General features: G+C 63.4%; 53 protein-coding genes, 2 tRNA genes and 1 pseudogene (1 of these 56 running past the window's edge). 20 read left to right on the top strand and 36 right to left on the bottom strand.

All coding sequences use genetic code 11. The features are described from left to right. A protein-coding gene (locus FYC77_RS10220) for a TIGR00341 family protein (protein WP_149081405.1) crosses the window boundary here: on the bottom strand, positions 1-872 show its 5' portion. The gene continues 430 nt to the left of window position 1, outside the view; the window shows 872 of its 1,302 coding nt (coding positions 1-872); it begins with the start codon at positions 870-872; its stop codon lies off the left edge, out of view. Positions 873-1,109: 237 nt separating this feature from the next. Here FYC77_RS10220 and engB point away from each other — a divergent pair, with 237 nt between their 5' ends. After that, positions 1,110-1,727 carry a GTP-binding protein EngB gene (engB, locus tag FYC77_RS10215; protein ID WP_149081404.1) on the top strand — a complete coding sequence of 206 codons (618 nt, stop codon included), beginning with the start codon at positions 1,110-1,112 and terminating at the stop codon, positions 1,725-1,727. Between the two features lie 90 nt (positions 1,728-1,817). Here the strand turns inward: engB and FYC77_RS10210 are convergent, their stop codons facing one another. The 10 genes from FYC77_RS10210 to FYC77_RS10165 form a co-directional block, all read right to left on the bottom strand. Further along, the gene (locus tag FYC77_RS10210) at positions 1,818-2,702 is read right to left on the bottom strand and encodes a Rossmann-like domain-containing protein (protein WP_149081403.1); all 885 of its coding nucleotides are present in this window, start codon (positions 2,700-2,702) and stop codon (positions 1,818-1,820) included. 178 nt (positions 2,703-2,880) lie between these two features. Further along, complete coding sequence (locus tag FYC77_RS10205) at positions 2,881-4,080, bottom strand: XdhC family protein (RefSeq protein ID WP_149081402.1); 1,200 nt, start codon at positions 4,078-4,080, stop codon at positions 2,881-2,883. Between the two features lie 10 nt (positions 4,081-4,090). After that, complete coding sequence (locus tag FYC77_RS10200; protein WP_149081401.1) at positions 4,091-6,580, bottom strand: aerobic carbon-monoxide dehydrogenase large subunit; 2,490 nt, start codon at positions 6,578-6,580, stop codon at positions 4,091-4,093. After that, entirely contained in the window at positions 6,577-7,275 is a 699-nt protein-coding gene (locus FYC77_RS10195) for a (2Fe-2S)-binding protein (RefSeq protein ID WP_149081400.1), read from the bottom strand. The genes FYC77_RS10200 and FYC77_RS10195 overlap by 4 nt, the downstream gene beginning before the upstream one ends. Further along, a complete protein-coding gene (locus tag FYC77_RS10190; RefSeq protein ID WP_149081399.1) occupies positions 7,272-8,159 on the bottom strand; it encodes an FAD binding domain-containing protein in 888 nt (295 codons plus the stop codon). The genes FYC77_RS10195 and FYC77_RS10190 overlap by 4 nt, the downstream gene beginning before the upstream one ends. Next, entirely contained in the window at positions 8,156-8,752 is a 597-nt protein-coding gene (locus tag FYC77_RS10185) for a CoxG family protein (protein WP_149081398.1), read from the bottom strand. The genes FYC77_RS10190 and FYC77_RS10185 overlap by 4 nt, the downstream gene beginning before the upstream one ends. Before the next feature lie 217 nt (positions 8,753-8,969). After that, complete coding sequence (locus tag FYC77_RS10180; protein WP_149081397.1) at positions 8,970-9,128, bottom strand: AbrB/MazE/SpoVT family DNA-binding domain-containing protein; 159 nt, start codon at positions 9,126-9,128, stop codon at positions 8,970-8,972. A gap of 77 nt (positions 9,129-9,205) precedes the next feature. Further along, a complete protein-coding gene (locus tag FYC77_RS10175; protein WP_149081396.1) occupies positions 9,206-9,496 on the bottom strand; it encodes a hypothetical protein in 291 nt (96 codons plus the stop codon). A gap of 99 nt (positions 9,497-9,595) precedes the next feature. Beyond that, a complete protein-coding gene (locus tag FYC77_RS10170) occupies positions 9,596-10,687 on the bottom strand; it encodes an anthranilate phosphoribosyltransferase (RefSeq protein WP_149081395.1) in 1,092 nt (363 codons plus the stop codon). 136 nt (positions 10,688-10,823) lie between these two features. Further along, positions 10,824-11,585 carry a GNAT family N-acetyltransferase gene (locus FYC77_RS10165; protein ID WP_149081394.1) on the bottom strand — a complete coding sequence of 254 codons (762 nt, stop codon included), beginning with the start codon at positions 11,583-11,585 and terminating at the stop codon, positions 10,824-10,826. Here FYC77_RS10165 and FYC77_RS10160 point away from each other — a divergent pair. Together FYC77_RS10160 and ahbB are read left to right on the top strand one after the other, a co-directional pair. Continuing rightward, a complete protein-coding gene (locus tag FYC77_RS10160) occupies positions 11,584-11,808 on the top strand; it encodes a hypothetical protein (RefSeq protein ID WP_149081393.1) in 225 nt (74 codons plus the stop codon). The two genes, FYC77_RS10165 and FYC77_RS10160, sit on opposite strands and share 2 nt — an antisense overlap. 53 nt (positions 11,809-11,861) lie before the next feature. Then, complete coding sequence (gene ahbB, locus FYC77_RS10155) at positions 11,862-12,902, top strand: siroheme decarboxylase subunit beta (protein ID WP_149081392.1); 1,041 nt, start codon at positions 11,862-11,864, stop codon at positions 12,900-12,902. A gap of 321 nt (positions 12,903-13,223) precedes the next feature. On the opposite strand, the gene FYC77_RS21170 is transcribed toward ahbB, so the two are convergent. Both FYC77_RS21170 and FYC77_RS10150 read right to left on the bottom strand, forming a co-directional pair. Next, entirely contained in the window at positions 13,224-13,475 is a 252-nt protein-coding gene (locus tag FYC77_RS21170; protein ID WP_449406745.1) for a DUF7344 domain-containing protein, read from the bottom strand. 289 nt (positions 13,476-13,764) lie between these two features. Beyond that, a complete protein-coding gene (locus tag FYC77_RS10150; RefSeq protein WP_149081391.1) occupies positions 13,765-14,241 on the bottom strand; it encodes an Lrp/AsnC family transcriptional regulator in 477 nt (158 codons plus the stop codon). Positions 14,242-14,445: 204 nt separating this feature from the next. Here FYC77_RS10150 and FYC77_RS10145 point away from each other — a divergent pair, with 204 nt between their 5' ends. Beyond that, entirely contained in the window at positions 14,446-14,742 is a 297-nt protein-coding gene (locus FYC77_RS10145) for a HalOD1 output domain-containing protein (RefSeq protein ID WP_149081390.1), read from the top strand. 243 nt (positions 14,743-14,985) lie between these two features. Continuing rightward, positions 14,986-15,183 (top strand): hypothetical protein, encoded by a 198-nt coding sequence (locus FYC77_RS10140; RefSeq protein ID WP_149081389.1) that lies wholly within the window; start codon positions 14,986-14,988, stop codon positions 15,181-15,183. A 13-nt stretch (positions 15,184-15,196) separates the two neighbouring features. Here the strand turns inward: FYC77_RS10140 and FYC77_RS10135 are convergent, their stop codons facing one another. Beyond that, positions 15,197-15,757 (bottom strand): peptidylprolyl isomerase, encoded by a 561-nt coding sequence (locus FYC77_RS10135; protein ID WP_149081462.1) that lies wholly within the window; start codon positions 15,755-15,757, stop codon positions 15,197-15,199. 315 nt (positions 15,758-16,072) lie between these two features. Beyond that, entirely contained in the window at positions 16,073-16,591 is a 519-nt protein-coding gene (locus tag FYC77_RS10130; RefSeq protein ID WP_149081388.1) for a peptidylprolyl isomerase, read from the bottom strand. Between the two features lie 110 nt (positions 16,592-16,701). Here FYC77_RS10130 and FYC77_RS10125 point away from each other — a divergent pair, with 110 nt between their 5' ends. From FYC77_RS10125 to FYC77_RS10115, 3 genes are all read left to right on the top strand, one after another. Further along, the gene (locus tag FYC77_RS10125) at positions 16,702-17,691 is read left to right on the top strand and encodes a succinylglutamate desuccinylase/aspartoacylase family protein (protein ID WP_149081387.1); all 990 of its coding nucleotides are present in this window, start codon (positions 16,702-16,704) and stop codon (positions 17,689-17,691) included. A gap of 545 nt (positions 17,692-18,236) precedes the next feature. Further along, positions 18,237-20,219, top strand: a complete 1,983-nt coding sequence (locus tag FYC77_RS10120) for an archaea-specific SMC-related protein (RefSeq protein WP_149081386.1) — start codon at positions 18,237-18,239, stop codon at positions 20,217-20,219. A gap of 2,500 nt (positions 20,220-22,719) precedes the next feature. Beyond that, positions 22,720-25,794: an FAD-binding and (Fe-S)-binding domain-containing protein gene (locus FYC77_RS10115; protein WP_149081385.1), complete on the top strand. Its 3,075-nt coding sequence runs from the start codon at positions 22,720-22,722 to the stop codon at positions 25,792-25,794. A 9-nt stretch (positions 25,795-25,803) separates the two neighbouring features. Here the strand turns inward: FYC77_RS10115 and FYC77_RS10110 are convergent, their stop codons facing one another. Then, positions 25,804-26,046 carry a hypothetical protein gene (locus FYC77_RS10110; protein ID WP_149081384.1) on the bottom strand — a complete coding sequence of 81 codons (243 nt, stop codon included), beginning with the start codon at positions 26,044-26,046 and terminating at the stop codon, positions 25,804-25,806. A gap of 115 nt (positions 26,047-26,161) precedes the next feature. Here FYC77_RS10110 and FYC77_RS10105 point away from each other — a divergent pair, with 115 nt between their 5' ends. Further along, the gene (locus tag FYC77_RS10105) at positions 26,162-27,007 is read left to right on the top strand and encodes a S24/S26 family peptidase (RefSeq protein WP_149081383.1); all 846 of its coding nucleotides are present in this window, start codon (positions 26,162-26,164) and stop codon (positions 27,005-27,007) included. 273 nt (positions 27,008-27,280) lie between these two features. Here FYC77_RS10105 and FYC77_RS10100 read toward each other — a convergent pair. The 3 genes from FYC77_RS10100 to FYC77_RS10090 all read right to left on the bottom strand — a co-directional run bounded on the left by FYC77_RS10100 (position 27,281) and on the right by FYC77_RS10090 (position 28,841). Next, positions 27,281-27,364 (bottom strand) — tRNA-Leu (locus FYC77_RS10100). Between the two features lie 93 nt (positions 27,365-27,457). Further along, complete coding sequence (locus FYC77_RS10095) at positions 27,458-27,796, bottom strand: ferredoxin (protein WP_149081382.1); 339 nt, start codon at positions 27,794-27,796, stop codon at positions 27,458-27,460. A 91-nt stretch (positions 27,797-27,887) separates the two neighbouring features. Beyond that, positions 27,888-28,841, bottom strand: a complete 954-nt coding sequence (locus FYC77_RS10090) for an oxidoreductase (RefSeq protein ID WP_149081381.1) — start codon at positions 28,839-28,841, stop codon at positions 27,888-27,890. A 370-nt stretch (positions 28,842-29,211) separates the two neighbouring features. On the opposite strand from FYC77_RS10090, the gene FYC77_RS10085 reads away from it, so the two are divergent. Further along, positions 29,212-29,394, top strand: coding sequence for a hypothetical protein (locus FYC77_RS10085; protein WP_238386888.1), 183 nt, complete (start codon positions 29,212-29,214; stop codon positions 29,392-29,394). A gap of 4 nt (positions 29,395-29,398) precedes the next feature. Continuing rightward, on the top strand, positions 29,399-29,656 hold the full coding sequence (locus FYC77_RS10080; RefSeq protein WP_149081379.1) for a DUF7123 family protein: 258 nt from the start codon (positions 29,399-29,401) through the stop codon (positions 29,654-29,656). 176 nt (positions 29,657-29,832) lie between these two features. On the opposite strand, the gene FYC77_RS10075 is transcribed toward FYC77_RS10080, so the two are convergent. From FYC77_RS10075 to nadA, 5 genes are all read right to left on the bottom strand, one after another. Beyond that, the gene (locus tag FYC77_RS10075; RefSeq protein ID WP_149081378.1) at positions 29,833-30,261 is read right to left on the bottom strand and encodes a hypothetical protein; all 429 of its coding nucleotides are present in this window, start codon (positions 30,259-30,261) and stop codon (positions 29,833-29,835) included. A 106-nt stretch (positions 30,262-30,367) separates the two neighbouring features. Next, on the bottom strand, positions 30,368-31,048 hold the full coding sequence (locus FYC77_RS10070) for an RNA 2'-phosphotransferase (RefSeq protein ID WP_149081377.1): 681 nt from the start codon (positions 31,046-31,048) through the stop codon (positions 30,368-30,370). Positions 31,049-31,146: 98 nt separating this feature from the next. Further along, positions 31,147-31,962: a carboxylating nicotinate-nucleotide diphosphorylase gene (nadC, locus tag FYC77_RS10065; RefSeq protein ID WP_149081376.1), complete on the bottom strand. Its 816-nt coding sequence runs from the start codon at positions 31,960-31,962 to the stop codon at positions 31,147-31,149. A 3-nt stretch (positions 31,963-31,965) separates the two neighbouring features. Continuing rightward, the gene (locus FYC77_RS10060; RefSeq protein WP_149081375.1) at positions 31,966-33,510 is read right to left on the bottom strand and encodes an L-aspartate oxidase; all 1,545 of its coding nucleotides are present in this window, start codon (positions 33,508-33,510) and stop codon (positions 31,966-31,968) included. A 15-nt stretch (positions 33,511-33,525) separates the two neighbouring features. Beyond that, positions 33,526-34,659 carry a quinolinate synthase NadA gene (gene nadA / locus FYC77_RS10055; protein ID WP_149081374.1) on the bottom strand — a complete coding sequence of 378 codons (1,134 nt, stop codon included), beginning with the start codon at positions 34,657-34,659 and terminating at the stop codon, positions 33,526-33,528. Positions 34,660-34,863: 204 nt separating this feature from the next. Here nadA and gfo6 point away from each other — a divergent pair, with 204 nt between their 5' ends. Beyond that, entirely contained in the window at positions 34,864-35,934 is a 1,071-nt protein-coding gene (gene gfo6 / locus FYC77_RS10050; protein WP_149081373.1) for a D-xylose 1-dehydrogenase Gfo6, read from the top strand. 165 nt (positions 35,935-36,099) lie between these two features. Here gfo6 and FYC77_RS10045 read toward each other — a convergent pair whose 3' ends face one another. From FYC77_RS10045 to FYC77_RS10035, 3 genes are all read right to left on the bottom strand, one after another. Continuing rightward, complete coding sequence (locus FYC77_RS10045) at positions 36,100-37,323, bottom strand: ABC transporter permease (RefSeq protein WP_149081372.1); 1,224 nt, start codon at positions 37,321-37,323, stop codon at positions 36,100-36,102. Beyond that, on the bottom strand, positions 37,320-38,090 hold the full coding sequence (locus FYC77_RS10040; protein ID WP_149081371.1) for an ABC transporter ATP-binding protein: 771 nt from the start codon (positions 38,088-38,090) through the stop codon (positions 37,320-37,322). The genes FYC77_RS10045 and FYC77_RS10040 overlap by 4 nt, the downstream gene beginning before the upstream one ends. A 78-nt stretch (positions 38,091-38,168) precedes the next feature. Beyond that, positions 38,169-39,812: an amidohydrolase gene (locus FYC77_RS10035; protein WP_149081370.1), complete on the bottom strand. Its 1,644-nt coding sequence runs from the start codon at positions 39,810-39,812 to the stop codon at positions 38,169-38,171. Positions 39,813-40,326: 514 nt separating this feature from the next. Between FYC77_RS10035 and hmgA the strand changes: the two genes are divergently transcribed. Together hmgA and FYC77_RS10025 are read left to right on the top strand one after the other, a co-directional pair. Beyond that, entirely contained in the window at positions 40,327-41,565 is a 1,239-nt protein-coding gene (gene hmgA / locus FYC77_RS10030; protein ID WP_149081369.1) for a hydroxymethylglutaryl-CoA reductase (NADPH), read from the top strand. A gap of 165 nt (positions 41,566-41,730) precedes the next feature. After that, complete coding sequence (locus FYC77_RS10025; RefSeq protein ID WP_149081368.1) at positions 41,731-42,756, top strand: M48 family metallopeptidase; 1,026 nt, start codon at positions 41,731-41,733, stop codon at positions 42,754-42,756. Positions 42,757-42,900: 144 nt separating this feature from the next. Here FYC77_RS10025 and FYC77_RS10020 read toward each other — a convergent pair whose 3' ends face one another. Beyond that, entirely contained in the window at positions 42,901-43,257 is a 357-nt protein-coding gene (locus FYC77_RS10020) for a hypothetical protein (protein ID WP_149081367.1), read from the bottom strand. 107 nt (positions 43,258-43,364) lie between these two features. Beyond that, entirely contained in the window at positions 43,365-43,889 is a 525-nt protein-coding gene (locus FYC77_RS10015; protein WP_149081366.1) for a DUF5817 domain-containing protein, read from the bottom strand. Between the two features lie 224 nt (positions 43,890-44,113). On the opposite strand from FYC77_RS10015, the gene FYC77_RS10010 reads away from it, so the two are divergent. Both FYC77_RS10010 and FYC77_RS10005 read left to right on the top strand, forming a co-directional pair. Then, positions 44,114-45,091 (top strand): GIDE domain-containing protein, encoded by a 978-nt coding sequence (locus FYC77_RS10010; protein WP_149081365.1) that lies wholly within the window; start codon positions 44,114-44,116, stop codon positions 45,089-45,091. A gap of 63 nt (positions 45,092-45,154) precedes the next feature. Then, entirely contained in the window at positions 45,155-45,493 is a 339-nt protein-coding gene (locus FYC77_RS10005) for a cupin domain-containing protein (RefSeq protein WP_149081364.1), read from the top strand. 128 nt (positions 45,494-45,621) lie between these two features. Here the strand turns inward: FYC77_RS10005 and FYC77_RS10000 are convergent, their stop codons facing one another. Together FYC77_RS10000 and FYC77_RS09995 are read right to left on the bottom strand one after the other, a co-directional pair. Further along, positions 45,622-45,924, bottom strand: a complete 303-nt coding sequence (locus FYC77_RS10000; protein ID WP_149081363.1) for a hypothetical protein — start codon at positions 45,922-45,924, stop codon at positions 45,622-45,624. Between the two features lie 178 nt (positions 45,925-46,102). Next, positions 46,103-46,525: a GNAT family N-acetyltransferase gene (locus FYC77_RS09995; protein ID WP_149081362.1), complete on the bottom strand. Its 423-nt coding sequence runs from the start codon at positions 46,523-46,525 to the stop codon at positions 46,103-46,105. Positions 46,526-46,668: 143 nt separating this feature from the next. Here FYC77_RS09995 and FYC77_RS09990 point away from each other — a divergent pair, with 143 nt between their 5' ends. Continuing rightward, positions 46,669-48,240, top strand: coding sequence for a type IV pilin (locus FYC77_RS09990; protein WP_149081361.1), 1,572 nt, complete (start codon positions 46,669-46,671; stop codon positions 48,238-48,240). Positions 48,241-48,557: 317 nt separating this feature from the next. On the opposite strand, the gene icd is transcribed toward FYC77_RS09990, so the two are convergent. Together icd and rnz are read right to left on the bottom strand one after the other, a co-directional pair. Beyond that, entirely contained in the window at positions 48,558-49,820 is a 1,263-nt protein-coding gene (gene icd, locus FYC77_RS09985) for an isocitrate dehydrogenase (NADP(+)) (protein WP_149081360.1), read from the bottom strand. Positions 49,821-50,043: 223 nt separating this feature from the next. After that, on the bottom strand, positions 50,044-50,970 hold the full coding sequence (gene rnz / locus FYC77_RS09980; protein ID WP_149081359.1) for a ribonuclease Z: 927 nt from the start codon (positions 50,968-50,970) through the stop codon (positions 50,044-50,046). A 248-nt stretch (positions 50,971-51,218) separates the two neighbouring features. Here rnz and FYC77_RS09975 point away from each other — a divergent pair, with 248 nt between their 5' ends. The 3 genes and pseudogenes from FYC77_RS09975 (at position 51,219) to FYC77_RS21035 (ending at position 54,160) form a co-directional block, all read left to right on the top strand. Further along, positions 51,219-52,355, top strand: a complete 1,137-nt coding sequence (locus FYC77_RS09975) for a DUF7282 domain-containing protein (protein ID WP_149081358.1) — start codon at positions 51,219-51,221, stop codon at positions 52,353-52,355. 45 nt (positions 52,356-52,400) lie between these two features. Then, positions 52,401-53,405, top strand: coding sequence for an AAA family ATPase (locus FYC77_RS09970; RefSeq protein ID WP_149081357.1), 1,005 nt, complete (start codon positions 52,401-52,403; stop codon positions 53,403-53,405). Positions 53,406-53,897: 492 nt separating this feature from the next. Then, positions 53,898-54,160, top strand: a pseudogene (locus FYC77_RS21035) (hypothetical protein). A gap of 199 nt (positions 54,161-54,359) precedes the next feature. Here FYC77_RS21035 and FYC77_RS09960 read toward each other — a convergent pair. The 3 genes from FYC77_RS09960 to FYC77_RS09950 form a co-directional block, all read right to left on the bottom strand. Continuing rightward, positions 54,360-54,435 (bottom strand) — tRNA-Cys (locus tag FYC77_RS09960). Between the two features lie 239 nt (positions 54,436-54,674). Next, entirely contained in the window at positions 54,675-56,012 is a 1,338-nt protein-coding gene (locus FYC77_RS09955) for a hypothetical protein (protein ID WP_149081356.1), read from the bottom strand. Between the two features lie 102 nt (positions 56,013-56,114). Beyond that, the gene (locus tag FYC77_RS09950) at positions 56,115-56,525 is read right to left on the bottom strand and encodes a hypothetical protein (protein ID WP_149081355.1); all 411 of its coding nucleotides are present in this window, start codon (positions 56,523-56,525) and stop codon (positions 56,115-56,117) included. Between the last annotated feature and the right edge of the window lie 399 nt (positions 56,526-56,924).

Raw genomic sequence — 56,924 nt, 5'->3', positions numbered from 1 at the left:
CCGGCGAGGTTGACCGAGAGTACGTTGACGAGCACGAGGACGGTCGAACCGATCGCCGCCGAGGGCTGTCCCCAGGCGATGGCGATGCCCGCCGCGGCCGCGGGCGGGATCAACGCTGCGGCGATCATGACGCCGACGAGCGCGACCGAGGTTCCGGTCGCGATGCTGATGATCCCCGCGACGCCGGCACCGAGTGCGATCGCCAGCGAGAGGAGGTCGGGGGCGAGGCGCTCGGAGATCTCGTCGACGTCGCCGATGGAGAGCCCGGGTGGGACGATGTTGGTCACTCGCACCATCCAGGCGAAGATCGCTGCCGCCGCGATCGCGAGGACGACGCCAATGATCTGGTAGCGGAGACTCTCGAAGAACAGGTCTTCGTCGTCGATCACGGTCCCGACACTCGCACCAAGCGCCGGTCCGATCAGCGGCGCGATCACCATCGACCCGACAACGACCGCCGGCGAGTCGAGCAAGAGGCCCGCGGTCGCGACGACGGAGCTGATGACCGTCATGATCGCGTACACCGCAAACGTCGGCGTCAGCGACTCCGCTTCGGCCTGGAGCTCCTGTCTCGAGATCCGGTCGGACTCGACGTCGCCGTTCTCGTACTCCTCTCGGAGCGACTCGAACCGGCGGGAGACCACCGTCTCCGCGTCGACGACGACCGTGTAGGCGTCCTCGTCGATTCCCGCCTCCTGGAGTTCGTCGAGGACAGCCTCGACCGCCGGCGACGGCAACGGGAAGTAGACGACCGCCGTGTAGTCGCGATTGCTATCCTCGTCGGTCACGACGTAGTCGATCCCCCGTTCGTCCAACGTCTCGAGGATCGTCTCTCGTCTCCCCGTCGGAACCGTCAGCTGTACGAGCCGCACACCACTCTCTGAGACGGCGGGGGATCATAACTTTCGGTCATCTGCGGTGAACATCGACGGCATCGGTGACGGAGGTTCACTCGAGGGCCAGGGCTTCACTCGAGGGACGGGGCGAACCGGGGCGGTGACGCGTCGGGTCGGTGGCGAAGCGCCGAACGGCGACGGATCGGGGCTGGCCTCCGGTCAGTGCTCGTGGCGTGACGCTACATATTTCCTCGAGACGACCCAACGGTCGGTATGTTCGAGACACGTCCCGACCGCGAGGCCGAGGTCGCGCTCGTCGGCCGCTCCAACGTGGGGAAGTCGACGCTCATGCGCGAGTTGACCGGCCACAGCTTCGACACCGGCGGCAAACCCGGCGTCACCCGCGAGCCCAACCACTACGACTGGGCACCCGAAGACTTCGTCATCACCGACCTGCCCGGCTTCGGCTTCATGAGCGGCGTCCACGAGGAGTACCGCGAGGAGATCAAGACGAACATCGTCCACTACTTAGAGGAGTACGCCGACAACGTCCTCGTCGCAATCTTGGTCGTCGACGGCAAGAGCGTCATTGACATCATCGACCGCCACTCCGGCCCGGACGAGATTCCCTACGACGTCGAGATGTTTCACTTCCTTCGCGAGCTGGAGATCCCGACCGTCGTCGCCGTCAACAAGATGGACAAAGTCGACGACCGCGACGAGCGGCTAAACGACCTCTGTGATCGGCTCGGACTGCTCCCGCCCTGGAAGCAGTGGCAGGAGACGATCGCTCCCATTACGGCCAAAAAAGGCAAAATCGAACCGCTGAACGAGGCCGTCCGCGAACACCTCCACGAGCAAGAACGGGACGATCTGTTCAAATTCTTCTAGTACTTCGACAAGCGTCGACTGCAGGTCGGCGATCCGTGTACGCAGGTCGTCGAGTCCGGCACAGACGTCGTCACCGCTGGCCGACGCCTCTTATCGCTCGTCCGTCGTGGGGTTCGTCTCGGAGTCCAACCGGAGTCCTGACGGGCGGTCGGCTGCGACGTACACTTTCCGGACGCCGCGGTCGTGGAGGCCGGTGCCGCACTCGCCGTCACGGACCGCCTCGCGGACACTCGCCGGATCGTCGACCGTCGCCCCCGCGACGACGTCGACACCGGCCTCGAACAGCGGGTCGGGCAGAAACGAGGCCGTCGCACCGACGACGACCACGGTCGCGGACGACGGCGCGAGGTCGATGTAGCGACTCGTGCCGCCGTAGACGAACGCCGAACCGGTGACGAAGACGACGTCGGCGTCGGTCATCGCCCGTTCGGCCTCGTCGGGGCCGAACGTCGACACCCGAACGCCGGGGGGCGTCGACACCGAGTCGATCGGCGTCCGCTCGATCACGCGAACGTCGACGTCGCCGAACTTCCGAAACGCTGGCCGAAAGAGACCCACCGTTGCAATCGTCTCGACGGACGGCTCGAGCAACGCCATCGGATCGCCGTCGCGCCACTCGAGAAACGGAGCCGACAGCGCGTTCAGCGTCGCGACCGCGAGGGCTCGATCGAACCGCTCCCCACCGTCGCTCGAGGCGGATCGAGAACCGGCGATCGGGTCGAGTTCGTCGTCGGCCGACGCGCCGGCGGAAGCGGCGAGCGGCTCGAGGAGGTCCTCGAGCGTCCGCGGCGTCGGGGACGGGGGGACCCCTCGCGGACGGTGGGCGAGGCCGGCGAGCGTTGGTTCGGACGCGTCGTCCGCGGTCAACTCCACGAGAACGACACGTTTCCCGACGGTGATCCGGTCGACGCTCGTCCCCTCGAGTGCACCGCCGGCCTCGAGGTGGCCACGAACTGCTGTGAGGAGGGAGTTCATCGGTTAGTTTCACCCGCTGAGTTTGAGAGTGCGTCCGAAACGGGATCAGTGCTTCGGGCCGGATTCGCGCCGACGCCGCGATCGTTGGCCCGACGGCGAGTGCCCTGTCGAGTGCGGTCTCCTCGCTTCTCGCCGGTCCGTTGGCCACAACGGCACCGACTGCGATCGAAAAGACCGGTCACGGCGCTGCCGTCTCGTCGGGTTGCTCGAGATACGAGTCTGGATCCTCGCGAAACGAGTCCGCACAGTCGGGACAACAGAAGTGATACGTTTCCCCCGCGTGGTCGACGCTGGCCGGTGCGTCCGCCGGATCGACCGTCATCCCGCAGACGGGGTCGGTCGCCAGCTCCTCGCCGGAATCTCGGACGCCGTCGTCGGTCTGGAAATCCGAACTGGCATCGCCAGAGTCCGCGGCCACACCACAGGACGTCGGCGTGTAGCTCCCGCTCGCACCGCCGGCGGTTCCGCGGACGTCGACGACCTCGGCGAGCAGGCTCGCGGCGATCTCCGCCGGCGTGTAGGCAGCCACGTCGACGCCGGCAGGGTTGGTCACCGCCGCCCGGACCGCCTCCGGGTCACGCTCGAGGATACTCGCGGCGCGATCGATCACCTCCTCGGCGCGCGTATCGCTCGCGACGAGGCCGACGTAGAGCGCGTCCGCGAGGACGCCGGCCGCGACGCCGCGAGCGTCGAACGACCCCATCGAGGCGACGACGACGATCGGCTCGCCGTCGACGGCGGCCGCAACCGTCTCGGGATCCGTCTCCCCGAGGACGGTCGTCCCCGCCGGGATCGAGCCCTCGAGCCCGGCGCTCTCGCCGGCGACGAGCGTGACGTCGAACGTCAGCTCGCTCGCGAGGCGGGCGAGCGAGCGGGCAACCGGCGAGTCACCGACGAGCAACAGATCCGGCGCCGTGTTGACCGGCTCGAGAAACACCTCGAGGATGCCCTCGCTGTGACAGCGCATCGGAAACGCCTCGAGACCCGCGCGGTCGATCCGGTCGGGGTCGGGTGCGATACCGATCAGCCGGGCCTCGTCCGCCTCGATAGCCGCTTGAGCTTCGGCCGCGACGATCGACTGGGCGCAGGCGGCGCCGCCGATCCAGCCGTGGAGTTCGCCGTCGGCGGTGACGACGGCTCGATCCCCGACGTTGGCAGAGACCGGCGGCTCCCGGCGGACGACCGTCGCCCGCGCGTAGGGCTCTCTGCGACTCGAGAGCCGGCGTTCGATCGTCGAGACGGCGGTTTCGTCCGTTTGTTCGTCGCCCTCGTCCGATCGGGGCAGATCGGCCTCGGTAGATCGTGCCGGATCGCCCTCGTCGGAGTGGGCCGGGTCGCCGTCCGCCGCGTCGTCGGGTGGTGTCGTGTCCCTGGTCATTCGTGATCGGTCAGTCGTCGGCCGCTTCCCCGCTCTCGAGTTCGAATTCGAGGTTCGCGGCGGGCTGTTGTGCGAGGCCAGCCTCGTCGAGGGCCTCCCAGACGACATCGGGCGTCATCGGCATCTCGACGTGGGAGACGCCCGCGTGGGCCATCGCATCGACGACGGCGTTGACGATCGCCGGCGGCGAGCCGACGGTGGGCGACTCGCCGACGCCTTTCGCGCCGATCGGGTGGTGGGGGGAGGGCGTGACGGTGTGGCCCGTCTCGAACTCCGGGATCTCCATCGCCGTCGGCAACAGGTAGTTCATGAAGTCCCCGCCGGTGACGTTGCCGTTGTCGTCGTAGGTGACGTGTTCCATCATCGCGGTGCCGATCCCCTGGGCGAGGCCGCCGTGGATCTGGCCCTCGATGACCATCGGGTTGATCCGGTTGCCACAGTCGTCGACGGCGACGAACTTCTCGAACTCGACCTCGCCGGTCTCGCGGTCGACCTCCACGACCACGACGTACGAACCGAAGGGGTAGGTCATCTCCGGCGGGTCGTAGTAGTTGACCGCCTCGAGGCCGGGCTCCTCGCCAGCCGGGTTGTTCATGTACGCACCCGCGGCGATCTCGGTGATCGTGATCGATCGATCCGGTGCACCGGCGACGTGGAACTCGCCGCTCTCGCGGTCCCACTCGATGTCCCCCTCGTCGGCCTCGAGTTCGTTCGCGGCGATCGTTTTGGCCTTGTCGCGGACCTTGCGCGAGGCGACGGCGGTCGCCGCGCCGGCGACGGGCGTGCTCCGGGAGCCGTACGTTCCCAGACCGTAGGGATCGGTGTCGGTGTCGCCGTGTTCGACGACGATATCGTCGACGTCCATTCCCAGCTCTTCGGCGACGATCTGGGCGAACGTCGTCTCGTGGCCCTGGCCCTGGGTCTGGACACCGACCCGGACCGTCGCTTTCCCGGTCGGGTGGATCCGGATCTCCGCGGAGTCGAACATCTCGACGCCCGCGATGTCACAGGTCTTGCCGGGGCCGGCCCCGACGACCTCCGTGAACGAGGAGATGCCAATGCCGAGCAGTTTGTCGGCGTCGTTCTCGATTCGCCGTTGTTGTTCCTCGCGGTACTCCTCGTACTCAGCCATCTCGAGGGCGAGATCCAGCGCCGACTCGTAGTCGCCCGAATCGTAGTTCCAGCCGGTCGGGCTCTCGTAGGGGAACTGCTCGGGCTGGATGAAGTTCTTCCGCCGGATCTCCGTGGGATCGACCTCGAGTTCGTCGGCGAGCACCTTCACCATCCGTTCGATGAGGTAGACGGCCTCGGTGACCCGGAACGAACACCGGTAGGCGATGCCGCCCGGCGCGGTGTTGGTGTACGCCGCCGACAGCGAGGCGTAGGCCGCGTCGATGTCGTAGGAGCCGGTGAAGATGTTGAAGAAGCCGGCGGGGAACTTCGAGGGCTGGGCCGCCGCGTTGTACGCGCCGTGGTTGGCGAGCACGTCGGTTCTGACCGCGAGGATCTCGCCGTCCTCGGTGGCGGCGATCTCGCCTGTCATGTCGTAGTCGCGGGCGAAGCCCGTCGTCTGGATGTTCTCCGAGCGCTCTTCGACCCACTTGACGGGCTGTTCCAGGACGTACGACGCGGCCGCGGCGACGACGTAGCCGGGATAGATCGGCACCTTGTTGCCGAAGCCGCCGCCGACGTCCGGACTCACGATCCGGATCTTGTGTTCGGGAATCCCCGACACCTGCGCGAACAGCGTCCGGTGGATGTGAGGTGCCTGCGAGGTCATGTGAACCGTCAACTTGTCCTTCCCGGGATCGTAGTCGCCGACGGCACCGCAGGTCTCGATCGGGGCGGGATGGAGACGCTGGTAGAACATCTCCTCTTCGACCGTGACGTCGGCCTCCTCGAACGCCTGCGCGGTCGCCTCCTCGTCGCCAGTCTCCCAGTCGAAGATGTGGTTGTCCTCCTTGTCCTCGATGTCCTCGCGGATCAACGGCGCATCGTCCTCGAGGGCGTCGTCGGCGTCGACGACCGGATCCAGGACGTCGTAGGTGACGTCGACTTTCTCCGCACCGTCTTTGGCCACGTACCGATCTTCGGCGATCACCGCCGCGACCTCCTGGGACTGGAACTTGACCTTGTCGTTGACGAGGACGTCCTGGGTGTCGTCCATCAGCGTCGGCATCGTCGCCAGATCGTACTCGAGGAGGTCCTCGGCGGTGAGGACGGCGACGACGCCGTCCATGTCCATCGCCCGCGAGCCGTCGATCTCCTCGATCCGGGCGTGGGCGTGAGGGCTGCGAACGAGTTCGCAGTGGAGCATCCCCGGCTTCTTCACGTCGTCGACGTAGTTACCCCGACCCGTGATGAACCGCTGGTCCTCCTTGCGTCTGACCTCCTCGCCCATCCCGCCGCGGCCGTGGCCGCAGTGTTTCTCCGGCTGCGGGCCGCCGTCCTCGGCGTGCTGGTACTCCGTGTCGGCCGAGTTCTCGTGGTCGCTGCTCATCGGCTGGCACCTCCGTCGTCGCGGGCCGCGTCGTGGCCGTTCGCCGTCTTACCGTCGGTCGGTTGGTCGGCCTCATCTGCCTCGAGCGACGGCCCGCCACAGCAGTTCTCGACGCCGCAGTCGAACGCCGGGCCGTCCTGGCCACCGGCGACGTCGGGCGTGGATTCGGCGGGCGAAGCGACGTCCGTTCCGCCGTCCGCGGCCGCACGCGCCTCGAGTTCCTCGGCGGCGTACTCGATCGAGCGCACGATGTTCTGGTAGCCGGTACACCGACAGAGGTTGCCGCTGATCGCCTCGCGGATCTCCTCCTCGTCGGGATCCGGATTCTCGTCGAGCAACGCCTTCCCGGCCACGATCATCCCCGGCGTACAGTAGCCACACTGCAGGCCGTGTTCCTCGTGGAACCCCTCCTGAATGGGATGAAGGTCGCCGGCCGACTCCGGAAGCTCCGCCATTCCTTCGACGGTGAGCACCTCGCTCCCGTCGGCTTGCACCGCGAGCATGAGACAGGACTTGAGCGGCTCCCCGTCGACGAGGACGGTACAGGCGCCACAGTTTCCGGTGTCACAGCCGATGTGGGTGCCCGTCAGGTCGAGATCCTCGCGGATCGCGTGGACGAGCAGTTGCCTCGGCTCGGCGTCGATCGTTCGTTCCGTACCGTTGACCGTCAGCGTGATTTCTCGCGTCTCCGTCATTGTGGAACCCTCCGTTCGACGACGCCCGCGCGCTCGGCGGCGTCCGCCAGCGCCCGCTGGGTGAGGACGTCGACCATCCGTTCCTTGTAGGAGGCGTCGCCGTGTTCGTCCGATTCGGGATTCGACTCCTCTGCGGCCAGTTCGCCGGCTTCCTCGAGGAGCTCCGGGCTCGGCCGCTCGCCCTCGAGGTGGGCCTCCGCTTCCTTCGCCCGGGCGTTCGTGATGTCGACCGCGGTCATCCCGATCCCCGCGTCCGCGATCCGCCCGTCGTCGTCGAAGACGAGCCGTGCGGCGACGCCGGCCATCGCGTAGTCACCGGTCTTGCGCTTTAACTTGTGATAGGCGCTTCCCTCCCGCGGCTCGGGCGTCGGAACCCGGAGTGCGGTCGCGAGTTCGTCCTCCGCGAGCGTCGTGTCGTAGGGCAACAGGAAGAAGTCGTCCGCGGGGATCGTCCGTTCGCCGTCGGGGCCGTGGGCGACGACCGCGCCGTCGTGGGCCAACAGGACGCTCCCCCAGTCGCCTTTCGGGTCCGCCTGCGCGACCGAACCGACGACCGTCCCGCGATTGCGGATCTGCGGATCGGCCACGAGCGGCGCGGCGTCGGCGAAGCTCCCGTAGCGGTCGGCGACGGTCGCCGAGTTCTCGACGTCCGCGTGCCGTGCGAGCGCGCCGAGTGTGAGGAAGCCGTTTTCCTCCCGGAGGTAGTCGAGCGAGTCGATGCCGTTGATGTCGACGACCGTCTCGGGACGGGCCAGCCGAAATCGAAGCATCGGGACGAGACTCTGCCCGCCCGCGAGGATCGTCGGCTCGTCCAGACTCTCGAGGAGGCTGACCGCCTCGTCGACCGTCGACGGTTCGTGGTGTTCGAACTGTGCGGCTTTCATAGCATGTTCCTGAGTCTATCGGTGACGCTTTCGTCGGTCTCCGCGTCGACGTCGGTCATCTGCTGCTCGATACTCCCGAAGAAGTTGGTCACGATCTTGTCGGCGACCGGTTTGATCACGCGGGAGCCGAGCTGGGCGATCCGCCCGGTGATGTCGGCTTCCGTCCACCACTCGATGCGCGCGCCCTCCCCGCCCTCGAGATCGTGGATCCGCATGCCGGAGGTCATGCTGAAGCTGCTGGAGCTCGCGTCGCCGCCGCCCGAGGCGATCATCTCGAGGCTCTCGTCGTCGCGCTCGTCGATCGTGACCGTCGTCTCGAACCGGGGTTTCACGCTACCGACGCCGATCTGCATCAACGCGGCGTAGCGCTCCCCCTCCCGGAAGGCGCGATCGGCGACGACCTCGGGGTCGGCCTCCGGGAGCGTCTCCGCGCCCTCGTCCGGTTCGTACTCGTCGAAACTGAACTCGTCGTCCATCGGCGTGATGTACCGACAGCCCTTCAGGGAGTTTCGGACCGCGATCGGATCCGAGAGGACGATCCACGCCTTCTCCGGCGGGACGCCCTCGAGTTCGAACTCGCCGTCGAACTCCACTACGATCGACCTCCTGTTGGATGGATCGGACTGGCGTACTGGTGCGTCATCTTTTATAACCCCTCACTATGGGCATGCTATTACCACGATCGATGATGACGGTCACAGCCATGATAAATGTTACCCCGATAATAGATATCATCCCGCATTCCCGTCGACTCGCGTGTCGAGACACAGAGATTCGTCTCTCGACGGCGGAGCGTGAAGAAAACGACCCTTACGAGGAGTCGTTCGTCTGCTTTTCGACGATGATGCGTCCGTCCTCGACGTGCCACTCGACCCGATCACCGGCACCAACGTCGAGGAAGTTGCGGACGGGTTTCGGCACTGTCGTCAGGTTCTTCTCGGAGACTTTCGTGTCCGTGAGACGGCCCATGTGCGCTACGTTTTTTCGTAGTGACTACATAGTTTTCGCTATACGTCGTCGGGTGGCCATCGACGCGTCGCCCCCGATCATCCGGTCGATCGCCAGCGGTGTGCGCCGCCGTCGGACGCCCGCTCGAAGTTCAGATCGTACCGGTCGGACTCGAGGAGCACGGGACCAGGAACGTACGCGCCGTCGGCGTCGGTCTCCTCGAGGACGCCCCGTCGGGCCATCGTCTCGAGGACGTCGCGGACCGTTCGTTCCTTGCCGGGGACCAGGTTCGCCTCCTCGACGACGCTCTCGACGTCGACGCGTCCGCGAAGGAAAGCGAGACGGATAGCCGCCACCCACGACGGCTCCCGCTTTAGTTCCCGACACATGGCCTAGCGGAGGACGAAAGGCGTCTTATACGTTCTGGCAGTTACCTTTCGGCTGATTTGCAATTGAGACCGGTTACGGCCGAGAAATGGCGACGGAAATCAGAACGCGCGAAGCGCCTCGAGGACTGCCTCGGCGCTGCCGTCTGCGAGGGCCTCGCGGGCCCGCTCGAGTCCGTCCTCGAGAGTATCGACGTCCTGGCGGGCGTACATCCGGAACGCCCCGTTGAGTGCGATAGCGTCGGCGAACTGGTCTTCGCGCTCGCCGGCGAGTACCTCCTCGGTGATCGTCGCCGAGTCGGCGGTGACGTCGTCGACGGCGAGGTCGTCGCCGTCCATCTCCATGCCGTAGTCGGCGGTTTCGATCTCGTAGTCCTCGAGGTCGCCGTTCGCATCCTCGGAGGCACCCGCCGCACGATCCCACTCGGCCACCTTGGTGTATCCGGGGCGGATGTCGTCGTAGCCTTCCATCCCCTGAAAGAAGATGGCCCGCGAGAACGCGAGTTCCTCGCTCTCTTCGATCAGATCGATCATCTTCTTTGCGAACGCGAGGTGGTAGAACGAGCCGAGATGGACGTCGGCGTTCGCGGGGTTGGCGACCGTCTCGATCGTGTTCACGAACGTTCGCACACCCATCCGGTCGCGCCGGTCGTAGAGTTCCTGAATTCCCGGATTGAACGCGGGCTGGTAGTAAAATCCGAAACCGGTGTCGTCGACCATCGCGGCGCTTTCGCCGGGCTCGAGTTCCGTCTGGACGCCGAGCTCGTCGAGGACGTGCTTGTACGCCGTCGCCTTCTGGGTGGGGACTCGGTCACCGGAGTGAACGACGACCGGCGTTTCCGCGGCCGCAGCGACGACGCCGGCGCCGACACCGAGGACGGCCGAGGTGTGCTTGCCGTCGTAGTTCGCCCCGCAGTCGACAGGATCACAGTCGGGTTCGGCGGTGACGACCGACTCCTCGCGCATGACGTCGGTGTACGCCGCGAGTTCCTCCGGTGTATTTCGCTTCCACCGGTTCGCCAGCCAGAACGCGCCAAGCGTCGTCCCGTCGGGTTCGCCGGCGAGGATCCGCTGGAAGGCCTCGCGAGCCTGGTCGCGGGTCATGTCGTCGGCCGATTTGTGTCCGGAGCCGACGACGTCGGTCATCAACCGCTTCAGCGGCCACTCGCCGAACGCCTGGGTCGCCTGAGTCATGGACCGGTGTTGGATGGGACGACGCAAAAGCGTCCCGTTTCCGGGGTTGACCGATCACGCGAGATTACGGACTGTAGTGGAGAGATCGCCTCCCAAAGAGAGGATATCGTCGACGGATGTATCGATATAGAGCCAGTTACGGCGAGATTGCCATCATCACCTCGTCGATGTACTCCTCGTCGAGTTTGTAGTGGTCCTCGCGGACCGCCTCGATCGTCCAGCCGCGGTCCTCGAAGAACGCGATCGCCTCCTCGTTGGTCGACGGAACGCTCTGGTAGACTTTCTCCTGACCGTTCTCGAGTGCCCACTCGAGTGCGCGATCCAGCAGGCCGCTGCCGATTCCGATCCCGCGGTACTCCTCTAGGACGCCGACGGTGAGTTCGGCGGTGTGGCTCAGCTTCTCGAGTTTGGGAACGTGGAGGTGGGCCCAGCCGACGACGTCGCCGTCGACGGTCGCGACGAAGAACATGCGCGACTCGACGTCGTTGTGGCGCAACAGGACGTCCTCGTGGTCGAGTGCGTCCGCGACCGACTCCGCTTCGATGGAGGTCATCTCCTCGACGACGCGGCGGATCGCACCGACGATCCCCGTCAAATCCTCCTGGCTGGCCGGCCGGATCGTGACGTCGACATCGTCGGCCGAGAACTCCTCGCGTTCGTCCGAGAGATCGATGGCGATTCGCAACGTATCGTCCTCACCCTCCTCGAGGTAGCCGTCGCGTTTGAGGATCGCCACGTTGTGGCGAAACGCCCGCTCGTGTTGCGGATCGCCGTGTGGGTCCTGTGGGAACAGGTCCCGGCGGGCCTGTCGTGTGTCGACCGCACCGTGGGCCTCGACGTAGCCGTAGATCCGCTCGCGTTCGTCCCCGTCGATCGTGATCGGGTCGGTCAGTACCATGTCGAGTGATAACGACACCCACGGCAATAATTGTTACCGTGACGATACTCCCTCGAGAACCGGTCCGCAAATTCGAGAGGGGACGGAGAACGGACCGTCGCTGGCGACGTCAGTTTCGGAACTCGAGGCGAGCTACCGAGCGCGGATCGGCGAAGACGTGTTCGCGCTCGGTCCCTGCGCGGGTGCCGTTCCGTACCTGCTGCGGGGCGTCGGCTGGCTGTAACCGCGCGCGAACGGGCCGAAAGCGATACCTTTCGAATCCCCCTAGGGCCGTTGATGAGCAGCCTCTCGGGGGAGTGGCGCGAAGAGATCGACGACGTGGACGCCGCCATCGTCGACGGCTACCAGAGCGGTCTCCCAGTCGAGACGCGTCCGTTCGACCGCATCGGCGAGCAACTGGGAACCGACGGCGACGAGGCACTCGAGCGCGTGCGCCGACTCGTCGACCTCGGCATCGTCCGGCGGTTCGGCGCGGTCCTCAATCCGCCGGTCATCGGCTCCTCGACGCTCGCGGCGGTCGAAGCGCCCGAAGAGCGGTTCGCGAAGGTTGCAGCGGTCGTCAACGGCTACCGGCAGGTCAACCACAACTACGCCCGCGATCACGAGTGGAACATGTGGTTCGTCGTCACCGCCGGTTCGCGTGAGACCCGCGACCGGATTCTCACGGAGATCGAAGCGCAGACGGGCTGTCGCGTACTCGATCTGCCGATGCTGACCGACTACTACATCGACCTCGAGTTCCCGGTCGTCAACGCCGATCGGTTCGCCCGCGAGTCGCTCGCGGATCGGACGGACGCGACGGCGACCCGGATCAGCGAGGAGGCGACGGGGAATCTCTCCGCGTTCGACGCCGATCTCCTGCTCGCGATTCAGAACGGCTTTCCCCTCTCGGCGACCCCGTACGCCGAGATCGCCGACGAACTCGGAGCCGACGTCGACCGGGTGCTCGAGGCGATTTCCCGCCTGCAGGACAACGGCTGTCTCAAGCGCATCGGCTGCGTGATCGACCACGTCGTCACCGGGTTCGACGAAAACTGCATGGTCGTCTGGGACGTCCCCGACGACGAACTCGACGAACGAGGCGAACGGGCGGGCCAACTGCCGTCCGTCACGCTCTGTTATCACCGCCCTCGACGGTCCAACCTCGAGTGGCCGTACAACCTGTTTACGATGATCCACGGCCGGGACGCCGCGGCTGTCGACGCGAAGATCGACGAACTCGCCTCGGAGCACCTGCCGGTCGAGCACGAACGGCTCTACTCGACGAAGACGTTGAAACAGACCGGTGCCCGCTACGACGAGATCCTGTCGTCGTGACCTCCGCCACACGACTGAAATCCTGTTTCCCACGTAATCGTACAGGATGTCATAGAATGTGGATTAGCGAGTTGCTTCGTCGTACGATTCGGCGAGTTCATCCATCCAGGTTGCGTCCTCGCTAGGCACGAACCGAATGACGATTTTGCTCTCCTCGTCTGGATTCTTGACTGAGTGAGGCTGCTGGGTTCGTTACCGTATTCCAGTGACGATGACAGTGCCGTGGTCTCGGTGGTCGTACGATGTACCCTCTGACTCCCTACCAACAGAGTCCCACTGGAGCCTCCGAAATTGGAGTCTACACCGGAACGTCACACCGACCTACGGCCAGCCCGCTGGAAGTTCGTCCCGGTTAGCGATTATCAACTCGATAAGTGGCGCAATTTCGTCGAAGCGCAACCCTCGTGTAATCGTCTTCGAATTGGGGTTCCACTCGATGAAGCCCGCCTCATCGAGCTTTGGGAGATGAGTGTGGTGCAGCCGCATCAAGACGTCTTCGCGTCGCCCATCACTGGTGAAATCACCCGGGACAAACTCGGCTTCGCCTCTCGGATTCGCGTCTCGCGTCAGCAAGCGTCGTCAGGATGCGGCGACGAGGGGGCTTGCTGAGCGCCTCGAACAGCTCGTCGAGGGTGGCACGCTCCCGTTGAATGGTCGGATCGCGTGGGGATTGGTCGGTCATATGTTGGTAAGAACAGACGAGCTTGTCTCACCGACCCATCTGTTTCGTTCTAACGCTCGGCTCGAATCCGCAAAAAGATTGCGCCAAACTCAGAATAATCACTGTTTAATCCGCATTATCTCACCACGGAGTTGCACATTCCACATATTTATCAAGGAATTCGATAATCGGCCAGTCGGGCTACTCCTCGGCTTCTTCGAACTCGAACTCCCCCCAGGGGCGGGTGTAGTGGTTAGTGACGATTTCGGAGGACTCGATCTCGAAGCCCAAGGAAGTGAGATCGCTGGTGATTTCGGCCAGATCCCGGGTGTTCGTGGCAACGACCTCGATGAAGATGTTCAGCCTGCTCGTGAGCATCTCACGGACGTCAACTACCCCGCGGCAATCCAGTGCGTTGAGGGCCAACTCCTCGCGCTCGTCGGCGGGGGCGCTACAGACGAACAGCACGTGTAGCGGGTAGTTCGCCTGCTCGTAGTCGATCTTTGGATAGTACCCTTCGATGATGCCCCTCCCCTCCAGACGCTCGATCCGGTTACGGATGGTACTGTTGGAGACCTCCACCTTCTCTGCGATCTCAGCGATGGTGGTATTCCGGGCATCCTCCTGGAGCAGGAAGAGGATACCGCGATCGACGTCGTCGAGTGCGATTTGGCCCATAGGTAGGCACAATCCCGCTATCTGTGTAAATCTTCGTCCGTATTGCGGGAATCTACACTGTTGGTGTCCCATACGACGAGGGTGACCCACTGTGATTGCTCGCCCGGGAACTGGGCTGCGCATTTTGCACATTTGAGCCCCATATTTGTTGAATGTGCCATATTCGGGGGAACATTGATGGACTATCGCAACCTGGTGTTGGTAATGGGGGCACATGATCCGTCGTACCAGATAATTGAGATGGTAGCCAGGAAAGAGGGCGTTTCGCCAAGCGAGTTATCACCACCGTTGTTTAGCGTCGTCGATCCGGACGCGCTGGACGCGCTTATTCAGGCGGATGCGGACTCAACCACCAGTGGGGTAGAAATCAAGTTCACGTACCTGGATTATGTCGTTCAGATCCGGAACGGCCCCACGGTGAGCGTCTCGGCTCACGATGGAGACGCATCGATAGACACTTCCGAATCCGTACTCGACCAACGAACCAACTTCGAACAGTAGCCCTTTAGGAACTTCACCTTCTCGGGAGGGGGCGGCTACGCAAAGGGAAGCCGTAGTGATTTTTCGTCCGGGTTCAACCCTTCAGATTTATCGACAGATTCGCACGTATAGTGAACGGATAGTCCAGACCGATTGGGACGAAAAGAACACCACTCGACTCGTTCTACGACACCCCCAACCGCATCCAACCGATCCGGGCAGGATGTCGATAGGTTGATGTAACGAGCGAATCGACACGTCGGTATGGTCCCCCAGTTCATCCCCGGTGCCCCGGGTGGTCCAGAACTGCTGCTCATCCTCGTGATGCTCGTCTTCTACGTGGCGATCCCGATCGTCGTCATCGTCGCGATCTTCAACTTCCTCGACGGAAAACGCGGCTACGAGCAGCGAATCGAGCAACTCGAGGCACGCGTCGAGCAACTCGAGAACGAGCGACGGTAAGTGCAAGATCCCGTTACTCGGTACGGACGGTGACCGACTCGAGCAGGACATCGTCCGCCGGACGATCGTTCCCGTCGGTCTCGACGGAACCGATCTCGCGGACGACGTCCATCCCGTCGGTAACTTTCCCGAAGACCGCGTGCTGGTCGTCGAGGTGGGGCGTCGCCTCGAGCGTGATGAAAAACTGCGAGCCGTTCGTATCGGGACCCGAGTTCGCCATGCTGAGGATGCCCGCATCGTCGTGGCGCAGGTCGTCGTGGAACTCGTCGTCGAACTGGTAGCCCGGGCCGCCGTGGCCGGTTCCCGTCGGGTCGCCGGTCTGGATCATGAAGCCGTCGATGACGCGATGGAAGAGCACGTCGTCGTACAGCGGTTCGCCCTCGATCACCTCCTCGGACTCCGGATCGACCCAAGCCTGTTCGCCGGTGGCGAGGCCGACGAAGTTGGCGACCGTCCGCGGCGCGCGGCCAGCATAGAGTTCGACCTCGACGTCGCCTTCGCTCGTCTGCAACGTCGCGTCGATCACGTCGACGTCCGCTTGCGAACCGGCGTCAGCGTCGGTGTCCGACTCCAGTCCCTCGTCGGCGTCGGGCTCCGCACGGGAGTCGGAACTCGAGTCTGACACACCGGCATCGGTCCCGTCGTCCGTCGTTGCGCCGTTACCGGTCTCGCCGTCACCCGAACTCGAGCAACCGGCGACGATACTGCCAAATCCTGTGGCGGTGACCGCCATGAGGGTTCGTCGGTGGATGTCGGTGGTGTGACGGGCGGGGAAATAACGGTGCTGATTCGGCGCGGTGACGGGAAGGTGTCGTCCGCGACGGAGACTCGTTCGTGATCGTACCGGAAAACTGGGACAGCGATCGGACTCTCTGCCGGAGCGGTCGCGTTACTCGTAGTCGACGGAAACCGACTCGAGCAGGATGTCCTCTTTCGGTCGGTCGTCACGGTCGGTCGGTGCGTTTCCGATCTCGCGAACGACGTCCATCCCGTCGATGACCTTCCCGAACACCGAGTGGCGGTCGTCGAGGTGGGGCGTCGCCTCGAGCGTGATGAAAAACTGCGAGCCGTTCGTGTCGGGACCCGAGTTCGCCATGCTGAGGATGCCCGCGTCGTCGTGGCGCAGGTCGTCGTGGAACTCGTCGTCGAACTGGTAGCCCGGCCCGCCCCGCCCGGTGCCGGTCGGGTCGCCGCCCTGGATCATGAAGCCGTCGATGATCCGGTGGAACAGCACGTCGTCGTACAGCGGTTCGCCCTCGACCTCTTCGCCCGTCTCGGGGTCGGTCCAGGTCTTGCCGCCGGTGGCGAGGCCGACGAAGTTGTCGACCGTCCGCGGCGCGCGCTCGTCGTAGAGTTCGACCTCGATATCTCCCTCGCTCGTATGCAGGGTCGCAGTAACGTTGCCCATACCTCGGCGACGACGGGCCGCCTCAAAACGGTGGTGGTCTCGAGTCGACGGCGTCGCCGCCACATCGTTCCGGCCGACAGTATATATCACCGGCTGGCAAACGGACACGTATGAACGCCGGATCGCACTCGGTCGAGTCCGTGACGCTCGCCCGGTTGTCGTCGGGAGTCGAACTCACGACGACGATCCATACCTACCGGGGAGCGACTGACGGTCCGACCGTCTACGTCCAGGCCGCCCAGCACGGCCGGGAGGTCAACGGCACCGAGACGCTCAGACGGTTTCACGACCGACTGCCCCTCGAGTCGCTTTCGGGAACCGTCGTCGCGGTCCCGGTGGCGAACCCGTTGACGTTCGACCGCGTCACCTACACGACGCCGGAACCCTTCGATAGCGTCAACCCGAACATGAACCGGGTCTGGCCGGGAGACGACGACGGAACCCTCCACGAGCGAATGGCCGCACGCCTCTGGGAGCTCGCCGTCGATGCAGACGCCATCGTCGACCTCCACACCGGGAGCCCCAATATGTACCCACACGTCGTCTTTCGCCAGGGGGACGAACGCTCGCGTCAGTTGGCGGCGGCGTTCGGCACCGATCTGTTGCTCTCGGAACCGGCCAACGACGACGCGTCCGAGGAGTGGCACAGACGAGAGTTCGACGGGAAGCTCAGAGTTGCCGCAGCCGACGAGGGGATTCCGTCGATCACTCCCGAACTCGCGTACAACAAACAGATCGTCGAGGACGCCGTCGAATTGGGCGTCGAGGGCCTGCTAAACGTCCTTCGGTCACTCGAGATGCTCCCCGGAACGGCGACGAAGCGAGACCAGACGATCGCACGGAACCACCTCGGAAAGCTCAGTGCGGACGAATCCGGCCTGTTTCGTCCGGAGCCCTCGCTGACGGTCGGAACAGCAGTCGACGAGGGAGACCGAGTCGGAACCGTCTACGATCCGACGACGTACGAACCCCTCCACGACGCAGTCGCCGATCGGAGCGGTATTCTCTACGCACTCACCCACGAGGCGACCGTGACGGCGGGAGATCAACTCGCCAGCGTCGCAGTGATTCGAGAGGATTCGTCGAATCGCGGGCGTTGATCCCACGGACGGCATCCCGTACCGCTCGAGGCGGTATCGGTCACCGCCAGTCGATCCGTCTCGGCAACTCGTGGCCGTTGCCGTCCGACTGCCGTGATTTCGTCGGTCCTGGTTCGTTCGCGTTTTCGCCGACAGCAGAGTACTGATACCCCACTTTTGAGGAAACGGCAACCGAGAAACACGATAGGATGTGAGAGATTGGTTAGTCTCGAGCCTGTATAATAAGTAAGATAATATTTAGAGACTATGATAAGATAGATAATATATAAAGAGTGAGTGAACGTGCTATTCGAATTTTGTTTAGATGGGTTATTAGGCCTAAATAACTAAAAACACAACTAAATTAGCGATTTTAACCACATACAATCGGGAAAAACCAGCTGCGATCCGTCAGTTGAGTCAATACGACAGAACAGTATACAAATAATAGAAGTTATATTAAAACGTCAATAGTACCACGTTCCAAATTGCTCGTTATTACTGTCTATCACGGCGTCGACCCAAGCACCAAAGGTTTATCACTCGCGTGGGAAGTTATTCGAACGATGGCTACGCAGCAACCTGTTGCCCGAGAGATACAATTACGGGCCGAGAATATCGGCGGTATCGACGAAACGACAGTCGAACTCGAGTCGGGGGCCACCGTTCTCGCGGGGCGAAACGCGACCAACCGAACGTCGCTTCTGCAGGCGTTTATGGCCGCGCTCGGTGGCGAATACGCCTCGTTGAAGGCAGACACCGACGAGGGGTACGCCGAACTCCAGATCGGCGATGACACCTACCGTCGGACGCTAAAGCGAAGCGGCGGAGCGGTCATCATGGGGGGAGAGCCGTATCTCGACGACGCCGAACTCGCCGATCTCTTTGCGTTCCTACTGGAGTCGAACCCGGCCAGACGAGCGGTGACGACGGGAGACGACCTCCGTGAGATCATCCTTCGACCCGTCGACACCGACGAGATCGAATCCGAGATTACGCGTCTCAGTGCCGAAAAAGAACAGATCTCGGACGAACTCGGTCGTCTCGAGGCGCTCAAGAACGAACTTCCCGGGCTCGAACAACAACGAACCGACGTCCAGAGCCAGATCGAGGAGAAAGAATCGGAGCTCGAACGTGTCAAAGAGGCGATCGAAGAGGCCGAGGCGGACGCCGAAACACGTCGCGACGACCAGGACGAACTCGAGGAGAAACTGAACGAACTTCGGGAGCGCCGATCGTCGCTCGAAGACATCCGATTCGATCTCGATACCGAACGCGAGAGTCTGGCGGCGCTCCGAGAGGAACGCGACGAGTTACAGGAGGAAGCCGAGGACCTCCCGGAGGACGGATCGCTGAATCGAGACGATATCGACGCGGAAATCGACCGACTCCAGCGTCGGTCCCAGTCGATCGACGGCGTCGTCAGCCAACTCCAGAGCATCGTCCAGTTCAACGAGGAGATGCTCGAAGGCTCTCACCCCGAAATTCGAGAACTGCTCGCCGACGGCGACACCGCCGGGGACGGGACGGTCACGGACCAGTTGATCGAAGACGACGAGACGGTCCGCTGTTGGACCTGCGGGAGCGAAGTCCAACGAAGCGAGATCGAAGGGACGATCGATCGACTCCGCTCGCTCCAGGAGACGAAACTGAGCGAGCGCGACGACCTGGAAGAACAGATCAAATCGCTCCGAACCGAACGACGGGAGATCGATCAGACGCGCAAGCGACGTGAGCGCGTCGAGAACCGACTAACCGACGTCGAAAACGAAATCGAGCGCCGCGAGAACCGCCTCGACGACCTCACCGAACGCCAGGAGGAACTCGAGTCGGAGATCGAAACGCTCGAGGCCGAAGCAGCCGAACTCGAGGCCGAAGCCGACGACGAGACGGAAGACGAAAGCGACGAGGACGGTCTCCTCGACCTCAACCGACGCGCGAACGAACTCGAGTTCTCGCTCGGCCGCCTCGAACGCGAACTCGAGACGACGACCGAAGAGATCGACGAGATCGAGTCCGCACTCGGCGAAGAGGAACGACTCACGAGTCGCCGCGAGGAGATCCGTGACGAACTCGAGGAGCTTCGAACCCGGATCGACCGGATCGAACAACAGGCCGTCGAATCGTTCAACGAGCACATGGACGCCGTCCTCGAAGTACTCGAGTACGACAATATCGATCGAATCTGGATCGAACGGGTCGCAGAGACGGTCCGACAGGGACGCCAGAAGTCCGAACAGACGAAGTTCGACCTGCACATCGTCCGAAGCACCGATGACGGTCGAACCTACGAGGACACGATCGACCACCTGAGTGAGAGCGAACGCGAGGTGACGGGATTGATCTTCGCACTCGCAGGCTACCTGGTTCACGAGGTGTACGACGTCGTTCCATTCATGCTATTGGACTCACTCGAGGCGCTCGACTCGAACCGGATCGCGGCCCTCGTCGAGTACTTCGAAGAGTACACGGACTTCCTCGTCGTCGCCCTCCTGCCGGAAGACGCCGAGGCGATCGACGAGAGCCACGAACGTATCACCGAAATATAGTACACCGCCAACCATCGATCGATGAGCGAAATCGACACCCGCCGCGTGATTTCGCCCATCAGTTCAGGCTTGGGACGCTACTAACAACCTCCGAATCTGAAACGACGGTACTCCTGGTATCCGTTTTCCTCGACCGTTCGTCTCCCGGCGATACCAACTGTTCTCTCGAGTGAGAAACTGTTTAGTATAGTAAAACATCCGTTCACTACACGACGACAGTCCGGTGCGACCACCGATCGTGTGGTTCGTCCGTCGATCGCGGGACGTAAACGCTACCGCAGAGTTCGAACACCGGTCCCGATCGGGCGACTCGAGACCGACCCCGAACGGAGTGGGAGCGACGACTCGGCGCAGTCACACGCGCCGGACCGGGAGGCTCGTAACCTCGTACGTTCCACACACGTCACAGCGGATCTGAACTCGACCAGAACGCCGTGTGAACCGGTCAAGAGCTGACCAGTCGCTCTGTGGCGTGCCGGTTGACAGCCGGAGACGGTGCCGAGACGTCGTCAAATCCCCTCGATCGTCAGACCCCTCCGTGGTCGAGTCGAATCCGCTCTCGTCGACGACGTCACCCCACGAGATCGACGAAGGACGGCCCGATCGGGTGTGTAATGACGTGCGATGGCTACTATAGTATTCTCCCAAGTGTTGACTGCAGGGTCGAATTCGGTGGTGTGGTCCGATTCGACCATGCAGCGTAGGCTTGCCAAAACACTATACCAGACTATCGGTTCTCGAGAACAGAGATTCGTCGACACCGAACGATAAATATATTATCGAGATATGTATCATTGTCAGTCGATCATCTACCCATCAAAGACGGTTAATCGACTGTCTTGACATTGTTCGAGATGGTATCGGACCTCACGGATACTAACTAGTTTTAGGATAATACTTTTTCGCATATGTGTTTTCCGATGCGGATTGCTGTCCCGATCTCCCGGCGCACCCGTGACCGCTGGGCAGCTGCGCAACACTGACTGCAGTAACCGGTGCGAAAAATGACCTGCGACCGCAGAACGTTCGACGAGTCGCGTATCGATTAGACACCAACCCGCATCGTTCAACCCCCAAACGAACGCCGAAGCCGCTGACGATACGGAACAACCGCAATCAATAATCAGACATGTGTCTATCCAGAAACGAGTGCGAAATGGCCACTACTGCGGTAACGACTCGAACGAGCATAATCGTTCAATTTAGGGACAAAACTGACGGCGCCGATAGGTGAACTCGCCGACGAACTCGAGCCTGAAAACGACGGTTTCGTCTCACGCGAACTGCCCGCTGCGCCCCGGTCGTCACCGTTTCGATTTACGAACATACACATGTAATCTAGATCGTCCAACACGGCGAGAAGAGGATCGGTCACGAATGCAACGCTGTCGAGGGTTTCCGGCCCTCGAGCGTCGACCGTATTTCCCGCACCGAACGTATCAGACAGCGTACCATATGCCGATCGAGACGATCAGAGACCGGCGACGGAGAGTGACCAGCGGAACAAGTGGCCCCTCGAAAAGATGGTATTCGGTACTCGAGGGACAGTGGTGTTCTGACACGCCCGGGGCGTGTTCGAAACGTACGCAGACCACTCCGTCGTCGTTGGACGGCCAGGGACTGGCAGCGCCCGACACGTCCCCGACGAGAGACGAACGACGATCGTCGCGACGACTCGAACGATGACAGCCCGTCTCAAGGGATTCGACTCGCGGTCGCACGGATACGGTAGCCACCGCACGTCATCACACACCCGATCGTCAGACGGATCGGCGATCGGTGTGTACATTGGTGCAGTTGGTACTATAATAGATCCGATCACGCGGCGGCTCACAGTGATACGGTTTCCTGGCCGTCAGTGCCGGCACAATCGCGACTACTGGGCGGCTGCGCCGGGAGATCGGAGGGAGTATCGTCTCCAACCGGGTGGTTCGTGGTCCTCGACGCAGTCACGTCGCACGGTCCCGTGTTTCGAATCGCTGAACTGCGACGATACTCCCTCCCAGGAAAGGAATCCGTATGAGGAGTGCAGACGGACGAAGGAGTCCGCTCGCTCTCGGTCACCGTCGTCGACCAACGGGATCTCGAGTGATAGTTTCAAAAAAAGTATTATCTTACTATTGTGTTATATATAGAGCCACCAGTTTCATTGACGTATTCGACATTCTTTCGATATCGATCGTAATCTACCGTTTCAATCGGTTTTATGCCCCGCAACCGAGTTGTACAACCACGTAACTCGCAGCTGGCTCATATCCGCGGAAAACTGGTATTTCGGCCTTACAGCACCCATTATCGTCGTTTTGAGAGTTAGACGAATATGTCGATGAGAGATGTTCTGGCTAACGTATCATAAATTGATGGTTCTGGAATACAGTAGCTAATATTATATATAACTATTTTGATTTTTCATTCTGTAATCACGTGGAGAGCGTGAGGTTCTCGAACCCGCACGCACCAAAGCCCGACGCTTTAAGCCGGCGAACGGCAAGATGTAGGTATGTCCCTCGAGCCGAGTGTCGATCCGGCAGCCGACCGACGGGCGAACTACGATTATCGGAGCGACGATGTCGATCGACCGGCGCTGGTCGACGACTTAGAGCGCGTCGTCGGCTGTACGGTCCGTGCAGATTCGTACTCTCGAGAGCTATACGCAACGGACGCGAGCCCCTACGAGGTGACGCCGATCGCGGTCGCGTTCCCGGAGTCGACGGCGGACGTCGCCAGCATCCTCGAGTACTGCGCCGAGCGGACGATCCCAGTCCTCCCCCGGGGTGGCGGGACGAGTCTCGCCGGTCAGACGGTCAACCGTGCGGTCGTCCTCGATTTCACCCGACACATGAACGAGATCCTCGAGGTCGACGCCGACGGTCGGCGTGCGACCGTCCAGCCGGGGACGATCCTCGGGACGCTCAACGAGGCACTCGAACCACACGACCTCAAATTCGCGCCCGACCCGGCCTGGGGTGACAAGAGTGCGATCGGCGGTGCGATCGGCAACAACTCGACCGGTGCGCACTCGCTCAAATACGGGAAAACCGACGCGTACATCGAGTCGTGTGAAGTGGTCCTCGCCGACGGCACCGTCACCGAGTTCGGTGAGGTGAGCCTCGAAGAGATCACGGATCGCGCCGACCCCGACGGCGACCTCGAGGCGCGGATCTACGCCGAAGTCGACCGGATTCTCGAGGAGGACGCCGACCTGATCGAGGATGCGTATCCGGATCTCAAGCGAAACGTCTCGGGATACAACCTGGATCGGCTCGTTGCCGAGTCTCGGGGAGACACGTTGCCGGGCGGCGAAGAGACCGGCGACGCGGGAACGGTCAACCTCGCACGCATGCTCGCGGGCAGCGAGGGAACGCTCGCGATCGTCACCGAGGCGACGGTCTCGCTCGAGCCCGTTCCGGAGACGAAAGCCGTCTCCCTGCTTTGCTATCCGGAGCTCCACGACGCTATGCGCGACGTCGCGCCGGTCCTCGAACACGATCCTTCCGCGGTCGAAGTACTCGACGACGTCCTCATCGATCTGGCGCGAGGCACTGCCGAGTTCGGCCCCGTCACGGAGATCCTCCCGGACGGGACGAACGCCGTCTTGCTCGTGGAGTTCTACGCCGACGACGCGGCCCACGGCCGCGAACAGGTCGCCGGTCTCCTCGCCGATCGCTGTCCCGACGCTGACGCCGAGGGAGAGCCGGCCAACGATGCCCTCGAAACCGACGGCGAAACGCTCGCACTCGCGGCGATCGAGGCCTACGACGACGCGGAGCGAGCGAAACTCTGGAAGCTTCGCAAATCCGGGCTTCCGATCTTGCTCTCGCGGACGACCGACGAGAAACACATCTCGTTCATCGAGGACACCGGCATCCCGCCCGCGCACCTACCGGAGTTCGTCGAGGGGTTCGAGGCGATCCTCGAGGACCACGACACGTACGCCAGCATCTACGCCCACGCGGGTCCGGGAGTGCTCCACGTCCGCCCGCTGGTCAACACGAAGACGGAGATCGGACTCGAGCAGCTGTACGGCATCGCCGACGACGTGACCGACCTCGTCGTCGAACTCGGCGGCTCGGTCTCGGGTGAACACGGCGACGGGCGCGCACGAACCCAGTGGAACCAGAAGCTCTACGGCGACGACCTCTGGGAGACGTTCCAGGATCTCAAGACCGCGTTCGACCCCGACTGGCTGCTGAATCCAGGACAGGTCGTCTTCCGAGCGGACGATCCGACCGACCTTCGGGACCACCTCCGGTTCGATCCCGATTACGCCTTCGAGGCCGGCTTCGAACCGAGCCTCGAGTGGGACAACGACAACGGCTTCCAGGGGATGGTCGAACTCTGTCACGGCTGTGGCGGCTGTCGCGGCGAGCAGTCGACGACCGGCGGCGTGATGTGTCCGACCTACCGCGCGAGCCACGAAGAGATCACGGCGACGCGTGGACGTGCGAACGCGCTCCGTCAGGCCATGAGCGGAGATATCGAGCCCGGTGAAGCGTTTTCCGACGAGTTCGTCGAGGAGGTGATGGGACTCTGTATCGGCTGTAAGGGCTGTGCGATCGACTGCCCGAGCGAGGTCGACATGGCGAAGCTCAAAGCGGAGGTCACCCACGAGTACCACGAGCGAAACGGCGCGACGCTCCGCGACCGGCTCTTTGCCGAGGTCGCCACGCTTTCGGCCTGGGGCTCTCGGCTCGCACCGCTTTCGAACCTCGCATCGAAACTCCCCGGTTCCCGTCGGCTGCTCGAGGCCACCATCGGGATCGACTCGAGTCGCTCGCTCCCGACGTTTCACGCGATGACATTCCGCGACTGGTTCGACCGACGTGGCGGATGTCGCGTCTCGGAGACCGAGGCGGTGCACAAGGCCGTCCTCTACCCCGACACCTACACCAATCACAACCACCCGGAAGCCGGCAAGGCCGCAGTACGAGTGCTGGAGGCCGCCGGCGTTCACGTACGCGTCCCCGACGGCGTCGGCGACACCGGCCGCCCTGCGTTCTCGAAGGGATTCCTCGAGAAGGCTCGCAACACAGCGGTCGAAAACGTCGAGGCGCTCGCGCCGCTTGCCGCCGACGGCTGGGACGTCGTCGTCATCGAGCCCTCCGACGCCGTCATGTTTCAGTCGGACTACCTCGATCTGCTCGCGGACGACGCCGCGGAGATGCTCGCGAGCGCCACCTACGGCGTCTGTGAGTACGTCGACAGCCTCGGACTGGACGAGAACCTCGCGTTCGATTCCGACGTCGCGGGTGAGTCGCTGACCTATCACGGCCACTGCCACCAGAAGGCGACGCGGAAAGACCACCACGCCGTCGGCGTCCTCCGGCGCGCCGGATACGAGGTCGATCCGCTGGATTCGGGCTGTTGTGGAATGGCCGGCAGTTTCGGCTACGAGGCCGAACACGCCTCGATGAGCGACGCAATCGCGTCGATCCTCTACGAACAGGTCGCCGAGAGCGACGGCGACCGGGTCGTCGCCCCCGGCGCGTCCTGTCGGACCCAACTCGAGAATCGCTCCTCGGTGGCGTCGGAGCCGCCGACGCCGATCGAACTGCTCCAGGCGGCCCTCGAGTAGTCGTCGCTCTCAACGAAACAAGGAGAGAACACGGAGCCAGCCCCAGACCGCGAGCAAGATCGCGGTGACGGCGACCAAAAAGTAAAGCGGAACGGCGTCGGCCGTCGGGCCGTGGTCCGGGACGAGATACTCGAGGACGCCGATCCAGTAGAGCAAGAAGACGAGCGTGAGGATCACCACCGATCCGGCGACGATCGAGACCGCGAGCCTGTTCGCGTCGATCCGGGAGTCGGCGTGGTTCAACCGTGCCATCGTCGACCGGGCTAGTCACGGACGGCGTGAAGCGTTTGTACTTGCAGGCTCCGGCCCAATTTTGGGCCTCGGTGGAGACGGAACGTTGAATAACTGCGTAGCAAAAGCAGTGGTAATGAACGGTCCTCGCTCCGAACGATCCGCCGACGAGAGCGACGGCACTCGAGGACGAGCCGACTCGAAGGGGGATCAGACGGCAGGGAGGGGAGCCCGTGACGGCCCGACGTCGAGGAGACGCCGAAAGAGCCGAACCGTCCGAGGGTCGATCCGGCGGGCACTGAGCGCCGACGGCGGTATCGCTCTGCTGGCTCGCGACGCGGTGACGGTGGTCGTGATCGTCTCGATCCTCGGCGGCCTGTTGTTCGCCGTGAGCGGAATCTGGCCGCCGCTGGTCGCCATCGAGAGTCCGAGCATGGAGCCCAACGCGAACGTCGGGGACATGGTCTTTCTGGTCGACGACGACCGGTTCGTGGGTGAGGGTGCGGTCGACGACACCGGGGTCGTCCCGGCCGACCGTGGCGCGGGAACCGACCACGAGACGTTCGGCGAACCCGGCGACGTGATCGTCTTCGAACCCAACGGCGACGCGAGCCAGACCCCGATCATCCACCGGGCTCACTTCTGGGTCGAGGAAGGCGACGACTGGGTCGCGATGGGAGAGTCGGCGTACGCGCCATCGTCGGCGACGGACTGTGAGCGGGTCTCGTCCTGTCCGGCCGCCCACGACGGGTTCATCACGAAAGGCGACAACAACAACAACTACGACCAGTTCAGCCCGGACGGCGTCTCCGACGTCGTCAAACCCGACTGGGTCGTCGGTAAGGGGGCGGTCCGCATTCCGTGGCTCGGCCACGTTCGACTGGCGTTCGAGTCGGCGCTCGCCGTCTCCGGCGCTGCCGTCTCCCTGTCGGCGATCACCGGCGCGGCCGCGTTCGCCAGCACCAGACGTCGAAACGTGTGAGGCCGGTTTCTGTAACGAACGCCGTTCCTCGGGGGCCGGAGACACATTAGGTCGTATCGCGACCAGTTGATTCCGTCTGTCGTGGATTACGCCCAACAGATACTTCACTCGTTCAAATCCAAGAACGGAGTCGCTGCTCACGGGTTGTTCAAGCCAGTATGCGAGGGTTGGGATTTGAACCACGCCCGAGAACCTGCTCGCGTCGCTCGCAGAACCTCGGTCTGATTCAAATCCAAGAACGCAGTCGCTGCTCACGTATTGTTCGCAGCGACATGCGAGGGTTGGGATTTGAACCCAAGGACCCCTACGGGAGCGGGTCTTAAGCCCACCGCCGTTGGCCTGCTTGGCTACCCTCGCACAGAAGGCGTTCGTCTGTTGGCAGTCGGGGTGGATGTGCGTTTCGGTGTGCGCTCGAGCGATTTCGCCGCGGGAACGGATCGAACGGACACCTTACCAATCGAGGCTCAGCGTCCCGTCACCGTAGGGGTCCGGGGCGATCTCCTCGTCCGTTCGGCGGTCGACGACGTGGATACAGCCGTCGTCTTTTTTCGCCGGGCAGACCGCTGCCGCGCGGACGTTGTGCTCGAGATCCTGCTCGCTGAAGAAGTAGGCCGTCGGTTTGGCGAGTCCGGACGCGAGGGACATCTCCCAGTTGTCGCTGACTTCGGCGCACTTGCCCGCACCGAAGCACTTGTTGGCCTCGAAGATGATCTTGTAGGGCTTTTCCTCTACCGGCGGCGCGTCGGAGGAGCCAACGTCGCTCGCACGCTGAATGCCGTCGTCGCTCATGCTCGAGAGTTGGGCCGGTGGACCTTTCGCGTTGCGGTTGGGAAAGTCGGCGAATCGGGTATCAAACCCCCGCGACCGAACGGATGGGGAATTACGTCGACGGTTGCTTTGGCACCGGCAGATCGTACTCGACACCGGTACATTCCCGCGAGAGATCCCACAGCCGCCTAGCAGCCTTGCGGTCGTAGGACCGATCCGAAGACGCCTGTCGCTGTGGAGGGCCGCGCATGTTTAGCAGACCCCCAGGTCCGTAGTATCCGCCACCCTCGACGTCCGGCGACGTCGCGGCGTACAGCGTCGGCAACGCGCCCTTCGACGCAGACTGGGCGAACACGGCGTTCGAAAGTCGGCGAACTGCCGTTCGAAGCCACGCCCCGCGGCCCTCGATGCCGCGAAACTGGAGATTCGTATCCGCGTAGCCGGGGTGGACAGCCGTACTCAGGACGTCAGCGCCTTCAGTTCGAAGCCTGCGCTCGAGTTCGTACGCGAACAGGACGTTGGCGAGTTTCGACTGGGCGTAGGCCGCCCACCTATCGTACCCACGTTCGCCGTGGAGGTCCGAGAAATCGATCTCGCCGCGTTCGTGGAGTCCACTCGAGACGGAGACCACCCGTGCCTTTCGACCGGTATCGCCAGCACGGCGAAGGTTCTCGAGCAACGATCCGGTGAGCGCGAAGTGGCCGAGATGGTTGACGCCGAACTGGGTCTCGAAACCGTCTTCGGTCTCCCGGCGCGGAATCGCCATCGTGCCCGCGTTGTTGATCAACACGTCGACAGGCTCGTCCGCGAGCCGATCAGCGAACGCCCGAATCGACTCGAGGCTGGCGAGATCACACGTCTCGACGCGGACGTCGGCGACAGGGATCTCACTCCTGATGGAGCGGGCCGCCGCGACGCCGCGGCGGTCGTCACGACACGCCATGACGACCGTGGCACCGTTGCGAGTAAGCTCTCGAGTCGTCTCGAGGCCGATACCACTGTTTGCACCGGTTACGACGGCGGTCCGACCGTCCTGGTACGGAATGTGGTCGGCTGTAAATCCCATACCACTCGTCCGGGTTGGCGGGTTAAACGTTCTCGGCCACTCACGAACACCAGAGTGGCGCCCGTGAACCGAGATTTATTCGACCCCGAGGGAGTGAAATACACCTCCAAACAGTGTGTGTGATAACAGAACAATACGGACTCAGGGGCGGTTTTAAAATTTCTAAAAGTATCTCAGGCCGTATCGAATATTCGTGAAACGACGGGAAACGAACAGGCTCCACTGAAAGTCGTGAAAAGATGTGAATCACGGCTAATGATACGTCCTTTATATGGGGTCGGCGGTACAAGCGATGATCGAGGTGAGACACATGCCGTCGACTTCGAACCCTGATCCCCACGTTCACGCTGGCCCCACTGACGCGTCTAGCGTGAGCGAGTCGGTCGTTTCGCCACTCCGAGCGAGCGCCTTCTGGGCGACGATCGCGTTGCCGATCGTCGCACTCGTCTTGCTCGCAACTGGTACCGTCTCGGTTTCACTACTGACCACGGTCAGCTTCCTCACCGCCTACGGTACGTGCGCGGTCGCTGGCCACAACCACTCCCCAAACTAAATCCATGAGCACACGAGCTTCACCCTCCGGACAGTACGGTTCCCCGAAAGCACAGCGACTCGTCTCCTACTTCAGGGACGAACTCGAGGAACGATCCGGCGACCTCTACGTCAAAGGAAAGTTCATCGCCAACGACGTCGACCTCTCACCGAAGGAGATCGGCGCGCTGATGGTCCAGCTTCAGGAATCCGTCGACGATCTCGAGATCGAAAAGTGGTCGTACACGTCCGCGACGACCTGGCGAGTGGCGAAAACGGCGTAACCATGGCGACACATATCACGCAGGAAGAACGGGCTCGCGCCGCGATCGAAGCCGTCGAACAGGTCACCGCGACGCTCGAGGCCGAGGCGAGACGAGCGGATCGCCGATAACCCGGCCAGTACGAGACGCCGGTCTGCCCTCCACCAGCACGACCGTCGGGACGGTTTTTGTCACGATCACACGTCGACGTCCGGCAACAGCCACGCAACGACGACGTAGCAGACCGCGGTAGCGACGAACAGCGTCGAGAGACCGACGACGAGATCGTCGCCCGTCGTCCGCCAGGCGAATGTCACCACGCTCGCCGTCGCGAGTGCGATCCCGGCTGCGAGTCGGTGAGGATCGCTAAACAGCGACCCCTCGAGAGACAACAGATCCCCGAGTCGCTCCTCGAGGAGGCCGACCATCACTGCAGGGACGAACAGAAAGAGTCCGATGGCAGTACCGAGACCGATGATCACGCTCCACACCGGATCACGAAACAACAAGAACGCGGTGAGCCCGTTCCCGAGAAAACCGACGGCTGCACTGAGGAGGCCGAAGTGATTCGGTGACAGAGGCGTCTCCTCGAACAGGTTCGCGTCCGATCCGCGGGACGTGTGCATATACAACGATTGGATATTTTATACTTATACCCTTCGGAGCCCCTACTGCAGCGACCAGGACGGACGTGTCACCGTCTTGTCGGTCACTAACCGGATCTGTCGGCGCTTACTCGTCTGCAGAGCCAGCCACCGAGAGATACGTCGGCGGTACCGCGTCGGTCGTGTACGTCTCCCGGCCGCGTTTCGTGAGCCGGTAGCCGTCGGCGAGCATCCCTGCCGCGTCCACGACGAGAACGACGGGATCGGACGCGTGTCGCCGACCGACGGTTCGAGCCGCCTCCTGACTCCCCGAGAGGTGGACGTGCTGGCGAGACATCGGTCGCAGCCCCTCGGAACGGATCGACTCGAGATTGCCGGGAGCAGTACCGTGGTAGAGTTCGTCGGGAACCGGTGCGTCGGTCGGCTCGAGGGAGACGTCGACGGAGTGGCCGTAGGCCGCGCGAACGCGGTCGTCGTGTTCCGTTTTCCCGTCGGCACCGTCGCCCGTCCGCTCGAATCGTCCCTTCGGATCGGTTTCGACGACTGCCTCGAGGTGACGGTCGCGTGCCCACTCGTATTGCCGTTCGATCGCCGAGACGAGATCGTCGTAGTCGACCCAGCCGCGCTCGTCCAGTTCGAGCCCCGCGTCGTCGGGGAAGTGTCTGAGCAGCCCACTCGTGAACGTCGAGAGTCGTCGACGGCGCTCGCTCGAGAGCAGTCGTGTTCCACGAGCACCACAGATCGGACAACCGTCGCCCTCGGTTTGGAACGGACCGTGTTCCGGACAGATTCGAACGGGTGTCGTCACGGTCGGGATTGCGCGCTCGAGGGGAAAATGTCGGTCGGTCTCGCGCGTCGGCCGGTTCCGTCAATCCACCGGAATCCACTCCGGGACGAGCAGGCGAGTTACTCGCCGGTCCGGAACGACAGGTCCAGCGACGGCGCCGAGTGCGTAAGCGAGCCCATCGAGATCACGTCGACGCCCGTCGCGGCGTAGTCAGGGACGTCGGCGACCGTGATCCCGCCGCTTGCTTCCGTGAGGACGCCATCGGCGTCGGCGAGCGCGTCGGCTGCCGTTTCGGTCTTCGCGGGCGTCATGTTGTCGAGTAAGACAATGTCGGCACCCGCCGCCGCGGCGAGTGGCGCGTCGTCGACCGCCTCGACTTCGACTTCGATCTTGGTCGCGAACGAGACGCGCTCGCGGAACTGCGAGACCGCGTTCTCGAGACCCATCTCGGCGACATGGTTGTCCTTGACCATCACCATGTGCGAGAGGTCGAGACGATGGGTGTCGCCGCCGCCGGCGACGACGGCGCGTTTCTCGAGGCCGCGCAGACCCGGCGTCGTCTTCCGGGTAGCGGCGATCCGGACCTCCTCGGACTCAGTTCGGGCGGCCTCGACGGCCGTACGGGTTCGCGTCGCGACACCGGACGCGTGGCCGGCGAGGTTGACGGCGACGCGTTCGCCCCGCAGCACCTCGCGTGCAGGTCCGTCGACTCGAAGCAGTGCGTCGCCGGAGTCGACGGCTGTTCCGTCTGCGAGTCGATCGACGACCGAGACGCCGAGATAGTCGAAGACGGCCTGTGCGGCGTCGAGACCGGCGGCGACGCCCGATTCCTTGGCGACGAGTCGGCCCTGTGTTTCGCCCGGAACGTGGTTGGTGACGTCGTGGTGGCCGACGTCCTCGCGAAGCCAGCGTTCGACGTCTGCGTCGGTGATCATGGATCAGTCGTCGGCCGGTGGCTCCGCGGTTCGTTCGTCGGCAGCGTCGTCGACGACGTAGTGACACCCCTTCGATTCAGTGTTCTCGCTCGCAGCGCGCGCGATCAGCAAGGCGACGACGCTCGCGTTCCGGAGTTCGTAGAGGTCCCGCGCCGTCCGCGTGCGGATGTAGGCGTCGACCTCACCCTTGAGTCGCCGAAGGACGGCGCTCGCGCGGGCGATCTCGTCGGGGTCGCGCTCGAGGCCGAGGTACTCGTCCATCGTCCGCTTCAGGCGGGTGAACTTTTCGGCAGCGAAGCGCTCGGGGAGGTCGGGGTCACGGTTGAGGAGGTCGGGGGCTTCGACGGCCTCGGGTGTTGCGTCGGCGGTGGCTGCATCTTCACCCGCGCGCAGTCCCCAGACCAGCCCCTCGAGCAGGCTCGTGCTCGCCAGTCGGTTCGCGCCGTGGACGCCGGTGCGGGCACACTCGCCGACGGCGTACAGTCGGTCGAGCGTCGTCCGCCCGCGGTCGTCGACGTCGATGCCGCCACAGAGGAAGTGCTCGCAGGGGGCGACGGGAATCTCGTCGCCGTCGACGCCGCGCTCGCGACACTTCTCGGCAAGGTTGGGGAACTCGGCCTCGAACTCGAGGGGGCTCACGTCGAGGACGACCTCGCCCGTTTCCTCACGCTCGCTCGCGACGGCGCGGGCAACGACGTCGCGGGGCGCGAGTTCGGCGTCTGCGTGGTAGTCGGACATGAATCGCTCGCCCTCTGCATTTCGGAGGATAGCGCCCTCACCGCGCAGGGCCTCAGAGAGCAGGAACGGATCGTCCCCGGCATAGGCTGTCGGGTGGAACTGGACGTACTCGAGGTCCGCAGTTTCCGCACCGGCGAGCGCGGCCATGGCGATCCCGTCGCCGGTGGCGTCGTCGGGGTTGGTCGACCGACCGTAGAGGGCCCCGATACCGCCGGTTGCGAGGACCGTCGTGCCCGCATAGATGGGGTTTCCGTCCGATTTTTCGTCACTAACGATGCCGTGGACCCGTCCCTCGTGAGTGATCAACTCGAGGGCGGCCGTATCTTGGCGCACCTCGATGTTCGCGTGGTCGTCGATGTAGTTCAGGAACGGACGCAGGATGTGAGTGCCCGTGGAGGCGTCGACGTGGAGAATGCGATTCTCGGAGTGGGCGGCTTCGCGAGCGTAGTCGAACTCCCTGCTATCCTCAGCGTCGCCTTCGGTGCCGTCGAACTCGATCTCGAGCGTCTCGAGGAGGACGTCTTCGACGGCGTCGTCGGCGTTGTCGACGAGTACGTCGACCGCATCGGGGTCGGCGGTGCCGTCACTGGCAGCGATGATATCCTCTTTGAGCGACGCGGGATCGTCGCGGGTGGTCGAGATGCCGCCCTGGGCCCAGTCGGTGCTTGCGCCGTCGGGTTTCGTGGCTTTCGTCAGCAACAGGACCTCGCTGCCCTCACGGGCCGCGGCGAGGGCGGCCGCACAGCCGGCGATGCCGCTACCGACGACGAGCACGTCTGCGGTTTCGTGGGTTGTGGATGTCTCACTCATGGTCTGGTATCAGTGTTAGATCTCGAGCATGCGATCGAGCGCCACTTCCGCCAGTTCTTTCTCCTCGGGGGCGACCTCGATCACGTTGCGTTCGCGACCCTCGACGAGTTCCTCTAAGACCCACGTCAGGTAGTTGGGGTCGATCTGGCGCATGGCGTTGCAGTCCATGCAGGCGTCGCCACAGAGCGGGAGCACCTCGACTTCGGGGTGCCACCGTTGCAGGTGGTTCGTGAGATGGATCTCGGTGCCGATCGCCCACTGCTCGCCGGGATCGGCGTTTTCGACGGTCTCGCAGATCGTGGCGGTGGAGCCGACGACGTCGGCGGCCTCGACGACCTCGCGGCGGCACTCGGGGTGGACGACGACGTTCGCGTCCGGGTGTTCCGTGCGGATGTCGTCGATGTGCTCGACGCGGAACCGCTCGTGGACCTGACAGTAGCCGTCCCAGAGGATGATGTCGCTCTCGGCGACCTCGTCGGCGTCCTTGCCCTCGGGGTCCCAGGGGTCCCACTTCGCAATCGCGTCCTCCATGCCCAGCCGGTAGGCGGTGTTCTCTCCGAGGTGTTTGTCGGGGAGGAAGAGGACCTTGTCGCCCTTCTCGAAGGCGTACTCGAAGGCCCTGTGGGCGTTCGAGGAGGTACAGACGAGCCCGCCCTGGCTCGCACAGAAGGCCTTCAGGTCGGCGTAGGAGTTCATGTAGGTGATCGGGATGATCTCTTCGTCGGGCGCAGCGTCAGTGATCTCGGCCCACGCGGCGTCGACCTGCAGCGCTTCAGCCATCCCCGCCATTGGACAGGAGGCCTCCATGCTCGGGAGGATCACCGTCTGGTCGTCGTCGGTGATGATGTCCGCGCTCTCGGCCATGAACGTCACGCCGCCGAAGATCACGTACTCGGCGTCCGCCTCGGCTGCTTCCTTCGAGAGCTGGTAGGAATCCCCGACGAAATCGGCGTGTTCAACGATCTCCCGGCGCTGGTAGTTGTGCCCGAGAATGACGACGTCGTCGCCTAACTCGGAGAGCGCCGCCTCGATGCGCTCTGTTCGCTCGGATTTCTCGAGATCGCGGTATCTCGGCGGTAACTGCTCGAGATTGTCGTATTTGAACAGACTGAGGTCGGTTTCTAGCTCTGCAGTTTCCATCTTGGCCATATCACGTCACCTGTGAGTGATCACAGATCATTGTGCCGTGTTGAATAACTTTTTCCTTCGAATACCGACATCGAGTGGTTTCCAGAGAATTATTCCAGGGATGAATTGTATATTCCTGTCGGTCATCGACCCAGAGTGGTTTCTATTAGTGATAGTCGTCGCGTCGTGGATTGATTCCTTCTCGGTCCAAGTCGTAGACGTGGTATGAACCTCGAGAACGCGTTTGCGAATTTCACGCGCCGGGACTGGGAACGCGAGTCCGTCGACGGAACGGTTCGTCTCGCGATCGTCGGCGTCGGCGGCTTCGCTCGCCAGCGTGCCCTCCCCGGGATCGCCGACGGAGAGTACTGCGAAACGACCGTTTTGGTCACCGGATCACCCGAACGGACGACGACCGCCGCCGAGGAGTTCGACGTTTCACACGTTCTCGACTACGAGGCCTTCCTCGAGGGAGACCACGCCGACGCCTACGACGCGGTGTACGTGGCGACGCCGAACGCGTTCCACGGCCAGTACGCCGTCGCGGCGGCCGAGCACGGAAAACACGTCATCTGTGAGAAACCGCTCGAGACGACCCTCGAACGCGCGAGAGCCGTGGTAGACGCCTGCGAAGACGCCGGCGTGACGCTCATGACAGCCTACCGGCTCCAGACCGAACCGTCGGTTCGCCGAACGCGGGAACTCGTTCACAGCGACGTCGTCGGCGAAGTCGTACAGGTACACGGGAGTTTCTCGAACCCGCTGCTCGAGTACGCGGATGCGGATACCTGGCGACTGGACGCCGATCTCGCCGGCGGCGGCGCGATGGTCGACCTCGGCGTCTACCCGCTGAACACGACCCGCTTTATTCTCGGCTGCGATTCGGAAGGAGTGTACGCCACCACCCACTCGAGTGACGGCGCGTTTGCGGACGTCGACGAGCACGTCGCGTTCCAACTCGAGTTTCCGACCGGCGCGACGGCCTCGTGTACGGCGTCGCTCGACGCCCACGCGGCCAGTCGACTCCAACTCGTGGGAACCGATGGCAGAATTTCGATCGCCTCACCGTTCGGCGGTGTCGTCCCACACGAGATGGTCGTCGAGAGCGGCGATATGCGCATGGAGTATACGGGACCGCCGGTCGACGAAGTCCGCGAGGAGTTCGACTACTTCGGCTACTGCGTCCTCACCGGGACGGAGCCCGAACCCGACGGGATCGACGGGCTGACGGACCTGCGCGTGATCGAAGCGACCTACGAGTCCGCGCGGACGAGCCGACAGATCGATCTCGCGTAAACGGGCGCCGGCCTCGAGCGACGAGTGTGCCGTCGAAGCGTCCGCGCGCCGCTGTTTCCCCGAACACCGCGGCTCGCGGCGACACGAGTCCTCGTCGCACGTCGACCGAATCCGGAGAGACGAGTGTGAGTTCGGCGACGACGCTCGAGCCGGATTCTCCCACGGTCACTCGTGGCGAAGCGCCTCGATCGGATCCACCCGAGCGGCCCGCCAGGCCGGGTACAGCCCGGAGACGACGCCGACGCTCACCCCGACGACGATCGCGATGGCGATCCACTCGAGCGGGTACGCCATCGGCCACTCGAGCAGCGTGACGCCGGCGTACCCGGCGGCGAGTCCGAGCGCGACCCCGACCAGTGCGCCGATCACCCCCAGGATAACCGACTCGACGAGAAACAGTTGCATGACGTCGCGTCGCCTCGCACCGACGGCTTTCATAATGCCGATCTCGCGGGTGCGCTCGGTGACGCTCACGATCATGATGTTCGCGATCCCGATCGAGCCGACGACGAGTGCGATTCCGGCGACCGCACCGATAAACAGCGTCAGCTGGTCGACGATGTCGGAGAACTGCTCGATCGCGTCCTCGACGGTCTGGACTTCGATCTCGTCGCCGTCCTGTTTGAGTTCGGCCGCGTGCGACTCGTCCTCGACGTACTCGGTGACGTCCTCCTGGACCGGATCGACCGCGTCGAGGTCCTCCGCGCCGACCTGGAGGAACGGGTACGCCCGCTCTTCGTCGCCGTCCGGCGTCCCGATCGTCGTCGTGTAGTACGGCTCCGCGGGCACGTAGACGGTTGGCGGCGTCTGGTCGCCGAGTTCGGACTCGACGACGCCAGCGACGGTGACCGTTTCCGTCTCGCCGTCCTCGAACGTAAGCGTCAGCTCGTCGCCCGCCGAGAGATTCGCTTCAAACGCCTGGCTCGCCTGTTCGTTGACGACCGCTTCGTCCGGCCCGTCGAACGTCTCGCCGTCGACGAACGTAGAGAACTCGAAGGCGTCCGCTGTCGTCGCCTGAACGTCGATCACACCCGTCACCTGTTCGTCGTCGGTTCCGGCCTGGACGACGTCGAGTCCGCCTTCGGGGGCGACGAACTCGACGCCATCGAGCTCCTCGAGTTCCGCAATATCGCTTTCGGTGTAGATCGGCGAATCGACCGTCATGATGCCGAAACCGTCCTCCGGAACGGTCTGGGTCTGGACCATCATCACCGGCTCCTGATCCGCTTCGATATCGCCGATGATGCTCGCGGTAAACCCCGACCCCAACACCATGAACGTGATGACGGCGGCGACGCCGATGATCACACCCAGCGTCGTCAGCGTCGACCGGAGCTTGTGCGAACCGATCGACCGCCAGCCGATTCGGATGCTCTCGAGAAAGTTCATACGTCGCCGGTCACCTCCTCGAGCGCGCCCGTCACCCGATCACCCACTGCGACGTCGCGACGCTCGCCGAGGTGTTCGACGTCCTCGATTCGTCCGTCGAGTAAGTGGACGACGTGATCGGCGTACTCGGCGACCTCGCGCTCGTGGGTGACCAACAGGATCGTCGTCCCCTCGTCGTTCAGTTCGACGAAGAGATCCATGATCTCGGCTTCCGTCTCCGAGTCGAGGTTCCCAGTCGGCTCGTCGGCCAGCACGAGCGACGGCTCGTTCGCGAGCGCGCGAGCGATCGCCACTCGCTGGCGCTGGCCGCCCGACAGCTCGGTCGGTTTGTGCTCGAGTCTGTCGCCGAGGCCGACGCGCTCGAGCAGCGCTCGCGCCCGCTCGCGGCGATCGGCGTCGACCGGATCGTGAAAGACCATCGGCAGCGTGACGTTCTCCGCGGCGGTCAGCCGAGCCATCAGGTCGAACGTCTGGAAGACGAAGCCGATCTCCGTCCCCCGGAGGTGGGCCCGGTCGTCGTCCGACAGCTCCCCCACCGACTGGCCGGCGATCGCGACTCGCCCGTCGTCCGGCGTATCCAGACAGCCTACCAGATTCATCAGCGTCGACTTCCCGGAGCCGCTCGGACCCATGACCGCAGTGAACGAGCCCTCAGCCAGTGACAACGAGACGCCGTCGACCGCGTGGACCGGCTCAGCGAGGTGGTAGGTTCGACGCACGTCCTCGGCGACGACCGCCGTCGCGGCCGAATCCGATTCGTATCCCATCTCTGGGGCCCGGTACAACGAACCCACAGATAATGTTTGAGAGGTTACAAAACTCGTGTATATCAACGAAGACGACAGCTACCCGTCACGTTCGTCGAAGACGACGTCACCGTCGACGGCCGTCGTCACCACCTCGATCTCGTCGATCCGCTCCGGTCGATCCCACGGCGACTCCTCGAGCACGACGAAATCCCCCCGGTTGCCGACCGCGAGCGTCCCGAACCGGTCCTCGTCGAATCCGGCGTACGCTCCCCCGCGGGTGTACGCCCGCAACGCCTCCGTCACGGAGAGACGCTGGGCTTCGGTCGGCGCGTTCACCGCGTGGTGGACGCCGAACAGGGGATCGAGCGGCATACAATCCGAGCCGAACGCGAGCGGGACGCCGGCCTCGAGCACCCGTCGGAGCCGGTTCGTCCGCCGTCGCCGTCGTTTCCCGATTCGACGGTCGTAGAGGCCGCCGTCGTCGGCCCACCGGTGGAAGTTCGGCTGCATCGAGGCGACGATTCCCGCCTCGGCCATCCGCTCGAGGTGGTCGTCGGTCGCGAGTTCGAGGTGTTCGATCCGGTGGCGTGCGCCCGCGGGGTCGTCGGTTCGCTCGAGCGCCGACAGCGTCTCCTCGACGGCTTCGTCGCCGATGGCGTGGACCGACAGCTGATAGCCGGCGCCGTCGGCGTGCTCGACGAGTGCGGCGAGATCCGTGGGGTCGACCATCCACTGGCCGGTCGCATACCCCCGGTCGCCCGCGGTTTCCTCACCAGCGCGGTCGTCGTCTGGTCCGTCGCCGTCCGGTGCCACGTCGAGGTCCGCATACGGCACCCGAAGTTTGGCGGTCCGACTCCCGATGCTCCCGTCGGAGAAGCTCTTGATCGCGCCGGTCTCCACGAGGGCGTCGCCATCGTTGGTCCCGAGGCCGACGTCGACGAGCGACTCGAGGTGGTCGCTCCAGTAGTCGATACGCACGCGCAAGGGGAGCGCCCCGTCGGCGGCCATCTCGCGGTAGACCTGCGGCGCCGTCGACCCGCGAATCTTGTCGTGGACGCACGTGACGCCGCGTTCGACCGCGTGGGCCGTCGCCGCCTCGAGCACCTCACACATTGTCGCGCGGTCGGCGGTGATCTCCCGCCGAACCGCTGCGGCCGCATCCTCGACGGCGACCCCCGTCGGCTGACCAGCCTCGCACTCGAGGTCGTCGTCGGGCATCTCCTCGGCCAGATACTCGATGGCGACCGAGTTCAACGAGGCGGTGTGGAGGTCGACGCGGAGCGCGGCGACGGGACGGTCCTCGCTGACGGCGTCGAGTTGCTCGCGGGTCAGCCGACCCGCCGCGGGATCGTCCCACTCGCTCTCGTCGTAGCCGAAGCCGAGGATCCACTCGCGGCCGTCGTTGCTGTCACCTTCGTCGCCGTCGTCGGTTCGCTCGGCCTCCGCGGCGAGCAACTCGAGACAGTCGTCGGCGCTGTCGGCACTCGAGAGGTCCGCGTGAACCAGGTGCTGGCCGAGTTGCTCGAGGTGGGTGTGGGCGTCGACGAACCCGGGGAGGACGACCCGGCCGCCGCAGTCGATCACGTCGGTCTCGACGCCCTCGAGGAACTCGATCTCGTAGGTGTTCCCGAGGCGGACGATCTCGCCGTCGCGGACGGCCATGGCCTCGCAAACGTCGTCGGGGTTCGCCAGGGAGTGTATCTCCGCGTTCGTCACCAGCAGATCCGCGGCCGCAGTCATGACAGAACGCGCGACGGCGAGGCGGAAAACGGTTGTGGAGACGCGACACCAGTGAAGTACCGCGGGGGCAAGCCCCGCGGCTTCACCGTTTTGACCGCACGTCTCAAAACGGGCCGTGCTGTCGCAGGCGAATTTAATTCCCCTCGTCCTCCCCGCGATGGGTCGGTTGGAATTAACACCCGAACGCCCGGCGCGTCCGTGAGGGTCGACGGCTCCACCCCGCCCGACAACACCCGTCTCACCGCCATAGCGGGTTTTGAGAGGTGTCGCATTCCTCGCAACTGCCAGCAGTTGCTTCGGATTGAGGTCTTCAATCCCCGTCGCAACTGTATCCTTCAGTACGGTTGGATGAGTAGTAAAGCTTACGCGATTCACCCTCGGGGTCAATCCCCGAGGCACTCTCGCTGTCTCTCTGTAGACTAGACAGCGTCGAGCGCTCCGATACGCGAACTTGCGGGCGGGACGACAGTGAGAATCAGCAATACTTAGGACGGACCACCGTCTCGAGTGAGCCATGACCGATCCGGACTCCCTCGCCGACCGGGTACGCGACGGCGAGTTGCGAATCCACGAACTCGAGGAACACGCCGACCACGACGTCGCGGCCGCGGCCCGCCGGCGACTCGTCGAGCGCGAGACGGGTGCCGATCTCGAGACGGTCGGCGAGTACGGCTTTCCCGCCGAACGTGCAGAGCCGAACGTCGAGAACATGATCGGGGCGGCCCAGGTGCCGATGGGCGTCGCCGGCCCGGTTCCCGTCCACGGCGGCGCGGCCGACGGCGAGCACTACCTCCCGCTGGCGACCACGGAGGGAGCGCTGCTCGCCTCGGTCAATCGCGGCCTCTCGGTGATCCGCTCGGCGGGCGGAGCGGACGCCCGCGTGACGAAACACGGGATGACCCGCGCCCCCGTGTTTCGGGTCGCGGGCGTCGCGGAGGCCGCCGAAACCGTCGAGTGGGTCGAGGGCAACCTCGAGGCGCTACGCGAGGCCGCCGAGTCGACGACGAGCCACGGCGAGTTGCTCGGCGTCGAACCGTACGTCGTCGGCGACTCGGTCTACCTGCGATTCGCCTACGACACGAAAGACGCGATGGGGATGAACATGGCCACCATCGCGACGGGCGAGGCCTGCGAGGTCGTCGAACGCGAGACGCCGGCCGATCTCGTCGCCCTCTCCGGGAACCTCTGTTCGGACAAGAAACCAGCCGCGATCAACGCCGTCGAGGGCCGCGGGCGGTCCGTCACGGCCGACGTGGTGATCCCCGGCGAGATCGTCGAGGACCGCCTCCACACGACCGCCGAGGCGATTGCGGAGGCGAACACCCGCAAGAACCTGATCGGGAGCGCCAAGGCGGGCAGTCTGGGCTTCAACGCCCACGCCGCGAACGTCGTCGCCGCGGCCTTCCTCGCGACCGGCCAAGACGAGGCACAGGTCGTCGAGGGCGCGAACGCGATCACGACTATGGACACTCGAGCGCCCGCAGACGGCGACGAGAACGCGCCCGCTGACCTCTACGCCAGCGTCTCACTGGCCTCCCTCGAGGTCGGGACCGTCGGCGGCGGGACGAAGCTCCCGACCCAGTCCGAAGCGCTCGAGATCCTCGGCGTGCGGGGCGGGGGCGAACCGGCCGGCTCGAACGCCGACGCACTCGCCGAGATCATCGCGGTGGGGGCACTCGCCGGCGAACTCTCCTTGCTCGCGGCGCTGGCTTCCAGACACCTCGCGAGCGCACACGAAGACCTCGGCCGGTAGACTGCACGCGCCGCCGTGACCTCGTGGTCTCGAATCAGCGGAAACTCTTCCTCTGCAACCGGGAAACGGACTGGCTTTGAAATCGGGACCCGGCCCGAACGTGAGGAACACGTCGATCACGTAACGCTATTGGTCGTCGGTTGCACACGTCTCCTCGAGAACAGAATGGGACTCGAGCCGAGTACGCGACCGTGGCTGTTTGCCCGCATGATCGGCTCGTTCGCGATTATGTCGATCGTCGCGCTCACGATCGTATTGTTCGCGGCGGCCGTGATCGGCACCGCCGTCTACCTCGCGATCACCGTCGCGTTCGCGGTGGTGAGAGGCTACGTGCTCTCGTTCGGCGGCGGCGTTCCGGGAGGCGAACTCTGGGGGCTGTGGGTATCGAACGCCGGACCGATCGCGATGGTGATCGGCATCGTCTCACTCCCCCTGTTCTACCGCGACCCCATCAGAGCGGAGATCCGGCGATTCAACGCGGAGATCGGGACCACCGGAACGCTGGCGACGGAACGCCACCCAGAGATCGCGACGATGGCGCGACGCCTGTCCCAGCAGGCGGATATCGCCGAGCCGGAGGTTCGGATCGTCAACCGCCGCCGTCCGGAATCGTACGCACTCGGCGGCCGGTCGAACGGAACGATCGTCATCACCCGTGGCGTCGTCCGGGCGCTCGAGGACGAGGAGATCGAAGCCGTCCTGGCCCACGAGGTGAGCCACCTCGCGAACGGCGATGGTCGGCTCGTCACCCTGCTTCTGGTTCCGATGCTCGTCGCCGAACACCTCGGCTCCCGCGAGCGACCGGCGTTTCAGTTCTTCCACGGGCTGGGCGTTTTCGCCTACGTCGCCCACGTTTTCGTCTGGACCGTGCTGACAGCCGTGACGACGGCGCAACTGCTTGCGTGCCAACTCGGTGTCGGATTCCTCTCTCGCGGGCGCGAGTTCGCGGCGGACAGGGCCGCGGCGGAACTGACCGGCTCGCCGGGCGCGCTCGCGAGCGCACTCGAGACGCTCCACGACGTTCGGGGCCGACCCGACGAGGACCTGCGCGATTTCAGGCGATCCGCGGGTGCACTCGACATCCTCCCACCCGACGAGAAACGGCGTGCCAGCGATCTCTTTCGAACACATCCGACGACCGAACGGCGTATCGCCGTCCTCAGGTCGATGGCCGGGAGCGAGACACACTGATACGGATTGCTGTCCCGATGTCCCGGCACACCCGCCGCCCGGGTCGCGGCTGCGTCGGGAATAACTGAAAGTAATCAGTATGCCAGGACAAGAAAGACAACGAGGCACTCGGGTGCCCCGTCCGCGACGAACCGACGGATCGCGCTACCCAGTGGCGTCGCCGACCGTTCGGCGAGCCCGCAACGTCTTGATCGCCACGTACGCACCGCCGCCTGCGAGCAGGACGATACCCAAGAGTACCTGTGGACCGCTCGAGGCGACCACGACGAACACGAGGCCGACGCCGGCGGCGGCGTGGGCGAGCGCGAAGTCCCGACGACCGTAGGCGCCGTGGAGGACGGCGACGGCGAGAAACGTCGCCGCAAACGAGAGCACCGCAAGCATCCGGGCGTCGACGCCCAGGATCGTCTCGCGGACGAACGTACCGTAGCCGTAGAGGACCAGCGCGAGCACCGTCCCGACGCCGATCGCGAGCTCCTGAACGTCGACCTCCTCCGTCATCGACTCGAGATTCGGCCGCTCGGCCCAAAGTCCTGCCGTTCCCGTCTCGACGGCCGACAGATCCGACCGACGAGCGGACGCCGGCGGTTACCCGCGAAACGTCGCCCCTACAGCGTCCGGTATCGCCCCCCACTCTCGCTAACTGCGCCCCGACGAACGAGTTTCTCGAGGGCGTCCCGGACGTACGAAGCGGAGACGCCGCGTTCGTCGGCGTAGGCAACGATCTCGTCCTCGGTCGGTCTCTCGAGATTCTCGAGCGCCCGTTCGACGATTTCCGTCTTGCTCCCGGTTCGTGACGGGCCTCGCGGGTCGCGGTCGCCGGCCGCTTCGACCTCCTCGACGTCGAGTCCGGACGCCTCGAGGTACTCCGTCTCGTCGACCACGCCGTCAGCGACGTCTCCCTCGAGGTCGGAAAACGAGTCGAGATTCGCGAACGCCTCGCCCTCGCCCTGGCGGTTCGCGAGCATCGAGGCACGAACGTCTCGAGCGTGATTCGCGTCGTCCGTCTCGACGAACTTCTTTCGTTTCTCGTAGGGCCGGCGAGACCCACAGCGAGGACACTGGGTCGTCTCCGATCGTCCCTCGATGATCCAGAGATTCGAACACTCGCTACAGCCGACGACGGCGTACATGTCTTCGAGTGGGTCGTGACGACAGTTCAATCTTCGGCGACCGGACCGGACGTGGCAGGTTGCGAGCGGGCGAGCAGATCCGATGAATCGGATCGGACAGCCGTCGACGCAGACCGGAACCGATCGATACGGCTCGATACCGCCCGACGCCACTCGACCCGAGCCGAGCCGAGATCGGTCGCCGAAGGGGAACGTTTTTCTATCGATCACATCAGCTACGGATAATGATGTCCAGTGTCGTTCCACCGACGGGAACGCTGGTGATCTACGCGTTCGCCGCCGCGTTCCTGCTGGTGTTCGTCGGTATTCCGTTTCTCGCCTGTCTATACTACGTTCGCATCGGGAACGAGTTGCGGATCGTCAGTCGACGGACTCGAGTCGGGGCCTGGGCGGGGTTCGCCGCGTGCATCCTCGTGATGGCCGTCTTCGCTCCCCTTCGCGTTCTCGGGCCGTTTCCCGACTCGGTGTGGTTTTGGCTCGCAGCCGCCTCGTTCGTCGGCGGCGTCGGGTTGCTGACGATCGCCGCGTCGAACGCGGACTGGTATCGGGCGCTCGGGATCGAGTCGGATCGAGCGGGGTTCATCCACGACGGGCCGGTTCGAGTCACGGGCGACGTTCGGCCCGTCGACGACGCGCTCGTCGGACCGTTCTCGGACGAACCCTGTCTGGCGTACGCGGCAAGCGTCCAGGAACGACGGTGGATACCCAACTCGCGAAGCTCCAGCTCTACGATGGTTCCCGTAGCGGTGGACTCAGACGCGACGCAGTTCTACGTGGACGACGGCAGCGGGGAACTCCTGGTCGACCCCGAAGCCGCCGACGTCCTCCCGGCGGATCCGGCGGACGTCTTCGCGCGGGACGTGACGATCGAAGTCGAGGGCGACGAGCGCCCGCCCGCCCACGTCGTAGAACGGGTCGACGAACTCGGAATTGGCTCTACCTCCCGGGATCGGTCGTACCGCGAAGCTCACATTCAACCCGGTGACGAAGTCACCGTCGTCGGACACTGCGAGTCGGTCGGTCACGGCTACGCGTCGAACCGCGTCGTCGCCGATGCGGGCGAGTCACCGGCGTTCGTAGTCGCCACGGGAAGCCTCGAGGACGTCCGGTCGTCGGTCGACATGCTCGTCCGGTGGAACGCGATGGCCGGCAGCGGCCTGACCGCTGTCGGCCTGCTCGCGATGGTCTGGCTGGGACTGTGAGCGGCGACTCTCGGACGGAGTGTTATCGGGAAACGTTTAGCGGAAGGTGATCGTACGCCGTCTATGGAACGCGTTTCCCTCTCCGACCTCGAGCGCACGGAAGCCACAGACGGCGTCCACCTGGCGTTGATGGCCGGCTCCGAGTCGATGAACGTCCAACACTTCGAGATCGAACCCGGTGCAGTCGTCGACGAGCACAGCCATCCCCACGAACAGACAGGGTTCATCTACGAGGGTCAGTTGGTGTTTCTCACCGACGGCGACGAGATCGCCTGTGCGGCGGGGGACTCCTATGCGATCCCGGGCGGACAAGCCCACGCGGTCGAGAACCGCGGCGACGAAGCCGTCCGCGGCGTCGACATCTTCAGCCCGCCCCGGGAGAGCCCGAGCTGGCAGGAGTAATACCTCGACTCGAGCAACGCGTCCCGAGGACGATCAGACGCGGTCGGTGCTCGGCAAACAAGAGCGGTCGGCGACTTTCCGTCCCAACGCTGTCGGGGCCGTGGGAGACGAGCGTCATCGTGAGATCGTCAACCGAAAAATGCGCCGCCCATTCGCCCGGGAGAGAAGTCTTCGTCCTCGTCGTCGTCGTCCGCTTGATCCTCGAGTTCCTCGAGATAGGTGGCCAACTCGTTGGCGTAGATCGCGACCACCGTCCGCGTTTCCTCGTCCTGGATCGCAAACGCCTGGACGATGTAATCGGGGACGTCGAGCGATCCGTCGAGCGTTTCCGCGTACGTCGCAATCGCTCGGAGTTCGTCTTTCGAATGATCGTCGAATCGATCCACGATAAAGTTTGGAACGTCGTCGTAGGGAGTCGGCGGTGTAGGCATGGCTGTCCGCTCGAACGCAACATAGAAAAAGATCACTGATGGTTGTTAGTATCGTCGTCAATATTTGGCGGTATCTGTGAGACCGACAGCGACTGGTGGGTCCATACACGACAACGCTGACCGCTCACAACCGAGCTCACGAAGCGCGGACCTCCCGAGATGCAATCCAGTCTCGCGATTACTTTTGCATTTCGACGTGCGGGATCCCTGCTTCCTCGAACTCCGGGCCGCATCGTTCGTATCCGAGACGCCGGTAGAACTCGGCTACCCGCGTCTGTGAGTGTAAGATGAACGATGACAGGCCGCGCGACTCGGCCTCGTCCTCGAGTGTCTCCATCAGCGCTCGGCCGATCCCTTCCCCCCGGCGCGACTGGACGACCGCGACTCGTTCGACTTTGCCACACTCGCCCGCGAGCGTCCGAAGTCTGGCCGCCCCGATCGGTTCCCCGTCGTCGTAGGCAACGAAGTGAGTCGCCTCGGCATCGTGTTCGTCGTACTCGAGGTCCTCGTCGACGCCCTGTTCCTCGACGAACACGCGGTGGCGAACCGCGAAGGCGTCCGCCCGTTCGCGATCGTTCTCGGCGAGACGTATCTCGACCATCGAACGGCCGTAAGCAGTCCGGCGGCGAGAACGTTACGACCGAACCGGAGAAGATAGAAGGGAGGCCGTGTGTGAATTCCGCGCTCTCGAGTGGCACACGGTAACGAACAATTTTATATGAGTGAGGAGAGTATTTCTAGCAAATGTTTTCTGGAGGGAAGAAAAGACACGCGACGGGAGACGAACGGGCGGTCTCCCCGGTCATCGCCGTCGTGTTGATGATCGCCATTACCGTGGCGGTCGTGACGGTTACCGCGACCGTCCTGATGGGGCTAACCGAGACGCCGGAACCGGCACCGGATACCGGCCTCGAGGTCAAAGAGTCAGCCGATGGTGACGGCTACGAACTGTCCAACTACGCGGGTGACGAACTCGATCCCGACCAGGTCCGACTGGTTGGCAACGAAACCGAGGAGGGCTGGAGCGAGGACGCGTTGCGATCGGGCGAACGCGTGGAACTCGAGCCGACGAACCCGGACGGCGAGATTCGCGTCGTCTGGGAGTCGGAAGACGGCGAAACCCAGCACCTACTGGCGACGTTGACCGTCGACGAGGGGAGCGGCGGTGGTGGCGGCAACGGTGGGAGTCCACCACCCAGTGGACCGCCGGAGAATCCACCGGTCACCGGTAACTGCTCGACGATCCTCAACGATACCGAGATGATCGACGGCAAGGAAGTGATCGTCGTCGAGGAGGTTATCGAGTGCGACATCAACGAACCACATTACGTGCACGTCGTCCGTGGCGGCGGCGTTATCGGCAACATCGGGAACAACAATACCGTAAATGGGTTGATGATAGACGATGGGTTCGTCAACGGCAGCGTCAACACCTACGGTAACGTGAACGTCACCGACGGATACATTACCGAGGCGGCGACCGGTCAACGCGAAGCCCACCTTGAGGACGCGGACCTGTACGACGACCTCACCGTCGATAACGAGGTCGAATCGATCAACAGTGACGTCGAGGGAGAAATCACTGCTGGGTATCGAGTCGCAATCGAAAGCGGAGACGTCGAGGGCGGCATTAGTTCGGAGTACGACGTCGTCGTCCTCACCGATGCGACCGTCGAAGACGACATCACCACGAACGACTGGGTCGAAATTATCGATAGTGATGTGGTTGGAAGTGTCAACGCTTCCGGCGGTGATGCGACGCTTCGCAATGCAAACGTCACCGGGGATCTCGACGCCCAATCCGGTGTCGACATAGCCGACAGTGAGGTCGGCGGAGACGTCAATCCGGACACTGGCGATGCGACGCTTCACAACGCGACTGTCGGCGGCAGTCTCGATGCCGAAAACGGGGTCGAAGCTACCGAGAGTCAGATTAGTGGTGACGTCAGCACGCTGGACGGCGGGAGTGCTGGACCAGCGACCCTCGAGGACGTCGTCGTCGACGGCTACGTCGAGGCAGAGGAGATTACGATCAGGGACAGCCAGGTCGGAGACGTACACGCAATACAAAACCTCGATACGACGATCGAAGGGACGACCGTCGATGGAACAGTCTCGGTGAATCAGGACGTCGACATTCACGACGGGACGGTCGTCGAAGAAGACGTCGAGATCGCCGAAGATTACGGGGAACTCGACCTTGACGATGGGACCGTCGACGGCGATGCGTACGTCGAACCGGGCAACATCCGCTGCAACGGCGACTCCGAAATCAACGGGACTGACTGCGAGGATTACGATCCGCCTGCCGAATAATTGGGGCTGATCCGAGACGATCGACTCCGAACGATCGAGTTCGACACCACCTCTGTTGACGGTCGACCATCGGTACGGGCTGTCGCTGACTAATATCAGTGTCACGACCGACTCCGTTATCCTACTACACACCGGTACAACGGCGGAAGTGACACTCGAGATGGCAGGTTCTGGGTGGAGGGGTGTACAACGAGACGACGAAAGAACAGTAAACCTCAGAGTTTGCGTGGTTTGCCACGCAAGCGGACGGACGCGAGTTGCGACAGCATCTCGATATCGTCAGAACGCCTGCGCGTTCTGACTGCATGAAAAGTTGTCTACGACAACTTTTCAATGTTCGCGACGACTTCCTCGGCGTACTCGCTGGTCGCGAGCTTCTCGGCGTCCTCGAGCTGGCGCTCCAGGTCGTAGGTCACTTTTCCGGAGGAAATCGTCTCTTCGACGGCGTCGCGGACGAGGTCGGCGGCGTCGCTCCAGCCGATGTACTCGAGCATCATACGACCCGAGAGGATCATCGCGGTCGGGTTGACCTTGTCCTGGCCTTCGTATTTGGGTGCGGAGCCGTGGACGGGTTCGGCGAGCAGGCGGCCGTCGCCGAAGTTGGCGCCGGGTGCGATGCCGAGGCCGCCAATCTGGGCGCCGGCGGCGTCGGACATGTAGTCACCGTTTAAGTTCATCGTCGCGATGACGTCGTAGTTGTCCGTTCGCGTAAGAAGCTGCTGGAGCATGTTGTCCGCGATGCGGTCGTTGACGACGACGGCATCGTCTGGCGCTTCGCCGTCGCGTTCCTCCCAGAGGGTGTCCTCGGTGATGACCTCGTCACCGTACTCCTCGTTGGCGACCTCGTAGCCCCAGTCGCGGAACTGGCCCTCGGTGAACTTCATGATGTTGCCCTTGTGGACGAGGGTAACGGAGTCACGGCCGTGCTCTAAGGCATAGTCGATGGCACGGCGGACGAGGCGCTTGGTTCCGAACTCCGTGATCGGCTTGATGCCGATGCCGACGGGGCCGTCGTGGATGACGTCGTCTTCGCCCATCTCCTCTTCGACGAACTCCTTGACCTGCTCGACTTCGTCGGTGCCTTGCTCCCACTCGATGCCGGCGTAGACGTCCTCCGTGTTCTCACGGAAAGTGACCATATCCATCTGTTCCGGCTCGGAGACTGGCGACGGAACGCCGTCCAAGTGGTAGGTCGGACGAACGTTCGCGTAGAGGTCGAGCAGCTTGCGCAGACCGACGTTCAGCGAGCGGAAGCCAGCGCCGACGGGCGTCGTCAGTGGGCCCTTGATCGCGACGCGGTGGTCCTTGATCGCCTCGACGGTCTCGTCGGGGAGGTTCTCGTCGTAGCGCTCGCGGGCGGACTCGCCAGCGTAGACGCGCATCCAGTTGATCTCGTGGCCGGTCGCTTCCGCGGCGGCGTCGAGTACTTTTTGCGCCGCAGGACCGACATCGCTCCCGACGCCGTCACCGTGGATAATCGGGATAATCGGATTGTCAGGAACCTCGAGTTCGTCCTCGGTACCCTCTTTCAGCGTGATCTTCTCTCCCCCTTCAGGGACCTCGATATTCTCGTAACTCATCTCGTGTGTACGGTGCCCCGATGAGGGTAAAAGACCTACCATTTCCGTCTGGGAGGAGCAATCGGTGTCCACGAAACGGCCGGGATCGACCACAGCTCGGATGACAATCGGGGAACGCGGTTCGTCACATCCGAAACACACAATCTATAATGATAAACACGTATGGAACAATTGAAGAGCACTCGCCCCGAGAGAAAGTCGGTCCGTCGGAGCCGGTCGTACGCTATCGGCTGTCGGGGTAGTCGATCTCGAGTGTCTCCCCGTCGTCGGGAACGAACGCGTTCTCGAAAACCGCACGGGCCTGTGTAACGTGGTCACCGACGTCTCCGGCATACCGCGAGGAGAGGTGGATAAGCGCTAACCGCTTTGCGTTCGCCCGATTGGCGATTTCGGCGGCTTGACGCGCCGTCGAGTGCGCCGTCTTCGCAGCGCGGTCGGCACGATTCTCCGCGAACGTCGCGTCGTGAACGAGCAACTCCGGCTCCGCTGCGACCTCGATCGTCGCCGCCGTCGGGCGCGTATCCCCGGTGTAGACGATCGACCGCCCAGGCCGAGGTTCGCCGACGACCTGCTCGGGTTCGACGATCGTTCCGTCCTCGAGTTCGACCGATCGACCCTCGTGGAGTTGTGAGAACTTCGGCCCGGCCGGAACGCCGAGTTCCTCCGCACGCTCGCGGTCGAATCGCCCCTTTCGTTCGTCCTCGACGAGCGCGTAGCCGACCGACCGTGCGTCGTGATCGGTCCCGAACGCCCGAACCTCGTACTCGTCGGCCCGATAGGCAACGTCACCGTCGCCGACCGCGTCGATTCGAACCGGAAACGACGGGCGGCTGTCCAGCGCGTAAACGAGAGACTCGAGTTTGCGACGCGTGCCCCGCGGGGTGTGAATTACGAGTTGATCCTCCCGGTCGTTGAAGTCCATCGTCTGTAACAATCCGGGGATCCCGAGGACGTGGTCGCCGTGGAGATGTGTCACGAACAGATGAGAGATCGAAAACCCCGTTCCGAACCGCATCATCTGGCGCTGGGTCCCCTCACCGGCGTCGAACAGCAACTGGTCGCCTTCGCGGGCGACGAACAACGCGCTCGGATTCCGTTCGGTCGTCGGAATCGCCCCGGCCGTACCCAGAAACGTCACGCGCAGAGACATGCGTTGATCCTCCGGGAGCCGGGGCTAAACCCGCTTCGGATCAACGTGAACGGTTCGACGGATCAGTGGCGGCGAAAACGAGTCGTCGTGGAGGCCGGTTTCGGCTGTGATCGGTGACGATTGGACGGCCGATCGAAACTACCCACCCGGTATCAGGTGATCGAAGAGAACGGCCCGAATCCTGCGAACGGAGGGCGCGTTTTACGTCCCTCCAGTCCCTACCAGAAGACGAGCGACAACACCCCCAGATGAGCACGAGATCGACGTTCGGAACGGTAAAACGCATCGGTGCGATCCTGATCGCTATCGCGATCGTTCTCGCGGCAGGGATCATCGTCGGACAGGCACCTGCGATCTTCGGCATCGACCAGGACCCCGAGGCGTCGATCGTGTTCGACGATCAGCAAGGTGACGGGACGAACGTGACCATCGACGAACTGACTCTCTCCGATGGTGGTTTCGTCGTGATCACCGACGGGAGCACGGATCCGATCGTCGTCTCGGAGTACCTCTCGAGTGGCACACACGAGAACGTCACCGTCGAACTCGAGGAGGACGACGAACCGGAACTGTTCGGCCAGTTGACCGCGACAGTCCACCAGGACACCACCGAGGACGAGACCTACGCCTACGACGAGACGGACGGCGAGGAAGACCGGCCGTATCTCTCGGACGGCTTCCCGGTCAGCGACACCGCCACGGTCACGACGACCGACGACGACGCGCTTACCGACTCGTTCGTAGTCGAATCCCTCGAAATCCCCACGGAAGCCACGACGAACGAAACGATCGATATCGTCGCTGAAATCCGCAATCCGACGGAGTTCGATACCCAGCAATCCGTCGACTTCCGCGTCGACGGCGCGGTCCTCGAGCAACAGGCACTCGAACTGGACGGCGGTGAGACCCGCGAAGTAACGTTCGCGATCAACACGACCGGATCGTCACCCGGCGAACAGACCTTCGGCGTCTACACCGACGGCGACGGCGCTGTCGAACCGATTATCCTCGAGTTCCACACCGAGCCCACAGTCGACATCGTGGACGCGGACGACGAAAACGTTACAGTCAGCGTCGCCATCCCCACGGACGGCTTCGTCGCCATCGAGGACAACGAGTCCGTACTCGGGACGAGCGACGAACTCGGCCCCGGCGAACACGAAAACGTGACGATCGAACTCGAGGAGTCGGTCGACGAGGACGAGGAACTGATCGCGACACTCTACGAGGGAGATCCCGAAGAGCCCGACGGCGCAGAGCCGATCGAACACGACAACGAGACCGTCGAAACCGCGTTCACGATCGCGGACGTGACAGCAGACGACGAGAGCAACGGCGAGAGCGACGATCCCGAAGCCGACGACCAAAGCGACGGAAACGGTTGAGATGGACCGACCGATTCTTACCCGTGCCCTCCCTACCGGAACCCGATGGACGCGCCGCTGTGGACCGACACCCACGCCCCCGAGCTGGCCGAGTTGCCACAGGACGACGCCCGCGAGTATCTAACGCGGGCCGTCGAGGAGCCGATCAATCTCCTCCTGTACGGTCCCCCCGGGAGCGGAAAGACGGCCGCAGCACGCGCACTCGCTCGAGAAGCCCACACCGATCCGGACAACGATCTAGTCGAGATCAACGTCGCCGACTTCTTCGGCCGAACCAAAACCGAGATCAAGAACGACCCCCGCTTCGCCCAGTTTCTCGTCGGGCGATCGAACCTCTCGAAGCGGGACATGATCAACCGCGTCCTGAAAGAGTCTGCGAGTTACGCCGCCGTCTCCGGCGAGTACAAGACGATCCTGCTAGACAACGCAGAAGACGTCCGCGAGGACTTCCAGCAGGCGTTGCGCCGCATCATGGAACAACACCACCGGACCACCCAGTTTATCGTCGCGACACGCCAGCCGACCAAACTGATCCCGCCGATCCGCTCGCGGTGTTTTCCCGTCTCGTTTCGCTCGCCCACGACTGCAGAAACCGTCGACGTCCTCACCCGCATCGTCGACGCGGAAGGCGTCGAGTACGACGAGGACGGCCTCGAGTTCGTCGCCGGCTACGCCAGCGGAAACCTCCGCAAGGCGATCCTCGCGGCCCAGACGACGGTCGAATCCGAAGGTGAACTCTCCATGAGTGCGGCCTACGAGACCATCGGCGAGGTCGGCCTCGACGACGAGATCGAGTCGATGCTCGAGGCCGCCGAAGCCGGCGAGTTTACCGACGCCCGCAAGACCCTCGACGACCTGCTCGTCGACGAAGGACTCGACGGCGAGGAGGTCGTCGAGTCGATTCTCGACGTCGCCCGAAAGCGCTATCAGGGCCGGAAACTCGCCCGCATCCACCGGCTGGCCGCCGACATCGAGTTCGAAATGCACCAGGGGACGAGCGATCGAATTCACGTCTCGCACCTGCTCGCCGAACTGGGTCGGGACGCGTAGTCGACGGCGGATCATCGCGACGGTGTCGATCCCGTCTGCCGCTTCGACCGTCCGTTGGGAATTACATCTGATACCTCGCTCACGAACGAACATCGTCTGCGAGATGCTGAGGGCCCGAGTGAAGGCAGTTTTTAAGCGGAGGGGTGGAACGAGGGTGATTTCAGGAGAGAGCCGTGTCTCGAGCCAGATACGGTCAATCCGAAAGGACGACACTGCGGGAACGGGAGCGGCGGCTACCGGTGGTGGAAAGTATCCACACGACGAGGATACAAAACGATCTCGACCGCGCGGCCCTCGAAAACGCGATCACGGCCCGAATCGGTGCCAAAACAGTTCCAATAGGTCGATTAGCGCTCCGGATCGCGTATACGTTCGATTGCGGTGGGAAAAAGGACGTCGAGGACGGGGTCTACCTCTACACCCTTTGTGAGGACAGTGTCAGTGTGTTCCACCCCGAAGAGTGGGTAACGTGACTCGACGTCGAAACTAAATATGACCGGCTCAAACGCGCGTAAACACCTCGAGGCGAAGCACGAACACAACTGTGAGCAGCGCATCGAGAGCATCAAGCGTTGGGTCGAATACATCGAGTCCGAGCCACCCGAGCGTGGAGACCACAACAGAACGCCGTCATCAACGATCAACTCGGGGCGGTTCAAAGCGTACAGACGTCGGCGGACCACCAACAGCACGTAGAAGACGTAGCGGCGGAGATCCTGGAAATGAGCGACGAGTCCGACGCCGGTTCAACGTAGGCGATCTTCTCGAGAGAGGTCCTCTCGACAACCGCTCATATCGCCTCGAGATGAGAAGTGTTCAGACGAAGTCGTCTTGGGCGTTAGGGGAACGTATGAGAGCCAAGGGCCGGATTTGAACCGGAGGGACCTCGCTTCGCTCGTCCCAGAGTTCAAATCCTGGTTTCGCTTTCGCTCCTCACGGTCGTTCGTCGCAGAAAGCCAAGGGCCGGATTTGAACCGGCGGTGGGCTGCTCTGCAGGCAGCTGCGTTCGGCCGGACTCTGCCACCTTGGCGCGACTAAAAGTTGGCGAGTTGCGCGCATAACGGTTACGGTCCCCAGTGACAGAGACGGGGCTCGAGTCGACGCCGTTAGAACGGGTCGTGGCGCGGACGCCTCGTACGGAATACTGTACCGATGTGCCGCCCGCGGCCCGTCCTTCGATCCCACCGGAACTGATGGACCGCAAACCGCATCAGACAACGGGGCTGTGGATCGCTCAATCGAACGCTCGAACCGATCACCCTCGGGAAATCAGTACAGCTCGCTGAGTACGTCGTCCCGATCGCGGTCCATAAACACCGCAGCCGCAATCGCAACATCGTCTCCACCGCCCTCCGCGGATGCGGAGAGGACGATCTCTAGGTTCTTCGTATCTGTCATCGTCGACGACGTTCCACCCTTTCGGAGGTGACGCCCCTCGATTCGGTTGGACGCGGCCCCACTTCCGTACACGCTCATCGTACTCCCCTCTCCAGAACTGGAGGAGTTAGAGATCGTCCAGACGCCGTCGTTCCAGTCGTATCTGGCCGAAGACGTCGGCTCGATCAGCACGATACCGTCGGCCCCTCGTTCGTGGTGACCGTTCAACTCCTCGTCCTCGAGCGTGTACCAGTAATCACCATCGCCGACGCCATCCGAATCGAACTGGAGAGTGAGCGGATTGTTCCCGCCGTTCTCATCGTCCAGGTATCTAACCTCCAGCCGAACGTTCGTCGCGAAGGTCATCGGATTCGGCAACTCGAATCTGAGCTCGGCATCGTCGGTGTAGTACGTCCGATCGAAGTCGACGAACGTTTCGAAGCGCTGGCCCTCACGCGGAGGATACCAGATGAAGTTCGTCGGATCCCCCTCCTCCGGTCGATCGATACGATCCTCCCTGATCGATCGCGTCCGTACGATAATATGGTTCCACGAGCCAGTCCCCTCTTCGATCTGCCAGGCCCCGTTCTCCGTGGCGTGAAAGTCCCACATCTGGCCCGTCCAGATATTCCGGGAGCCGTTCTCCGTGTACCAGACGACCTCCGTCATATCGACTGGGTTATCGTCGTCGTCCACCCGGAAAACCTCCGGCTGAACGTCGATGTCGAATCGGTTCTGATTCGCCGACGAGTTACCGCAGACCTCGACGAAGCGCCGACAGTGTCTCGCCGTCCCGCCACGGAAGCTGTTGTTGTTGACGTATGCGAAGTCCTCATCGTCCGAACCACCATTGATCGACTCGATCCGAACTGCGGTATCGAACCGGGAAATCGCGTGCCCGATGACCTCGAAAAACTCGACTCTCGCTCGGCTGGACGGATCGTCCGACAGGGTGGCGTCGGGATCGTACGTCTCGCTGTCCGCGTAGAAGTGAAAACACGTTCCCTCCGGGTCGTAGTAGTCGCCGCCGATCGTCCGGCCACCGACGATACGGTTCGCCCGCGTCCCGGAAAAGCCACCGGCTACGTTAGCGTTGATATTCCAGACGTTCGACGTAAACGTATCCTCGATGGCGATCCGCGGCTCGAGGACGGTCGACCCCTCACAGACGTACACACAGTCTTCGTCCTCGTGGACGACGTTTGTCGCACCGTTGAAATCGAAGGTCACCTTCTCCAACACGTTGAGCCCAGTGAAACTGTAAACCTCGTCTGGGTACAGTTTCACCATCCCACCGACCTCTTCGTACGCCTCACCGTCCTCGGCCTCTTCTCACTCTTTGGCCGCTTCGTACACGTCGTCGATCGCCGACTGAACGTCCCCCGGCGAGGCGTAGACGACGCCGTTCGACTCCTGGCTCCGTATCGACTCGAGATAGTTCGTCCCGGGAACCGGATCGGCCAACGTCCCGCCGCCCAGCGGTCGCCACATCTCGGCCGAGTCGTCCCACTGAAAGACGGCGTTCGTATCCGTCGCGTGGTACTTCGCGCCGTCGAACGGCCCCTGATCGGGGCGCGCCTCGAGGGACCCGTCCTCGAGAATTTGAGACTGCAGTTGTTTCCATCCTTCTTCGTCCAGGACGGACCCCCAGCGGTCTTCGAACACCGACGGATCGGCCGCATCGGTCAACACTGCGAGATCACCCCACTCGGTACGCGGCGGATCCGGATAGTGATCGCTCATCGACGGTTACCTCCACCAGGAGACAAACCACGTTCACGGGCCACACCGGATCGATCCGCTCGAGAACGCCCCTCACCAAAACTGGGCGATACGTCGTCCGAAACGGCAGGTCCACTCCACATCCCTGTCAGGAACGAAGTCGGCAGCGAGACACCTGTCGACCGACTCGTCGTCACCGCAGGTTCGATCGTCGCCACACCACGTATTAATTCCATGGAAACGAGACCTAATCCAACCATGATAACAGCTGCTATTCTTTCTCCGCCCACAGAAAGAATGTTATGTCGAGGTGTGTCGAAATGTCACCCTATAGATCACGAAAACGCCACGCCAACACCACAACCAGCCTCCACCCAACTCAAAAAAACTACCCCCACCCCGCAATGATACCCACCCCAC

Source organism: Natrialba swarupiae (assembly GCF_008245225.1).
GTDB classification, from domain to species: Archaea; Halobacteriota; Halobacteria; order Halobacteriales; family Natrialbaceae; genus Natrarchaeobius; species Natrarchaeobius swarupiae.
The sequence above is the reverse complement of the archived record's forward strand: the minus strand, read 5'-3'. Positions and strand labels throughout refer to the sequence as shown.

Bases quoted from the DNA above. Each gene is read 5' to 3' on its own strand.
- engB (WP_149081404.1), top strand. From the start codon at position 1,110: ATGTTCGAGACACGTCCCGACCGCGAGGCCGAGGTCGCGCTCGTCGGC.
- FYC77_RS10210 (WP_149081403.1), bottom strand. From the start codon at position 2,702: ATGAACTCCCTCCTCACAGCAGTTCGTGGCCACCTCGAGGCCGGCGGT.
- FYC77_RS10205 (WP_149081402.1), bottom strand. From the start codon at position 4,080: ATGACCAGGGACACGACACCACCCGACGACGCGGCGGACGGCGACCCG.
- FYC77_RS10200 (WP_149081401.1), bottom strand. From the start codon at position 6,580: ATGAGCAGCGACCACGAGAACTCGGCCGACACGGAGTACCAGCACGCC.
- FYC77_RS10195 (WP_149081400.1), bottom strand. From the start codon at position 7,275: ATGACGGAGACGCGAGAAATCACGCTGACGGTCAACGGTACGGAACGA.
- FYC77_RS10190 (WP_149081399.1), bottom strand. From the start codon at position 8,159: ATGAAAGCCGCACAGTTCGAACACCACGAACCGTCGACGGTCGACGAG.
- FYC77_RS10180 (WP_149081397.1), bottom strand. From the start codon at position 9,128: ATGGGCCGTCTCACGGACACGAAAGTCTCCGAGAAGAACCTGACGACA.
- FYC77_RS10175 (WP_149081396.1), bottom strand. From the start codon at position 9,496: ATGTGTCGGGAACTAAAGCGGGAGCCGTCGTGGGTGGCGGCTATCCGT.
- FYC77_RS10170 (WP_149081395.1), bottom strand. From the start codon at position 10,687: ATGACTCAGGCGACCCAGGCGTTCGGCGAGTGGCCGCTGAAGCGGTTG.
- FYC77_RS10160 (WP_149081393.1), top strand. From the start codon at position 11,584: ATGTCGAGTGATAACGACACCCACGGCAATAATTGTTACCGTGACGAT.
- FYC77_RS10165 (WP_149081394.1), bottom strand. From the start codon at position 11,585: ATGGTACTGACCGACCCGATCACGATCGACGGGGACGAACGCGAGCGG.
- ahbB (WP_149081392.1), top strand. From the start codon at position 11,862: ATGAGCAGCCTCTCGGGGGAGTGGCGCGAAGAGATCGACGACGTGGAC.
- FYC77_RS10150 (WP_149081391.1), bottom strand. From the start codon at position 14,241: ATGGGCCAAATCGCACTCGACGACGTCGATCGCGGTATCCTCTTCCTG.
- FYC77_RS10145 (WP_149081390.1), top strand. From the start codon at position 14,446: ATGGGGGCACATGATCCGTCGTACCAGATAATTGAGATGGTAGCCAGG.
- FYC77_RS10140 (WP_149081389.1), top strand. From the start codon at position 14,986: ATGGTCCCCCAGTTCATCCCCGGTGCCCCGGGTGGTCCAGAACTGCTG.
- FYC77_RS10130 (WP_149081388.1), bottom strand. From the start codon at position 16,591: ATGGGCAACGTTACTGCGACCCTGCATACGAGCGAGGGAGATATCGAG.
- FYC77_RS10125 (WP_149081387.1), top strand. From the start codon at position 16,702: ATGAACGCCGGATCGCACTCGGTCGAGTCCGTGACGCTCGCCCGGTTG.
- FYC77_RS10120 (WP_149081386.1), top strand. From the start codon at position 18,237: ATGGCTACGCAGCAACCTGTTGCCCGAGAGATACAATTACGGGCCGAG.
- FYC77_RS10115 (WP_149081385.1), top strand. From the start codon at position 22,720: ATGTCCCTCGAGCCGAGTGTCGATCCGGCAGCCGACCGACGGGCGAAC.
- FYC77_RS10110 (WP_149081384.1), bottom strand. From the start codon at position 26,046: ATGGCACGGTTGAACCACGCCGACTCCCGGATCGACGCGAACAGGCTC.
- FYC77_RS10105 (WP_149081383.1), top strand. From the start codon at position 26,162: ATGAACGGTCCTCGCTCCGAACGATCCGCCGACGAGAGCGACGGCACT.
- FYC77_RS10095 (WP_149081382.1), bottom strand. From the start codon at position 27,796: ATGAGCGACGACGGCATTCAGCGTGCGAGCGACGTTGGCTCCTCCGAC.
- FYC77_RS10090 (WP_149081381.1), bottom strand. From the start codon at position 28,841: ATGGGATTTACAGCCGACCACATTCCGTACCAGGACGGTCGGACCGCC.
- FYC77_RS10080 (WP_149081379.1), top strand. From the start codon at position 29,399: ATGAGCACACGAGCTTCACCCTCCGGACAGTACGGTTCCCCGAAAGCA.
- FYC77_RS10075 (WP_149081378.1), bottom strand. From the start codon at position 30,261: ATGCACACGTCCCGCGGATCGGACGCGAACCTGTTCGAGGAGACGCCT.
- nadC (WP_149081376.1), bottom strand. From the start codon at position 31,962: ATGATCACCGACGCAGACGTCGAACGCTGGCTTCGCGAGGACGTCGGC.
- FYC77_RS10060 (WP_149081375.1), bottom strand. From the start codon at position 33,510: ATGAGTGAGACATCCACAACCCACGAAACCGCAGACGTGCTCGTCGTC.
- nadA (WP_149081374.1), bottom strand. From the start codon at position 34,659: ATGGCCAAGATGGAAACTGCAGAGCTAGAAACCGACCTCAGTCTGTTC.
- gfo6 (WP_149081373.1), top strand. From the start codon at position 34,864: ATGAACCTCGAGAACGCGTTTGCGAATTTCACGCGCCGGGACTGGGAA.
- FYC77_RS10045 (WP_149081372.1), bottom strand. From the start codon at position 37,323: ATGAACTTTCTCGAGAGCATCCGAATCGGCTGGCGGTCGATCGGTTCG.
- FYC77_RS10040 (WP_149081371.1), bottom strand. From the start codon at position 38,090: ATGGGATACGAATCGGATTCGGCCGCGACGGCGGTCGTCGCCGAGGAC.
- FYC77_RS10035 (WP_149081370.1), bottom strand. From the start codon at position 39,812: ATGACTGCGGCCGCGGATCTGCTGGTGACGAACGCGGAGATACACTCC.
- hmgA (WP_149081369.1), top strand. From the start codon at position 40,327: ATGACCGATCCGGACTCCCTCGCCGACCGGGTACGCGACGGCGAGTTG.
- FYC77_RS10025 (WP_149081368.1), top strand. From the start codon at position 41,731: ATGGGACTCGAGCCGAGTACGCGACCGTGGCTGTTTGCCCGCATGATC.
- FYC77_RS10020 (WP_149081367.1), bottom strand. From the start codon at position 43,257: ATGACGGAGGAGGTCGACGTTCAGGAGCTCGCGATCGGCGTCGGGACG.
- FYC77_RS10015 (WP_149081366.1), bottom strand. From the start codon at position 43,889: ATGTACGCCGTCGTCGGCTGTAGCGAGTGTTCGAATCTCTGGATCATC.
- FYC77_RS10010 (WP_149081365.1), top strand. From the start codon at position 44,114: ATGATGTCCAGTGTCGTTCCACCGACGGGAACGCTGGTGATCTACGCG.
- FYC77_RS10005 (WP_149081364.1), top strand. From the start codon at position 45,155: ATGGAACGCGTTTCCCTCTCCGACCTCGAGCGCACGGAAGCCACAGAC.
- FYC77_RS10000 (WP_149081363.1), bottom strand. From the start codon at position 45,924: ATGCCTACACCGCCGACTCCCTACGACGACGTTCCAAACTTTATCGTG.
- FYC77_RS09995 (WP_149081362.1), bottom strand. From the start codon at position 46,525: ATGGTCGAGATACGTCTCGCCGAGAACGATCGCGAACGGGCGGACGCC.
- FYC77_RS09990 (WP_149081361.1), top strand. From the start codon at position 46,669: ATGTTTTCTGGAGGGAAGAAAAGACACGCGACGGGAGACGAACGGGCG.
- icd (WP_149081360.1), bottom strand. From the start codon at position 49,820: ATGAGTTACGAGAATATCGAGGTCCCTGAAGGGGGAGAGAAGATCACG.
- rnz (WP_149081359.1), bottom strand. From the start codon at position 50,970: ATGTCTCTGCGCGTGACGTTTCTGGGTACGGCCGGGGCGATTCCGACG.
- FYC77_RS09975 (WP_149081358.1), top strand. From the start codon at position 51,219: ATGAGCACGAGATCGACGTTCGGAACGGTAAAACGCATCGGTGCGATC.
- FYC77_RS09970 (WP_149081357.1), top strand. From the start codon at position 52,401: ATGGACGCGCCGCTGTGGACCGACACCCACGCCCCCGAGCTGGCCGAG.
- FYC77_RS09950 (WP_149081355.1), bottom strand. From the start codon at position 56,525: ATGAGCGATCACTATCCGGATCCGCCGCGTACCGAGTGGGGTGATCTC.